Here is a 40,904-nt window from a genome sequence, read left to right as displayed (position 1 = left end):
CCCGCCTACCACCACAACACGCGCCCCTCGCCCCACACGCGCCGTCACGGCCACACCGCGACGCTCATCCGCCCCCCCATTCCGGCGCAACCCATCCCAATCGAATCTCCCGGTGGATCGACGAATACGGCCAATCCACGGCGTGCCGCACCAAGCCGTGCTTGACCGGGTTGCCCCAACAATACGCGACATGCGCCGCGTAATCCGCCTCATCGCGGATGTGATGCTCCCAAAACCGGCGCTGCCAGATCCCTTTTTCACCCTTGCGGATCTTGCTGTGCGATCGCGGCTGCGCCGCCAATCCATGCGAGAACCGCCCTTTGATCATGGCCCACCGCAGCCCATAGGCGCGATCCCCGGCTGGCATCTGCCAGACGCAATGCAAATGATCGGGCAGCACCACCCAAGCGGCGATTCCGAAGGGCCGCTCTGCCTGAGTCTGCGCGACGGCACTGCGCAGGGCGGCAATCTCCTGGACCAGCAGATCACTGCCGCGTGCGGCGAGGCACAGGGTGAAAAACACCCGCGCCCCCGTCCATTTCGGTCTGACATATCGCGCCATGCCCATGAGCATCGCATCACAGGGTTAACGCGCCCCTAAAGCTCGACAGGCGAAATCCCCCGCCGCGCGCGGAACCCAAGGTGCTGTCACAACGTTGACAGGCAACCAGATTTGAAAGGACATCCTATGAAAGGCGCATTGGCTTGGCTGATCGGCATTCCGATCCCGATCATCATTATTCTTTATCTGATTGACGTATTCTGATCGGACCAACGCAGTCTGAACCGCCCGTATTGGGCTAAGCGGCCCAGAGCCGCCTGAAAGACTTTCGCCTGTGCCAAGGCGAAAGTCTTTTTGCTTTGCGCAGGATCACGCCACCGCAAAGATTAACAAACCCTGAACATTCAGATGCTAAGCCTTTGATTCCATGCAAGAACGCCGCATGTAACACAGGGATATTTTCAAGAGAGGGAATTGGCGGACCCGGAGCGATTCGAACGCCCGACCCTCAGATTCGTAGTCTGATGCTCTATCCAGCTGAGCTACGGGTCCGCTATGGGGGCGATGTATCCCCCCCCGCCGGGCTTTGCAAGGGCAAAAGTTAAAGACCGACAACACTGTTTTCAGAAACTTGCTTGGGCAGGTGAATCACGAACTCCGTCCCCTCGGAATCGCTGCGGCTCAACTCCAACCGCCCCCCATGACCGCGAATCAATTCGGCCGCGATGGCAAGGCCCAGCCCGGTGCCGCCCTTGCGGGTGCCGCCTTGGAAGGCCGCGAACAGATGCTCACGCGCCTTGGCGGGCAAGCCCGGCCCAGTGTCGCCCACCCGCAGCCACCACGCGCTCTCCCCCTCGCCAGCCGAGATCTCGACCGTCCCGCCTGTCCCCGTCGCCTCCATCGCCTGCCGGGCGTTGCGCAGGAGGTTGGAAAGCACGCGGTACAGCTGCTCGCTGTCCGCGCGCAAGGTGAAGCCGGGGGGAATGTCGATCAGCGCGGTCACCGGGCTTTCGCCCAGCAAACCCTCAGCCTCCACCACCTCCTCCACCAGCGGCCGCAAGGCCAGCCTTTGCAGGCGCGGCGGCGGCTCTTCGGCCTTGCCAAAGGCCAGCGTCGCCTCGCACAGGCTGACCGCGCGGCTGATCGAGCCCACCAGTTTCGGCGCGGCCCGCACCACCATCGGATCGGCGCTGCCCTCGATCCGGTCGGCGAAGAGCTGCGCCGTGGTCAGGATGTTGCGCAGGTCATGGCTGATCTTCGCGACAGCCCCGCCCAGTTGCGCCAAGCGTTCTTTCTGTCGCAAGGCCCCTGTCAGCTGCTTCTGCATGCTTTCCAGCGCATCTTCGGCCGCGCGCAACTCCACCACCGGAGACGTCGGCGCGATCACCCGGCGTGCATCCTCGGGCGCTTCGGCATAGGCCTGCATATGGGTCACCACGCGGCGGATCGGCGCCACAATCATCCGCTGCACCGAGATAAACAAAAGCACGGCCGTGACCGCCGAGATCAGCACCGATAACACCAGAATTCGCAGGCCATAATCCAGCATCGCCCGCCTGAGCGGCCCGGTTTCCATCGTCACCTCAATCAGCAAACCCGCTTGCTGCACGGGATTTCCGATCACCCGGATCACCCGATTCACCGGATCCCGCAGCACGACAAAGGCATCGCGGATCAGATCAAGCGGGCCCGAGGCGCGCAGGTCATAGGTATCATAGATCGCCGCCGGGATCGGAGAGGACAGCACAAGCTGGCGCACTTCATCGCGGCGCAACACCACGTTGAAGACGCCTGCGTTCACCAAAAGCTCGGCTTCCAGATCGGGGGCGATCACCTCATCCGTCGTCAACAGCGCCAAAGAAGCGATCTGCGCCTTCTCCAGCCGCAACAGCAGGTAATCCGCCCGGAAGCGCGCGATGGACGGCACCAGAATGAAGACTTCGGCCAGCATGACAAAGGCAATTGTCAGCAGCAGGAACCGCCCCGAGAGCGTCTTGAAAAACCCGCCCTGCCTTGCCTTCACCCTGCCCCGTCCTCCTGTCGCATCGCGTCAGGGCAAAACCCGCTGCACCAGACGCACGAACCGCTTGAGCATAGGATTATCAAAGAGTTTCGGGGAAAAATAGGCTCCTGCAGCACGTTTCGAGATTTCCCCCAACGTCGGATAGGGGGCCACCATGCCCGCAATCGCGCTGATCTTTGCGCGCGACGCAATGGCAAAGGCCCAAAGCCCGATCAGTTCCCCCGCCTGCGGCCCCACGATCGAGACGCCAACCGGGCGGCCCTTCACCACCATGACCTTCAGCAGCCCGGTGGTCTTGCCCTCGGCCTGCGCGCGGTCGTTGTGGTGGAATTCCTGACACAGAACCGTCACCCCTGCGCCGTGCTCTTTGCGGGCCTCTGCCTCGGTCAGGCCAACCTGCGCCAGTTCCGGATCGGTATAGGTGACCCAAGGGATGTGGCGCGTCCTGGCCTTGGCGGGCAGGCCCAGCACGATCTGCCGGATCACAATCCCGGCGTGATAGCCTGCCACATGGGTGAATTGCAGCCCGCCTGCGGCATCCCCCACCGCATAGACGCGCCGATTCGAACTGCGCAGATCCGCACCGACTGTCACGCCTTTACGGTCATGTTGCACACCGGCAGCCTCAAGATTCAGCGACTCCAGATGCACCTTGCGCCCGACCGCGATCAGCAGATGCGAGCCTTGCACAGTGCGCCCGTCCTTCAGCGTTACCGTGATGTCCCCGGCCGCTCCGGCAAGTGCCGTCACCTCGGCATCTTCCAGAATATCCACCCCTTCGGCGCGCAAACGGTGCAGCACCACCGCCGCCAGCTCGGGGTCATCACGACCCAAGGCCCGAGAGCCTTCGATCACCGTCACTTGGCACCCAAGCCGCCGATGCGCCTGCGCCATTTCCATTCCGATCGGACCGCCCCCGATGATCATCAAATGGGCAGGCCGCTCCCGCAGGTCAAAGATCGTTTCGTTTGTCAGATAGGGCACGGATTCTGCCCCCGGGATCGGCGGCACCAGCGGACGGCTCCCGGTGGCGATGACAAAGCGCCGGGCCTTGATGCGCGTCTCCCCCGCTTCGACCGAATCAGGGCCTGTAAAACGCGCCCATGCCCGGATGACCTGCACGCCCAGTCCCTCGAACCTTTCCTGACTGTCGATCGGGGCGATGGTCTGGATCACCTGCGCCACATGGTCTTTGACGGCGCCGAAATCCACCTCTGGTTCCACCGGCGTGATGCCGTATCTGGCACCGTCGCGCATCGCCTGCGCCGCCTTTGCTGCGGCGATCAGCGCTTTCGATGGGATGCAGCCCGCGTTCAGGCAATCTCCGCCCATCTCGCCGCCCTCGATCAGCACCACGCGCGCGCCCATCTGCACGGCGCCTGCCGCAACAGACAGGCCGCCCGACCCCGCACCGATGATGCAAATATCCGTGTCGATCTGGCGCATGTCAGGCCTCTTTCTTGAAACGCTTCATAAGGATCGGAACCGCCGACAGCGCGGCCAGCCCAAGCATTGGGCCCAGAACATGCGGGGCAAACAGGATCGACAGATCCGGCGTCTCGCCCCGCGCGAACACCTCCCCCAAACCCGCCCCCACCGAGGTAAACACAAATGTGCCCGGAATGATCCCAACAAAGGTGGTCACCGCAAACCGCAAAACCGAGGTGCCCACAAAAGCCGGCAGCAAATTCGCAACAAAGAAGGGCACCCCGGGCACCAGCCGCATGATCAACAGCGCCGACCATTCGTTTTCACGCAAAGCGTTCTGCAAGCGCGCCGCCGCCCCACCGCTGCCTTCGATCCGGGCGGCGACATCCGCACCAAAACCCGCGCGGGCCGCCAGAAACACCACAATCGCCCCCAGCGTGGCCCCGCCGACATTGTAAAGCACGCCCGGAAACAAACCGAACAGAAAGCCCCCCGTCAGCGTCGCAACCGTGGCCCCCGGCAGGCTGAAGCCCACAATGGTGATATAGGCCGCCACAAAGGCCAGACTGGCAAAGGCAAAATGACTCTCTCGAAAGGCCAGCAAGCTGTCGCGATGCCGGGCCAGCGTGTCAAAACTGATCTGGTCGCGCAGCAAGAACGCTCCCACCACAGCCACAAGGCCAATGGCAAGGATCGGCAGGCGCTTGGCCCAAGGGGATGCAGAGGCTGACATGGAATCCTTTCGGCGGGTCTTGCTTTTCCTACGCAGGACAGGCGGTATGTGTTTCCGCAAAACGGCTTTGCAACAGAGCCTTCACGCGGCCTTGATCGATTGCCACAGAACACAGCTTCTGTGTTTTGTTGGCGGAATTCGGCGCAGCCTGCGTTGACTTGGGCGCAAAGCCTGCGTAAAGGACGGGCTTCAAGTTCCCTGCCCTCGAATCCTTGAGGTTCGGGCAAGCCGTCTGATGGAGAGCCGCGATGAAGCGCACATACCAACCGTCCAACCTGGTCCGCAAGCGCCGCCATGGTTTCCGCGCCCGCATGGCCACCAAAGGTGGTCGTCTGGTGCTGGCCGCCCGCCGCGCCAAGGGCCGTCACAAGCTGTCCGCATAATCCTGCTGGCCCCTTTCCGGGCCGCATATGGATAGGCAAGACATGATGCCGTCAGAGGATACAGGCCAAGGCAATGCAGCCGAAGCGCCTGATGCGCCTCTGGCGGTTTCGCTTTGCATAAGCACCTTGCGCCACCGGCCCGAGTTTTTGCGTGCAGCCTCTGCCCGCAGACAGGGAACCGGTGGTTTTCTGCTGCAAGCGCGCAACCGCCACGATGGCACCGCCGGGGTGCAGGTTGGCTTTACCGCGTCCAAGAAGATCGGCAACGCCGTGTTTCGCAACCGCGCCAAGCGTCGGTTGCGTGAAGTGGCGCGGGCCGTGCTGCCCGCCCTTGCACAACCCGGATGGGATTATGTGCTGGTCGCCCGTCCCGGGGTGACGGTGGACCGTCCCTTCACGCTGCTGCTGGCCGATCTCGAAGGCGCGCTGCGTGCCGTGCATGGCCCGCGCAAATGACGCGCCGCGCATGACGCCGCTCGCGCATCTGGTGGCCTTGCCCGTGCGCGCCTATCGCCTGCTGCTTTCGCCGTGGGTCGGCCATGGCTGCCGCTTTCAGCCCACCTGTTCGGTCTATGCCCTCGAGGCGCTCCAGCGGCATGGCGGGATCAAGGGCGGCTATCTAATGGCCCACCGTCTGTGCCGCTGCCACCCTTGGGGCGGCCACGGCTACGACCCGGTGCCGGGCGCGGACCCGGCGCATGACGCCTCACTCCAGCGTGGCGATGATCGCCCTTAGCGTCTCAATGCCCTCACCCTTTTCCGAACTCGTCACCACGATTTCGGGAAAGGCCGCCGGATGCTTGGTCAGCGCCGCCTGAACTTGCGCAATCGTCTCGGCCCGCGTGGCGGCATTCACCTTGTCGGCCTTGGTCAACACCACCTGAAAGGTCACGGCGGATTTGTCGAGCAGCGTCAGGATCTCCTGATCCACTGCCTTCACCCCATGCCGCATGTCGATGAGCACGAAGGCCCGCCGCAAGGTCTGCCGCCCTTGCAGATAAGACCGCAGCAGCGCCTGCCATTTCTCGACAATGGCCACCGGCGCCTCGGCATAGCCGTAGCCCGGCAGGTCGACCATGTAGCGCTGCGCACCCAGAGCGAAATAGTTGATCTCTTGCGTGCGGCCCGGCGTGTTCGACGCGCGCGCCAGTGTCTTGCGCCCGGTCAGCGCGTTGATCAGGCTGGATTTACCGACATTCGACCGCCCGGCAAAGCACACCTCAATCCGATCCGCCGGTGGCAGCCCGGGCATGGCAACAACGCCTTTGACAAAGTCGACAGGCCCCGCAAACAGCAGCCGCCCCAGTTCACGGGGCTGGTCATCTGGCAACTCGGCCAAGGGAAAACGCGCAGCGCTCATAGCACCTCCACAGGGTCGCCACAGGCAATGGGACCGGATTTCGTGACCAAGGCGTAAATGCCAAAGTCCTGATGGCCAAAGGCGCTTTGCAATGCGCCCAGCGTATCGGCGTCTGCCCTGCCTGTCTCGGGGTTAACGGTCGTGGCCTTGCAGCGGGTGATCCGCTCCACCAGCCGCAGTTCGGCCCCGCCGATCCGCAGGCTGCGCCCCAAAAGATCACCTTCGGCCCAAGGTGCCAGCCCTTCCAGCCACAGATTGCCACGCCAGCGATGCACAGACAAATCGCAGCCAAGCCGCGCGCCAAGATCGGCATTGGACGCAAGATTGAGCACCGCGACGTAAGGCTCGGGCACATCAGTCATCGCCTGCCCGCGCACATGCCCCACCCGGGCCGGTGCCGGGCGGTCTTGCGGCCAGAGCGGCCGAAGCCATGCAAGCAAGGCCGCCTCGTCCCGGTCGGGTGCCACGACAATCTCACCGGCCTTGGGATGGTGCAACGTCACCTCCCGCGCCGCCTCATCCAGTCGCGCACGAATGGCCATCAGGTCTGGCCCCGCCACACCGCGCAGAAAATTCATCTTTGCCGCCCAGCCTGCCAAGCGTTCCACCTTGGCGGCGTCATGCAGCACGGCCCATTCCCGGTCGAACGGCAAAGCGCGCCCCTGTGTCAGGGACGCGCTTGCCAGTTCCTCAAAGCCGATGGATTTGATCGGATGGCGGCAAATGTGGGCCAGCCGGATCATTTCTTCTTGGACTTCACACTCTTGTCGGCCACGGGCACCGGCTGCTTGCGCTTGAAGCTCGACTTGATGTTGCCGAACAAGTCCGGCTTGTGCCCATGACTGCGCATGATCGCATATTGCTGGCCGAAGGTGATCACGTTGTTGGTGATCCAGTAGACGACCAGACCGCTGGCAAAGCCGCCCAGCATGAACATGAAGACCCAAGGCATCCACGCAAAGATCATCTGCTGCGTCGGATCGGTGGGAGCCGGGTTCAGCTTTTGCTGCAACCACATGCTGATGCCCAAGAGGATCGGAAGCACGCCAATGAAGATCAGCGCAAGGATGCTGGTCGGCTCCGGAGCGGCCCAAGGCAGCAGCCCGAACAGGTTGAAGATCGACGAACTGTCCGGGGCCGACAGGTCATTCAGCCAGCCAAAGAACGGGGCATGCCGCAATTCGATGGTGACAAAGATCACCTTATACAGCGCAAAGAAGATGGGGATCTGGATCAGGATCGGCAGGCATCCCGCAGCCGGGTTCACCTTCTTGTCCTTGTACAGCTTCATCATCTCGCGCTGCATCATCTGCTTGTCATCGCCCGCGCGCTCTTTCAGCGCCTCCATCTCGGGCTGCAACTCCTTCATCCGCGCCATGCTGACATAGGACTTATAGGCCAGCGGCAGAACCAGCAGCTTCAGGATGAAGGTCAGCGCAATGATGGCCAGACCCATGTTGCCGATGGTCGCGTTCAGCCAGTGCAGCAGCGCAAAGATCGGCTTGGTCAGGAAGAAGAACCAGCCCCAGTCGATGGTATCGATGAACCCCGGGATCGGCTGTGCGGTGGCACCGATGGCGCCTTCGTTCTGATAGGCGCGCAGGGTTTCCCACCGCTTGGCCCCGGCAAACAGCCGTTGAGTGGTGGTCACCGTCTCGCCGGGGGCGACGGCCACCACGGCCTGCCGCGTCTCGGTCTGGTAGATATTGGCCTGCGGCACGAATTTCGTCACCGAGGTGAAGGGCTTGCCTTGCTCTGGCACCAGCACCGTCATCCAGTATTTGTCGGTAAACCCGATCCAGCCGTCGGTCTGCGCCTCGACGACGGTGGCTTGCGCGCCTTCCCGCTCGACCAGGGGCAGATCGGCCACGTCGTCATAATCGGTTTCCGTCAGCTTGCCATCGGCGCGGGCGACCACGCCTTCGTGGCTGACAAAGAAATTCTCAAGATTGGTCGGTTTGCCATGACGGGCCACGATCCCGTAAGGGAACAGCCGCGCCTCGGCGGTGCCGGTGTTCTGCACGCTCTCGGTCACGGTGAACATGAAATGTTCGTCCACCGAAATTTCGCGGGTAAAGTTCAGCCCGTTGCCATTGTCCCAGCGCAGGGTGACGGGTTGACCGGGCGACAAGGTGCCGCCGCCTGCGGGCATCCATTCGGTATTGGCTCCGGGCACGTCTTCAAAGCCAAGCGCGCCCGCAGGCCCCCAGCCAAACAGGGCGTAATAGGCATTCGGCTGTCCCACCGGGGCCAGCAGCCGCACGATTCCGGAATCCTCATCCAGCGTTTGCTGATAGGTTTTCAGCTCCAGATCGTCGATCCGTCCGCCAAGCAGCGAGATAGACCCGGTCAGCTCTGGCGTATCGATGGTCAGGCGCGGCGCCTCGGCCGCTGGCGCGGCGCCATCGGCTGTTGCCGTCGCTGTCCCACCCGGCTGCACCGCTGCGGGGGGAGTCGTGGCGTCCGTCGCCGTCACTGTCGGCGCATTCGGGTCGACCACAGGTTCTGGCGGCGGAAACAGCACAAACCAGACCATGATGACCACAAAGGACAACACAGTTGCGAGGATAAGGTTCTTGTTCTGATCGTCCATCGGGACTTCCGCCACCATTGTTCAGGTCAGCGGTCGTTCAACAGAAGGGGGCGGCAAAGGTCAAGCGGTTTTCCGGTTTTGGGCCCAGTATTGATGACGCAGCTTGGGCAGGAACGCCGGTTTCTGCGCGGATCCTCGCGGCGGCGCCCGGCGCCAAGGCATGCACCGAGGCCGCAGGGTAAGGCCGCCACGCAACGCTCACCCCCGGCCAAATTGGCGCGCCTTCACCCTGTTCTTCTCATGGCGTTCGATCCAGCCAAAGGTTTCTTCCACGGACATGGGGCGGGCGATGCCAAAGCCCTGCACGTGTCTGCACCCCAACTGCGCAACCGTCGCATGCTCACCCGGTGTTTCTATGCCTTCCGCCACGGTTTCCAACCCCAGCGGGTCACACAAGCCCATGATCGCAGCCACCATGCGTTTCTGGGCAGGATCTGTATCGCACCGCTGCACAAAGCATCGGTCCACTTTGATGCGCCGCACGGGAAAGCGGCGGATATTCACAATCGAGGCTTGCCCGGTCCCAAAATCATCAAGGTCAATGCCGCAGCCCAGAGCGGAAATCCGGGTGAGCGTGGCCACGATCACATCCTCGTCAGAGCGTGCGGTGACCGATTCCAGCACTTCCACCGTCAACCGCTCTGGCGCCAGAGAAAAGCGGTCCAGCTCCCATTTGAGCCGATCCGGCAAGCGGGGATCGGCCAGTTCGCTTGCCGAGACGTTGACGGAAACACGGGCAATCTGATGCCCCGCCTTATCCCAGCGAGACAAGGCCGAAAGCGCACCGTAAAGAATGCGTTCCCCCAAACGCCCGGACAGTCCGGCATCATGCACCAGCGGCAGAAACTCAGCCGGAGAGATGAGCCCGCGCTTTGGATGCTGCCACCGGGCCAAAGCCTCGAACCCGGTGATCTCACCGGTGTGGGTGGAGAGTTGCGGTTGAAACCACGGGCGGATCTGGCCTTCATCCAAGGCAAGCTCCAACTCTGCGCGCAAGGCGCTGCGGTCGGCGCGGCGTCCGACCATCTCGGGCTGAAAGGCGCGGATGGCGCCGGGGCCGTTGCGCATCGCCTCATCCCCCGCGGTCCGGGCCGCATCCAGAAGGGCCGCGCCCAAGGGCGCGGGCGCACGGGCCGCCAAACAGAACCCCACCGAAACAGACGGGTGCACCGTCACCTCTGCCACGGCCAAAGGCGCTGTTGCCGCCGCCTGCAGCCGCGCCGAAATCTGCACCGCCTGTTCCAGATCAAGCCTTTGGACCGGGGCCAGACTGACGGCAAAGCCATGGCCCGCCAGCCGCGCCACCACATCGCCCGCCCGCAAGGACAAGCTCAACCGTTCGGCTGTGCGCAGCATGACCTGATCAAGCACCATGCGCCCATGGCGGGCGACCAGCAGGTCGGGCTCATCCAGCATCAGCACAAAGCAGGCCGTGGTGCGCGCATTCATCACCCCCTGATCCAATACCCGGTCCAGATTGGCAACAAAGCGCGCCTCGGTCGCGAAACCTTCAAGACCGGGCGCGACCGCCGGAGGGGCCGCCCGCGGCTTGCCCCGCCCCAGCACGGCCAAAACCAGCGGTGCCGCGACCGCAAGGGTCAACAGCCCCGCCTCTCCTGCCAGCCAATAGGCGGCAAGCGACAAGGCAGGCAGCAGAATCAGCCCATCGGTGCGCGCGATGGACCGCAGGTTCCGCCACCTTGCCGCTGCGCCGACTGCTTTGCCCTGCATGCCGCCCCCGTGGTGCCAAGGGCCGCTTGCCCCCACACAAAGGCTAGCGCGGGCAGGTGAGCGATTGTTTAATCTGCGTCGCGCAAGTGCGGAGGATTTTCCAGATTGCCAGAAACCTGCTGCATCAGCCCGGCAAAATCGAACAGCGCCGGATCGGCCAGATGCGAAGGCCGCACATTCATCAGCGACCGGAACATCACCTGCCGCCGTCCGGGCACCCGCGCCTCCCAGTCATCCAGCAGCTTTTTCACCTGCGCCCGCTGCAAGCCTTCCTGACTGCCGCACAGGTCGCAGGGGATGATCGGGTAATTCATCGCCTGCGCGAAACGCGCGCAATCGGCCTCGGCCACAAAGGCCAAGGGGCGCGCGACAAAGAGATCACCGTCCTCGTTCAGCAGCCGTGGGGGCATGCTTGCCAATCGGCCCCCATGGAACAGGTTCATGAAGAACGTCTCAAGAATATCGTCCCTGTGATGGCCCAGCACCACCGTCGAGCAGCCTTCTTCACGGGCGATGCGATACAGATTGCCCCGCCGCAGCCGTGAACACAAAGAGCACATCGTGCCGCCCGGCTTGATCTTGTCGATCACCACCGAATACGTGTCTTGATACTCGATCCGATGCTCCACCCCCATCCGGTTCAGAAACTCTGGCAGAACCGTGGCGGGAAATCCGGGCTGGCCTTGATCCAGATTGCAGGCCAGAAGATCCACCGGCAGCAAACCGCGCCACTTCAGCTCATGCAAGACCGCCAAAAGGGTATAGCTGTCCTTGCCGCCAGACAGGCAGACCAGCCAGCGGTCACCGGGGCGGGCCATGCCATAGGTGTCAATCGCCTCCCGCGCCTGCTGCACCAGCCGTTTGCGCAGCTTGCGAAACTCCAGCCCCTTGGGGGCACCATGAAACAACGGGTGAATGTCGTCGGCTTCGTCAAGCATGGGGGCCTCCGCTGGGATGCCCGGATATGCGGGCAGCAAGGGGCGCTCGTCAAGCGTTGCCGCTTTCCTCGCTGCGGGTGCTCCGCAGGAAGCGCCCCGTCAGACGTGCTGCGCCCCGTTCACCTCGATCTCGGCCCCGGAAATATAGCTCGACTGGTCCGAGCACAGAAACCAGATCACATCAGCCACTTCCTTGGGCTGGCCCAGCCTTTGCATCGGCAGCTTTTCCACGATCTTGTCCGTTCCGGGCGACAGGATCGCAGTCTCCACCTCCCCCGGCGCAATCGCATTGACCCGCACGCCCAAGGGCCCGAAATCATGCGCCATCTCCCGCGTCAGCGCCGCCAGCGCCGCCTTGGACGTGGCATAGGCCGCGCCTGCAAAGGGATGTACCCGCACCCCGGCGATCGAGGTGACATTGACCACCGACCCCTTGGCCGCCGCCAGTTCTTCGCGCAGGCCGCGCGCCATGATCACCGAGGAGAAGAAATTGACGTGAAACACCTGCCCCCAGGTCCGCAGATCGGTGTCGAGCGTGTTCAACCGCGCCCCATCCGGCCCCTTGGGGCTGATGCCCGCGTTGTTCACCAAGGCATCCAGCCGCCCGTTCACCTTTTGCTTGATCGTCTCGATCGCGGCGATGGTCTTGTTCGGATCGGCCAGATCCAACTGAATGTGATTGTCTTCGCCGCCCGGCCAAGGGCAGCGCGGATCAAACGGCTGGCGCGAACAGGTCAGCACCCGCCAGCCTTCGGCCGAGAACCGCTTGACCGTCGCATGGCCGATCCCGCGGGAAGCCCCGGTGAGAACAATGGTTTTCTGGTCAGGCATGACGCACTCCTTGGCTGCGGCAAACCCTACGCTTACGCTCAGGAAAGGCAAGGCGGGACTGGGTGCTTGGCAGGCCGCCGCAAAGGGGTTACGAACCTGCAACCCCCGGAGGCCCCATGAAACAGCAGACCCTGACCATGCAAGATGCCCTGAACACCGCCAAGATGCTCTCCGAAGCCCTGCCCTATCTGCAACGCTACGCCGACTCGGTTGTGGTGGTGAAGTTCGGCGGCAATGCGATGGGGGATGATGCCGCCATGGCGGAATTTGCCCGCGACATCGTGCTGATGCGTCAGGTGGGTGTGAACCCGGTGGTCGTGCATGGCGGCGGTCCGATGATCAACGACATGCTGAACAAGCTGGGCATCAAATCCGATTTCGTGCGCGGAAAGCGGGTGACCGACAAGGCCACCGTTCAGGTGGTGGAAATGATCCTTTCCGGCCTTGTGAACAAGCGCATCGTGCAAGCCATCATGGATGCAGGCGGCCGTGCGGTCGGCATCTCGGGCAAGGACGATGACCTGATGGTCTGCGAAGCGGATGATCCGGAACTCGGCTTCGTCGGTCGTCCAGTCGAGATGAACGTGCAGGTTCTGCGCGATCTTTACAAGGCCGGGATCATCCCGGTGATCGCGCCCGTCGGCACCGGGATGGCGGATAATGAAACCTTCAATGTCAACGGCGACACCGCCGCCGGGGCCATCGCGGGCGCCTTGCAGGCGGATCGTCTGCTGCTGCTGACCGATGTCGCCGGCGTCAAGAACGCGGCCGGCGAAGTGATGACGCAGATCACCCCCGATGAGATCCGCAAGATGACCGCCGAAGGTGTGATCTCGGGCGGAATGATCCCCAAGACCGAAACCGCGCTGTTGGCCATTGAACAGGGGACGCGGGCGGTGACGATTCTGGATGGCCGCATCCCCAATGCCTGCCTGCTCGAGCTGTTCACCGATCACGGCGCGGGCAGCCAGATCCGCTCGACCGAGCCGCGGGTCAAGCCTCTGGTACGCCGCTGATCAACCCGGCACGCCCGGCCGATCGTGGGATGCCTCCGGCGGGAGTATTTGGGAAAGGTGCAAATGCAAGAGCCCTCCCTTGACCGATTGAGCGCACGGCTTGCCCCGCATTTTCTAAAAGTGCTGGGCGGGTTTGACTGCACGGGGGAGCCGGAGTTCCCGGACTGGGCGCGTTCGGTGGTGTTGCTTGGCCCGCAGGAGCCCGGGTTCTGGGCGCATCTGAAGTGTCAGCCGGAATGGGGCGCTGCCGATCCGGTGGACAGTTGGTCGCGCCGGGTGATCGGGCGGCTGGCCTGTGATCTGGGCGGCAAGGCGCGCTTTCCCTTTGGCGGGCCACCCTATCATCCGTTTTACGCCTGGGCCTTGCGGAGCGGGCAGATCTGGGAAAGCCCGGTCAGGCTTTTGGTGCATCGCAGCCAAGGGTTGCTGGTCAGCCTGCGGGGGGCGTTGATCCTGCGGGAGCGCTTTGACTTCGCCTCGGGGAAACGGCCCTGTGACGGTTGTGCCCGGCCATGCCGCGACGCGTGCCCGGTCGGCGCGCTGACGGAGCAGGGTTATGATCTGGCGGCCTGCCATGGCTATCTGGACACCCCGGAGGGGGCGGAGTGCCTGCAAGGCGGATGCAAGGTTCGCCGCGCTTGCCCGGTGTCGCATGGCTATGCAAGACTTGCCGAACAGTCGGCCTATCACATGGGTCGATTCCACAGGGCGGGGTAACCGCCCGTTGTTTGGGGGGAGTGGAATGAAGCGCCTGATCTTGACGCGGCATGCGAAATCGAGCTGGGATGACCCGCTGACGCCGGACCATGAGCGGCCCCTGAACGAACGGGGGCGTGGGGCGGCGGCGGATCTGGGGCAATGGCTGGCCAGCCGCGGCTATGTGCCGGGTGAGGTGCTGTGCTCGGACAGCTTGCGGACCCGCCAGACATGGGAGCGGATCGCCCCTTCCCTGCCGGGCGCGCCGGTGCTGGCGCTCAAGCCGGCGCTCTATCATGCCGGGCCAGAGGTGATGCTGGCGGTGCTGCGCCATGCCTCGGCCGAGACGGTGATGATGATCGGGCATAACCCCGGCATCGCGGAATTTGCCGGGCGGATCGCGGCGAAGGCGCCCTTGAACCCCGAGTTTGCGCGCTACCCCACCGGGGCCACGCTGGTGGTGGACTTCGCGGTGGAAAGCTGGGCCGAGGTGGATTTCGGGCGCGGGCGGGTGGAGGATTTCATCGTCCCGCGCGAGATCATGGCCTGACCGCGCGCGGCCCTTCCCCCTGTGTTACACAAAGGGAGGGGCCGTAGAATCAAGGGCTTGGCTTTTCAACTTTACGAAATCTTCACGATTTCCCACATGGAGCCCGCAGCAGGGCCGAGCTTGCGGCCCAAGCGTCTTTCGGGCATGACGCAGGATCAGACTCTAGGACAAGGCGACAGGCCATGGATTACGGCAAATCGGGCAACCCGAAACTGAGCAAAGACCAATCGCGCCAGAAAGACCCCAGTGCCCAGCCGGGCAAGGCGTTGAAGGCCAAGGCCCCCACCAAGATCCCCAACAAGCGCCCGAGCAAGGAAGAGCTTTTGGCGCAGATGAAGGCCAAAGCATCGGGCAAGGCTGAGGGCTGAGGTTTGGGCCCCCATCGGCGTCGCTCTGCCTGCGCAGACGGCCTGCTTGAAATTGTATAGTTTCTATACCATATTCACCCATGCCGTTCGAGTTTGATCCTGCCAAAAGTGCTGCAAACCGCGCCAAGCATGGCATTGATTTTGAACAGGCACAGGCGCTGTGGGACGACCCTTGGTTGATCGTCGCCCCGGCGAAAACCCTGGACGAGCCACGCTTTATCGGGATCGGCAGGATCGAGGGCAGGCATTGGGCGGCGATCTGGACGCCACGCGCAGGCGGCCTTCGGATCATATCGGTGCGGCGGGCGCGCAAAGAGGAGATCAGCGTGTATGAAGGCCACTGAATTCGACGCCAAATTCGACGCCGGGGAAGATCTGGGCGACGCGGTGGATTGGTCAAAGGCACGCCGCCCGCAAGATGCGCCCAAACGGGTGAACGTGGATTTTCCGGCATGGGTGGTGGACGCCTTGGACCGGCAAGCCCAACATCTCGGCGTGACCCGGCAATCCCTTATCAAGATGTGGATTGCAGAGCGTCTGAAATAGCCTGCCATCCCATTCCATGGAAAAGGGCCCCCGCAGGGGCCCTTTTCCAATTTGCGTAGTGCCGACCTTTGCGGTCAATGCCCCAGAATCTGCGACAGGAACAGTTTGGTCCGGTCGGATTGCGGGTTCGAGAAGAACTCTTTCGGGGCGTTCTGTTCGACGATCTGGCCTTGGTCCATGAAGATCACCCGGTTTGCCACGGCTTGCGCAAAGCCCATTTCATGGGTGACGCAGAGCATGGTCATCCCCTCTTCGGCCAGCTGGATCATGGTATCCAGCACTTCCTTGATCATCTCGGGGTCCAGCGCCGAGGTGGGTTCGTCAAACAGCATGATGCGTGGCTTCATGCAGAGCGAACGCGCGATGGCCACCCGCTGCTGCTGACCGCCCGACAACTGGCCGGGATATTTGTTCGCCTGTTCCGGGATCTTTACCTTGCGCAGGAAGTGCATGGCGATTTCCTCGGCCTCTTTCTTCGGGGTCTTGCGGACCCAGATCGGGGCGAGCGTGCAGTTTTCCAGAATGGTCAGATGCGGGAAGAGGTTGAAGTGCTGAAACACCATGCCCACTTCGGACCGGACCTTGTCGATGTTTTTCAGGTCCGAGGTCAGTTCGGTGCCGTCGACGATGATCTGGCCTTGCTGGTGTTCCTCCAGCCGGTTGATGCAGCGGATCAGGGTGGATTTGCCGGACCCGGACGGGCCGCAAATGACGATGCGCTCCCCCCGGTTCACGGTCATGTTGATGTCGCGCAGAACGTGAAAGGTGCCATACCATTTGTTCATCTGCGTGATCTGGATGGCAACTTCGTCGCTGACCTTCATCTGGGACGGGTCAATCTGGCGGGCTGTGGCTTCGGACATGTTCCGGCTCCCTTAGCGATGATCGGTTTTCAGCTTGCCTTCGAGATACATCGAGTATCGCGACATGGCGAAGCAGAAGACAAAGAAGATGGTGCCGACAAAGATATACGGCTCCCAATAGATGCCCTTCCAGTCGGTCGAGGCGCGCACGGCATCGGTGATGCCTTTCAGCGGGTCGAGAAGGCCCACGAAAACCACCAGCGTGGTGTCCTTGAACAGGCCGATGAAGGTGGACACGATGCCGGGGATCGAGATTTTCAGCGCCTGCGGCATGATGATGAGCCGCTGCGCCTTCCAATAATCGAGCCCCAGTGCGTCGGCGGCTTCATACTGCCCGCGTGGCAAGGCGGCGAGGCCACCGCGCACCACTTCGGCGATATAGGCGGCGGCAAACAGGACCACCATGATGATGACGCGCAGGATGATGTCGAAATCGGTGCCCGGCGGCAGGAAGTAGTTCAACAGCAACGAGGCCGTGAACAGCAGGGTGATCAGCGGCACGCCCCGGATGAACTCGATGAACCCGACCGAGAGCTTGTTCACGATGAACATGTCGGACTGACGCCCAAGGGCCAGCATCACGCCCAAGGGCAGCGAGAAGGCAATCCCGGTGAAGCCGATGGTGAAGGCCAGCACAAAGCCGCCAAACTCACGCGAGCGCACCGATTGCAGGGCAATGGGCAGGATGGATTGCAGCGCCTCGGCGGCAGGACCGGCAAGGAAGAGCCACCACAGCACCGGCGCCAGCACCGCAGCGATGGTGGCAAGGATGGTGCCGGCGATGGGCTTGACGATCTTGGCGGCGGCATAGCCGATGGCAAAGCCTGCCAGCGCCATGACCGGCACCCAGACCGACCCGCCCCACAAAAGCCAGAAGCCGACCGCCGGGTAGATCAGCGAGAACCACAGCATCTTGCGCGGCAGTTTGTCGAACAGCACCGGGGCCACGGCGACGCACAGGAGCACGAAGGCCAGAACCGGGCGCCAATACAGGTGCGACGGGTAGAAGCCGAACAGGTATTGCGGCCAGCGTTCGCGGATGACCGCCCAGCAGGCCCCGGTGACGCCTTCGCCATAGCGTTCGGCGATGATCTGGCGGCATTCGCTCAGCGAATTCGCGTTCCAGACCGAGCGTGACAGCCAAGGCGCGATGTGGATCACCAGATAGGCCACCGCAGCGATGCCGAGGATGGTGAGGATGGTGTTGAGCACCGACGAGAACAGATTTTCGCGCAGCCATTTCACGGCCCCCGACTCGGTGATCGGCGGGGCCTGTTGCGGCAGCATCTCGGTGCGGACGAAGGTGCTTGTGCTGGTGTTCATCTCAGCGCTCCTTCAGTTTGACGGATTGGTTGTAGACGTTCATGGCACCAGAGATGGTCAGCGAAATGATGAGATAGATCAGCATCAGAAGCAGCATGGCCTCGAGCCCGCGGCCGGTCTGGTTCAGCGTGATGCCGCCCAGCGTGCCACGCAGATCCATGTAGCCGACGGCGATCGCGAGCGAGGAGTTCTTCGTCAGGTTCAGGTATTGCGAGATCAGCGGCGGGATGATGACCCGCATCGCCTGTGGCAGGATGATCAGGTTCATCGTGCGACCGGGGCGCAGGCCAAGGGCAAAGGCGGCCTCGGACTGCCCGCGCGAGATGGCGTTGATGCCGGCGCGCACGATTTCCGCGATGAAGGCGGCGGTGTAGAGCGTCAGCGCGAGCCAGAGCGCCACCAGCGAGTTCGAGACTTGCAGACCGCCGGTGAAGTTGAAGCCTTGCAGGCTGGGGTAATCGAAATGGGTGCCCAGCACAAATTTCAGCACGATGATCGGCCCGAACAGCGCCAGCAGCGATTGCCACCAGGTGGTGGGGCGCAGGCCGGTGGCTTCCTGAATGCGGGTGGCCCGTTTCAGGATCGCGCGGTTGATCAGGAAGCCGCCCACCAGCGCCACGATGATGGCGGTGAGGTCGAGGTTGAGCCAGATCGGCCCCAGTTGCAGCCAGCCCAGCGAGCGGTCGAACACCAGCCACGGAATCGCGGTGTAGCGGTTGGTGAAGGCCACGGTGTCAAACAGCACCATCGAGGCCGCCGGATTTTCGCCGCGAAAGGCGTTGGGGGCCGGAAGCGCTTCGGTGAAGACGGTGTAGATCATCAGGATCCACAGCAAGAGCGGGATGTTGCGGAAGATCTCCACGTAAACCGTCATCAGCCGGGCGATCACCCAGTTGTTCGACAGCCGCAAGACCCCGGCGATCACGCCCAGAATGGTGGCCGCGATACAGCCCAGAAAGGCGATCAGCAGCGTGTTCAGCAGACCCACCAGCGTGGCGCGGGCGTGGCTGCTGTCGTTGGAATACTCCACCAGCGTCTGGTTGATGTCATACCCGGCGCGGTTCCACAGAAAGCCGAAGTCGATGCCCCGCCCCAGTGCGGCAAGATTGCGCAGCAGGTTGTCGATCAGCCAGGCGGCGCCCAGCATGACCAGAAACAGAACGACAATTTGGATGGTGATGGAGCGATAGCGGGTGTCGTAGATGAGCATCCCGAGCCGAAAGCCAGCTTTCGGTTCTTCCGTAACTACGGCCATTTATTTTCCCCTGACCTCCGCGCGCTTTCGGGCTTGTGCCCTTGTTGGTCGGGATCGTGCCCCGGCGCTGCGGAAAACCTTGTTCTCGATTTGGAAGGGGCGCGCCATGTTGGCGCGCCCCGGTCTTGTCAGCCGATCAACGGAACGGCGGGGTGTAGAGCAGACCGCCTTGGGTCCACTGGGCGTTCAGACCACGCGCCAGACCGATCGGGGTCGATTCCCCGATGGTGGCCGCGAAGATCTCGCCATAGTTGCCGCCGGCCTTGATCGCGTTCTTGGCCCATTCCGGGTCCAGACCGATCATCGCGCCGAGGTTGTCCGAGGTGCCCAGCAAGCGCTGCACTTCGGGGTTCTGCGACGAGGTCGCCAGTTCGTCGATGTTGGCCGAGGTGATACCGAATTCTTCGGCAGCGATCAGCGCATTCATCGTCCAGCGGATCACATCGCCCCAAGCGCTGTCACCATGGCGCACGGCCGGCCCAAGCGGTTCTTTGGAGATGATTTCCGGCAGGATCACGTGGTTTTCCGGGTCGGCAAATGCCGCACGGGTGGCCGCGAGACCGGAGGCGTCGGTGGTATAGGCGTCGCAAGCGCCCGCCAGATACTGCTGCTCGCCTTCGGCGTTGGTTTCGATCGGAACCGCCGTATAGGTCATGTTGTTGGCTTTGAAGTAGTCAGCCAAGTTCAATTCCGTGGTGGTGCCGGTTTGGATGCAGATCGTGGCGCCGTTCAGTTCTTTCGCCGAGGACACGCCCAGATCGGTGCGGACCATGAAGCCCTGACCGTCATAGTAGTTCACGCCGACGAAATCCATTTTCAGATCGGTGTCGCGCGAGAAGGTCCAGGTGGTGTTGCGGATCAGAAAGTCGATCTTGCCCGAGGTCAGCTGTTCAAAGCGGTCGGACGAGGTGGTCGGGATATAGACCACCTTCGATGCGTCACCAAAGATCGCGCCAGCAACGGCCTTGCACAGAGCCACGTCGAAGCCCTGCCATGCACCGCTTGCGTCCGGCGCGGCAAAGCCGACCAGACCGGTGTTCACGCCACAGTTCAGTTCACCACGGGCCTTGACGGTTTCCAGCGTCGAGGTGCCCTGCGCCAGAGCCGCGCCTGCAAGCAGGGTGGTCGCCGCGAGGGTGCCGAGGAATACGGATTTGTTCATTCTTACCTCATCCTGAGTTGCCGGCCTTGCGCCGACGTTTTTATGTGCCCCGAGGCCGGTTGATGGGCGGACGGGGGCGAAACTGATGGAGGTGAGCCTCTCCCAGTTCGCCCAGTTTCCTCCGAAGCGGTTTGAAAGGTCAAGCGTGTCGCTGAAAAATGCCTAAAATCTTTGCATTCAAAGGGTTTGGCGGCATGGTTCGGCAGTTTGGCGCGGGACTGCCCGCAATTTGGGCAGGATTGTTACCCGCACAATGCCAAGAATCGCTCCGCCGTCAGCAAAGCGATGCGGCGCTGCGCCTCTTGGGCTGCAGCCTCTTCGTCTTCTCCCCAATGCTCATTTTGCCATGTTTCGTCGATTCGGCTCAAGGCAAAGGCCTCCTCGCCGGTGAGCCGCCCACGCGCCACCGCCAGCCCCAGAATCAGCGAGCCGGTGATGGCCACCAGATCGTGCAAGGCCGCGAGTTCAAAGGCGCTGTGCTCTGCCACCAGCGCGCGCAGCCGCGCAAGGCTGGACTTGGACTGCGGGATCGGGATCACGCCATGGGTGACCGCCAGCCCTGCGCCCAGATCCGCGCGCGCCCAGGCCAGCAAAGGGGCCCAGCCCGCCTCTTGCCGCTCCACCAAAGCCTGCGGCACGGTGGCCCGGTAGCACAAAAGATCCGTGCTGCCGTAATTGGCGATCTCTCCCACCACGCCGTCAAATTGCGGCGCCACCTTGTCGATGGCGGAATTGGCCGCGCGCGTCAGCGGCATGGTCTCGGGCTTGATCACCCCGTGCTGCTGGTCCCATTCCGCCGCAATCGCCTGCGCCATCGCCAGCGTTGGCAGCACCAAGGGCTGCTTGGCCGGGGTTTTCACCGGGCGCGTGTCCAGCAACACGGCAAAGCCACCGGCACAAGGCTCGGCCCGCGCGGCCTCCCAAAAGCGTTTGGCAGCCCAAGTGCTCATCGCAGGCTCTCAAACGGGTCGGCGGGAACGTCGGTTTCGTTCCAGTCGAGCAATTTCCAAGTGCGCGCCATATGCTCGGGCAAGGGCGCGGTGAAGGTCATCATCTCTTTGGTGATCGGGTGCTGCACCGTCAGGCTGCGGGCATGCAGGTGCATCTTTTTCGACATCTCGCCGCCCGCTTGCGCGCCCCAGCCATCGCCCATGTTTTCCTGTGCCGAGCCGCCGTATTTGCCATCCCCGATGATCGGGTGGCCGAGTTCCGCCAGATGCGCGCGCAGCTGATGCGTGCGGCCCGTCACCGGCTCCAGTGCCATCCAGCTCATGCGGGTGCCAAGGAACCAGAGCGTGAAGAAATCGGTATGCGCGCGCTTGGCATCGGGAAAATCGGCCATCTTGGCCGGATGCACGCAGATCATCTTTTCGCCTTCGCCACGCCCGCCGCCCGGAGCCTTCATCAGCCCGTATTTGATCGACCCTTGGCGCGGATGCGGCACACCGGCGACCAGCGCCCAATAGATCTTGCGGGTGTTGCGGTGGCGCAAGGCTTCCGAAAGCGCGCGGGCCACCCGGTCGGTGCGCGCGAGCATCAACAGACCCGAGGTGTCCTTGTCCAGCCGGTGCACCAGCTTGGGCTTGTCCTTGTAGCCGAACTTCAAGGCCTCGGCCAAACCGTCGACATGGCGCTCCCCCTGCCCCGAGCCGCCTTGCGACGGCAGGCCGGGGGGCTTGTTCAGGATGATGATATGCTCATCCTTCCACAGCACGGCGTTCTGGATCATCTTGGCATCGGCAGCGCTGATGCGGCCTTCGGCAGGGCGGCTGGGTGCCTCGGTGTCGGGCAAGGGCGGGACACGGATGGTCTGGCCCGGCGCCACACGGTCGGCCGCCTTGGCGCGGGCGCCATCGACGCGGATCTGGCCGGTGCGGCACATCTTTTCGACATGGCCTTGGGTCAGCTGCGGAAAGCGGCGCTTGAACCACTTATCAAGCCGCTGTGCGCCCTCGTCTTCAGAGACTGTCAGAAGTTTCACGCCACTCATGTCAAAGACCTTGCAGATGGGAGGCCCGCCAGATGTGCGGCAAGCAGGAAAGCAAAGCGTTTCTTTGCGGGTCCGGCGCGGAATTGTCAACGTGCGCGCATCATGCAGGCTTGGCGCGCGCCTTGCCGCTTGCACCTTTCTCAAATACTCCCGCGCGGAGCGCTACCCGCCCTGCCGCTTGGCGCGCAGCTTGGCAAAATAATCGACCCGCTTTTTCAACTCGCGCTCGAACCCGCGTTCGGGCGGCAGATAGAACACCGGGCGCTTCATGCCTTCGGGGAAGTAATCCTGCCCCGAGAACCCGTCCTCGGCATCATGGTCGTAAGAATAACCCGTGCCATAGCCGATCTCTTTCATCATCTTGGTCGGCGCGTTCAGAATGTGGCGCGGCGGCATCTGGCTGCCGGTTTCCCGCGCCGAAGCGCGCGCCGCCTTATAGGCCACATAGACCGCATTCGATTTTGGTGCGAGCGCGAGGTAGACCACCGCATTGGCCAAGGCCAGTTCGCCTTCGGGGCTGCCAAGACGTTCATAGGTGTTCCACGCATCCAGACACACCGCTTGCGCTTGCGGATCGGCAAGGCAGATGTCCTCCACGGCCATGCGCGTCAGGCGGCGGGCCAGAAAGCGCGGGTCCTCGCCGCCTTCCAGCATCCGGGCAAACCAGTATAGCGCGGCATCCGGGTCTGATCCGCGCACCGATTTGTGCAAGGCGCTGATCAGGTTGTAATGTTCTTCCCCCGCCTTGTCGTATTTCGCGGCGCGCCGCATCAGCCGGGTGGCCAGCTGGTCGCGCGAAAGCGGCTTCTCCACCCGCCAGGCCGAGGCCTGTTCGATCAGGTTCAAAAGCGCCCGCCCGTCGCCATCGGCCATGTCCAGCATCGCCTCGCGCGCCTCGCCCGACAGCGGCAGGTTGCGCCCCAGCTCCATCTCGGCGCGCTGCATCAACCGCTCCAGATCGGCCAGACCCAGCCGCTCGAGCACGATCACCTGCGCCCGGCTCAGCAAGGCGGCGTTCAGCTCGAAACTGGGGTTCTCTGTCGTGGCCCCCACCAGAAGGATGGTCCCATCCTCCATATGCGGCAGAAACCCGTCTTGCTGCGCCTTGTTGAAGCGATGGATTTCATCGACAAACAGCAGCGTCCCCTGCCCGTTCTGCCGCCGGATGCGGGCCGCTTCGAACACTTTGCGCAACTCCGGCACGCCGGTGAAAATTGCCGAGATCTGCACGAAGGCCAGATCGGTTTCATCCGCCAGAAGCCGCGCGATGGTGGTCTTGCCCACGCCGGGCGGCCCCCAAAGGATCAGCGATGACAGGCTCCCCGCCGCCAGCATCGCCCCCAGCGGCCCCTCGGGGCCCAGAACATGCGCCTGCCCGATGACATGCGACAAGGATTGCGGGCGCAAACGGTCGGCCAAAGGCCGGGGGCCTTCGGCTTTGGGGCTTGCAGCGGCGGTGTCAAACAGGTCTGCCATCCGCCCAACTTAAGCGCAGAGCGCCCCCGCCGCTAGAGCCGGAAACGCAGGCGCACGATCTGACCGCCGCGGTTGACATCGATCGCCCACCGCCGGGTCTGGTCCCGCGCGGACTCGGCCACATCCGCAGGCACAGCGATGGGGCGCTCGTTGATGGCCAAGAGCACATCGCCGGGGCGCAGGCCCACCTGCGCGGCCAGATCCTGCACCTGCGTCACCGCCACGCCCGCGCTTTCCATCGCCAGCCCCATCTCAGCGATCAGCGCCGGGTTGATCCGTGCCACGCTCAGGCCCCGCAAGGCCACCGGTTCGGTGATGGTCACGGGGTCACGCGGCGGGCTTTCGGGGGCCGCGATCAGCGTCACCTCGGCCGACTGGGGGCCTGCCTCAGTCAGATAGGTGACCGGAACCGTGGCACCGATCCCCAGCGCCGCAAGGCGGAACATCATCTCTTGCGGCGTGTTGGTCGCAGCCCCGCCCACGGAGAGCACCACATCCCCCGCGCTCAGCCCTGCGGCGGCAAAGGGGCTTTCCGGGTGCAGATCGACCAAAAGCACCCCATCGGGCCGGGCAAGTCCCATGGCCGCCGCCAGCCCCGCATCCATCGCCTGCCCTTGCACCCCGGCCCAAGGCCGTTCAAACCGCGCGGCACCCGCCTTGGCCTGCGCCACCACCGTTTCCACCAGATTGGCCGGAATCGCAAAGCCAATGCCATTCGACCCGCCCGACCGGGTCAGGATCGCGGTGTTGATGCCCACCAGCCGCCCTTGCATATCGACCAGCGCCCCGCCCGAATTGCCGGGGTTGATCGCCGCATCGGTCTGGATGAAATAGCCGCGCCCCAATTCCACCGAGCTGCGCGCAAGGCCCGAGACGATGCCAGAGGACACCGTCTGCCCCACCCCGAACGGGTTGCCGATGGCCAGCACCAGATCGCCCACCTCCACCTCATCCGAATTGCGGAACTCCAGCGCAGGCAGATCGGCCGCATCCTGCAAGCGCAGGATCGCCAGATCGCTTTCCTCATCCCCCAAGATCAGCTCGGCGGCATATTCCCGGCGGTCGTTCAGCACGACCCGGATCTCGGTCGCCTGCCCCACCACATGGTAATTCGAAACCACGATGCCTTCCGCCGCCACGATCACACCCGAGCCCAGCGAGTTCTGCACCCGGGGCTGGCTTTGGCCGAAACCATTGAAGAACTGGTCAAAGAACGGGTCCCCCGCAAAGGGCGACAGCCGCTCTTCCACGACGCGGCTGGCATAGATGTTCACCACGGCGGGCGCGGTGGATTTCACCACCGGCGCAAAGCTCAGGCTGATCTCGGCCTGCGAGGCCGGGACGCGCCCGGCGGCGGCATCGGTTTGAGCGGCCAGCGGGCTGGCACAGAACAGGATCAAAGCGGCAAGGCGCAGCATGGACAGGTCCCTTTGATAAGTTTGCCTTGCGATATGGCAAGCCATCCGCCGCTTTCAACCGCCTTCACGCCGCCTCGGGCCACGGGCGGGCCACGGCGGCGGGGCTGCAAAAGCGAAAGGCCCGCCCCCGCTGTGCGGGGACGGGCCTTATGCCTGCCGATGGCGCAAGCGCCAGACAGCTTATTCTGCAGCGTCAGCCGCTTCGGTGCGGGCGTGATCGGCAGCACCTTTGGCGTTCACGTCGCGGTCGACGAATTCGATGATCGCCATCGGCGCCATGTCGCCATAGCGGAAGCCTGCTTTCAGAACGCGCACATAGCCGCCCGCGCGGTCCTTGTAGCGCGGCCCGAGGATTTCGAACAGGCGCGCGGTGTGAATGTCTTGCTTGAGCTGGGCATGGGCCTGACGACGGGCGTGCAGGTCGCCGCGCTTGGCCAGGGTGATCAGCTTTTCGATGATCGGACGCAGTTCCTTGGCCTTCGGCAAGGTGGTCTTGATCTGCTCATGCTCGATGAGCGAACCGGCCATGTTTGCGAACATCGCCTTGCGGTGTTCATGGGTACGGTTCAGTTTGCGGTAGCCGTTAGAGTGACGCATGGAAATCTCCGTATCGCGTGTTTTGCTTTGTCCGGTGCGGCCTACGTGCCGCCGCACTCACCTTGGGGCGTTGGTGCCCATGTTTTCCCCGGACGTCCGGGCATTTGGTGTAGGGTGCGTGCGCGCACGCACCCTACGAAAGCCTTCGGAGCAGCGCGCCCCGTGACCTCAGAACTGGTCTTCGAAGCGCTTGGCCAGATCTTCGATGTTCTCTGGCGGCCAGTCTTCGACTTCCATGCCCAGATGCAGGCCCATGCCCGACAGCACTTCCTTGATTTCGTTCAAGGACTTGCGGCCGAAGTTCGGGGTGCGCAGCATCTCGGCTTCGGTTTTCTGGATCAGATCGCCGATATAGACGATGTTGTCGTTCTTCAGGCAGTTGGCCGAACGGACCGACAGTTCCAGCTCGTCCACCTTCTTGAGCAGCAGCGGGTTGAATTCCAGCCCGGCATCCACTTCGCCCAGCTTGGCCGATTCCGGTTCGTCGAAGTTGACGAAGATCGACAGCTGGTCTTGCAGGATGCGCGCGGCATAGGCCACGGCGTCATCCGGCGTCAGGCTGCCATCCGTCTCCACCTTCATCGTCAGCTTGTCATAGTCCAGCACCTGACCTTCGCGGGTCGGCTGCACTTCGTAGCTGACTTTCTTGACCGGCGAATAGATCGCATCGATCGGAATCAGACCGATCGGCGCATCTTCCGGGCGGTTCTTGTCGGCCGAGACATAGCCTTTGCCGGTGTTGACGGTCAGTTCCATGAACACATCCGCGCCATCATCAAGGTGGCAGATCACGTGTTCGCGGTTCAGGATTTCAATGCCGTTGGTTTCCGAGATATCGGCGGCGGTCACCACGCCCGGCCCTTTGGCCGAGATCGACAGGCGCTTCGGCCCCTCGACGTCCATCTTGATGGACACGCCTTTCAGGTTCAGCACGATATCGGTCACGTCTTCGCGCACGCCAGCCACGCTGGAGAATTCGTGCAGCACGTTGTCGATCTGCACCGAGGTGATCGCTGCACCCTGCAACGACGACATCAGCACGCGGCGCAGGGCGTTGCCCAGCGTCAGACCAAAGCCGCGCTCCAGCGGTTCGGCGATGACGGTGGCCACGCGGCCCGCATCTGCGCCCGGTTTCACAACCAGTTGCGTCGGTTTGATCAGTTCTTGCCAGTTCTTATGGATCATGCTGTCGCCTCCATCCTTGTCCCATTGCCCATGTCCAGCAAGCGGTGGGACGCCCGAGGGTCCGAAAATGCCGAAATCGGGCCGTGCGATGTCGCACGGCCCGACGATAGGAAGATAAATTAGACGCGGCGACGCTTGGGCGGGCGGCAGCCGTTGTGCGCCAGCGGGGTCACGTCGCGGATCGAGGTGATGTTCAGACCAACAGCGGCCAGCGCGCGCAGCGCCGATTCGCGGCCCGAACCCGGACCCTGCACTTCAACCTCGACGGTCTTCATGCCATGGTCCTGTGCCTTGCGGGCGGCATCTTCGGCAGCCATCTGGGCGGCATAGGGCGTCGACTTGCGCGAGCCCTTGAAGCCCATGGTGCCCGAGGACGACCACGAAATGGCGTTGCCCTGAACGTCAGAGATCAGGATCTTGGTGTTATTGAACGAAGAGTTCACGTGAACCACGCCAGCGGCGATGTTCTTGCGCTCTTTTTTCTTGGTGCGGGTCGATTTGGTATCGCGTGCCATAGTGCCCTACCCCTTATTTCTTCTTGCCAGCAATGGCTTTTGCGGGGCCCTTGCGGGTGCGAGCGTTCGTATGCGTGCGCTGACCGCGGACCGGCAGGCCCTTGCGGTGACGCAGGCCACGATAGCAGCCAAGGTCCATCAGGCGCTTGATGTTCATCGAGACTTCGCGGCGCAGGTCACCTTCGACGGTGAAGTTCGCGTCGATGAATTCGCGGATCGCCAGCACTTCGGCATCCGAGAGTTCGTTCACGCGGCGCGCGCGGTCGATGTTGAGCGCAGCACAGACGGTTTCAGCATTGGCGGGGCCAATACCAGTGATGTAGGTCAGGGCGATCGGAACCCGTTTCTGGGTCGGGATGTTAACGCCAGCAATACGTGCCAAACGTGAGTCCTTTTCATGGTTGCGGTTCCGTGGTGCCAGAACCTTTTTTCACAACTCCATCAGGGACCGACCCCGATGATGCTTTTCCCCGAAAATGGGAAACCCCGGCACGATTCCATGCCGGGACGCTGTGCTGTATGGTCAAATGACGCGCCCGTCAAGAGCGGCGCCGGTGATTTCAGGCTTTGTCAAGAATTTTCGCGATGTCGGCGGCGACGCTGTCCATCTCGGCCAGCCCGTCCACCGTTTGCAGATTGCCCTTGGCATAATAATAGCCCGTGAGCGGCGCGGTGTTCTTGTAATAGGCCCGCAGACGCACCTCGAACACCTCGGCGGTGTCATCGGCACGCACAGGCTCCCCGGCGGCGCGCGCCTCATCGGCGCGCTTGACGATCCGGCCCACAAGCGCCGCATCATCCACCACCAGTTCGATCACCGCATCCAGCTTCAGCCCTTTCTGGGCAAGCAGCTCGCCCAAGGCATCCGCCTGCCGCAAGGTGCGGGGAAAGCCGTCAAAGATAAAGCCGCCTGCGGCCCCCTTCTCCAGCTTTTCCGCGATCAGGCCGATCACGATCTCATCGGTGACAAGCGCGCCGCGCTCCATCACCTCGGCGACGCGGCGGCCCATCTCGGTGCCGCTGGTCTTGGCTTCGCGCAGCATGTCACCGGTGGACAGTTGCACCATGTTGCGGCTGTCGACCAGACGTTTGGCCTGCGTGCCCTTGCCGGCCCCCGGGGGCCCCAGAAGAATGATGTTAGCCATAAGTCAGCGCCGTGCCGGGGCCTTGGGCGCCGTCTTCTTGCGCCCACGCAGTTGCGATTTCTCGATCAGACCTTCGTATTGATGCGCCAGCAGATGCGACTGCACCTGATTGATCGTATCCATGGTGACCGACACCACGATCAGCACCGAGGTGCCGCCGAAATAGAAGGTAAAGCCGAACTGGTTGCGCAGGATTTCGGGCAACAGGCAGACCGCCGCAAGGTAAGCCGAGCCCAGCACCAGAATGCGCGTCACCACATATTCCAGATATTCCTCGGTCTTCTTGCCGGGGCGGATGCCCGGGATAAAGCCGTTCTGGTTCTTCAGGTTCTCGGCCACGTCTTCCACCTTGAAGGCGACGTTGTAGGTGTAGAAATAGCTGAAGAACACGATCATGCCGGTGAAGAACAGCAGGTAAAGCGGCTGTCCCGGGCCAAAATAGGCCAGGATCGTCGACATCACCGGGCCTGTCTGCGCGCCCGAGAAGGTGGAGATGGTGACTGGCAACAGCAAGAGCGACGAGGCGAAGATCGCCGGAATCACGCCCGCCGGGTTCACTTTCACCGGCAGGTGGCTGGAGCCCCCGTCATAGACCTTCATGCCGACCTGACGACGCGGATACTGGATATGGATCTTGCGCAGCGCGCGCTCCATGAACACCACAAAGGCGATCACGGCGATCACCATGATGATCACCCCGATGATCACCGCAGGCGAAATCGCGCCCGAGCGGCCTTGGCTCAGGAATTGCGCAATGGCGGCAGGAAGTTCGGCCACGATGCCCACGAAGATGATCAGCGAAATGCCGTTGCCGATGCCGCGCGCGGTGATCTGCTCGCCCAGCCACATCAGGAACATGGTGCCGCCGACCAGAGTGATCACACAGGCCGCCTTGAAGAAAAGGCCCGGATCATGCGCAAGCCCGCCCGCCTCGAGGCTGGCGGCAATGCCCCAAGCTTGGAAGGTCGCCAGCACCACAGTGCCATAACGGGTGTATTGGTTGATCTTCTTGCGGCCTTGCTCGCCTTCCTTCTTCAGCTGTTCAAGCTTCGGAACCATGGCGGTCATCAGCTGCACGATGATCGAGGCCGAGATATAAGGCATGATGCCCAAGGCGAAAATGCCCATCCGGCTGATCGCGCCGCCGGTGAACATGTTCAGGATGCCGCCGATTCCCGCACCGGCCTCCTCCATGAAGGCCCGCAACTGCACGCCATCGATCCCCGGCACCGGGATATAGGTGCCAAGCCGATAGACGATCAGCAAGCCAATGGTAAAGAAGATGCGTTGGCGCAAGTCAGTCGCCTTGCCCAGGGCGCCCCAGCTGAGGTTCGCCGCCATTTGCTCTGCAGCAGATGCCATATCCGGTCTCTTTCAAAGACAGCGCCGCCAAACCGTTTTCCGGTCGGCGGCGCGGGAAAACTAAAGGTGATGTAAGCGACCTGAGGGCCGCTCACAACTCCTATTTGGCTTACTCAGCCGCGGCCGCCGGAAGCGTGATCGAACCGCCAGCCGCCTTGATGGCCTCGACTGCCGCTGCCGAAGCGCCCGAGACCACCAGTTTGACAGCCGATTTGATCTCGCCCTTGTTCAGGATGCGGATGCCATCGCGCTTGTGGTTGGTCAGGCCAGCGGCCACCAGCGCGTCTTCGGTCAGCTCTGCCTTGATGTCGAGCTTGCCGGCGGCGATGAATTTCTCGATCAGGCCGAGGTTGATCACCGCGAATTCCTTGCGGTTCGGCTTGTTGAAGCCGCGCTTGGGCAGGCGGCGATACAGCGGCATCTGGCCGCCTTCGTATCCGCCCAAAGCGACGCCGGAACGCGATTTCTGGCCCTTGATCCCGCGGCCAGCCGTCTTGCCCTTGCCCGAACCGGGGCCACGGGCGACGCGCTTTTGCTTGCGGGCGGCGCCGTCATTGTCACGAAGTTCATTCAGTTTCATGTCGCACTCTCCATCGCCGGAACATCCCCACCTGCGACGGGCAAGGACAACACGGCATTTCTTGTTGATTCTGTGACCCAGCGGCCACCGGGGGCGTATAGGCCCTGCGCGGCGTCAACGCAAGGGTCCCTGCCCCGCATCGGCCGCTTGTGGCCCGCGGCGCAACGGCGGCACCGCCGGAAACACCGCCCCGCGACAGACCGGGCAAACCGCATCTTCGGCCACGGCGCCGCTCGGCAGGCGGAACCGGTGGCCCACTACCCAAGGCCCGCCAAAGTTGCAGGCCAAGCATTGGCTGCACCGCCGATAGCGCAGATGCGGCAGGCCGGGCCAAGCGGGGGCCGCCAGCGCGCGGCAGCGGATCAGCCGATGCTGCACCTCGATCCCGCTTGCGGGCAAGGGCAGCACCCGCATCGCGAACAGCCGCTCCACCTGCGGGCTGTCACAGCGGTACAGCTGGCCCATGACGCTTTGGTTGCGACGGCAGTCGTAGAAGATCTGCTCCAGAAAGCGGCGTGTGGCGGGGCCGTCGATGCTGTCGAACAGGCTTTGCCCCAAGACCTGCACCGTCAAAGCCCGGGCGCCGCCATTTTCGATGGCAAAGCGGTCCCAATCGCCGAATGTTGCAGAAATCAGATCCCCCGACGTCAGCCGGTAGCCGCGCATCTGTAAACCCCACGCTGGAAAAACTGCAGGGCATCATCGGCAGAGCCGCTTAGATCAGGGTTAACGGGGCGTTCGCAACGCAAAACGCCCCAAGGTTTCCCTTGGGGCGCCTGTCTCTGCGTAGGGTGCGTGCACGCACGCACCTTACACCGCGGATCAGCCGCGCTCTTCGATGATCTTCACAAGATGCGGGATCTTGTTGACCATGCCGCGCACGGAAGGCGTGTCTTCCAGCTCGCGGGTGCGGTTCATCTTGTTCAGGCCCAGACCCTTCAGGGTCGCGGTCTGGATGGCCGGGCGGCGGGCGGCCGAAGCCACCTGCTGCACGACGATGGTTTTCTTGGTGTCCGCCATGATCAGGCCTCCTGCACTTCAGCTTCGGGCTTCTTCAGGATCTCGGCCACCTTCTTGCCGCGACGTGCGGCAACCTGGCGGGGCGAGGTCTCTGCTTTCAGACCGTCGATGGTGGCGCGGATCATGTTGTAGGGGTTCTGCGAGCCGATCGACTTCGCAACAACGTCCTGGATCCCCAGCATCTCGAAGACGGCGCGCATCGGACCACCGGCGATGATCCCGGTCCCGGCCACGGCCGTCCGCATCACGACTTTTCCGGCGCCGTGGCGGCCTTCCATGTCGTGGTGCAGGGTGCGGCTGTCCTTCAGCGGCACGCGGATCATCTGGCGCTTGGCCTGTTCCGTTGCCTTGCGGATCGCCTCCGGCACTTCCTTGGCCTTGCCCTTGCCAAAGCCGACACGACCACGCTGGTCGCCGACCACGACGAGTGCTGCAAAGCCAAAGCGCTTGCCGCCCTTCACGGTTTTCGAAACACGGTTGATCGCAACCAGACGGTCTGCGAACTCGGGCGTTTCCTCACGGGTTTCCTGACGACGATCGCCGCCGCGGCCCCGATTTTCACGTTCTGCCATATCCAAACTCCTCAGAACTTCAGGCCGCCTTCACGGGCAGCATCGGCCAAAGCCTTGATCTTCCCGTGAAAGAGGAAACCACCACGATCGAAATACACGTCTTCGACCCCGGCCTTCTTCGCCCGTTCTGCAATCGCAGCGCCGATCTTGGCCGCAGCCTCGACGTTGTTCTTGCCGACCAGGCCCAGATCTTTCTCCAGCGTGGAGGCGGACGCAACGGTCACGCCTTTCACGTCGTCGATCAACTGGACGCTGATGTTCTTGGACGACCGATGCACCGACAGACGCATGCGCCCGTTTGCCATCGCCTTGATTTTGTTCCGAACGCGCAGGCGGCGCTTGAGGAACAGCTCTCTTTTGTTCAAAGCCATTTTGCCACCCTTACTTCTTCTTACCTTCTTTGCGGAAGATGTATTCATCCTTATAGCGGATGCCTTTGCCCTTATAGGGCTCGGGCTTGCGCCATTCGCGGATGTTTGCTGCAACCTGACCAACGAGCTGCTGGTCGATGCCTTCCACAACGATTTCAGTCTGCTTCGGCGACGTCACGGTGACGCCCGCCGGAACGGCGAAGTTGACTTCGTGGCTATAGCCCAAGGACAGTTTCAGCACGTTGCCAGCCACCGCAGCACGGTAACCAACGCCCTGAATCTCAAGCTCTTTCTTGAAGCCGGTCGAAACGCCGGTCACCAGGTTCTCCACCATGGACCGCGCCATGCCCCATTGCTGACGGGCGCGCTTCGAGGTGCCGCGCGGGGTCACCTTGATCACGTCGCCGTCGATTGCGATGGTCACATCGTCGGTTGCGGTGAAGGAACGGGTGCCTTTCGGACCCTTCACTTCGACAGTCTGGCCAGACACCGACGCCGAGACGCCTTTGACCAGAGAGACGGGTTTCTTGCCGATACGAGACATTGCACCCTCCTCAGAATACGGTGCAGAGCACTTCGCCGCCAACATTGGCGGAGCGTGCAGCTGCATCGGACATGACGCCCTTCGGCGTCGACACAATCGAGACACCCAGGCCGTTGCGGACCGACGGGATGTCCTTGACGCCCATGTACACACGGCGGCCCGGCTTCGATACGCGCTTGATTTCGCGGATCACCGGGGTGCCTTCGTAGTACTTGAGCGAGATCACGAATTCGCCCTGACCGTTGTCGGTCGGGTTCTTTTCGTAACCACGGATATAGCCCTCGGACAGAAGCACATCCAGAACACGGCCGCGCAGCGTGGAAGCTGGGGTCGAGACAGTGGATTTGCCGCGCATCTGAGAGTTGCGGATACGGGTCAGCATATCGCCGATAGGATCATTCACAGGCATGTCTGCTCTCCCTTACCAGCTGGACTTGACCATGCCCGGGATCTGGCCGAACGAGGCCAGTTCACGCAGCATGATCCGCGACAGTTTCAGCTTACGATAGTAAGCATGCGGACGGCCCGTCAGCTGGCAGCGGTTGTGCAGCCGCGTTGCCGACGAGTTGCGGGGCAGTTGTGCCAGCTTCAGGGTCGCGCCAAAACGCTCTTCCATCGGCTTGGATTGGTCTTCGATCACCGCCTTCAGCGTCGCACGCTTGGAAGCATATTGCTTCACCAGCTTGGCGCGCTTCACTTCGCGGTTCACCATGGATTTTTTTGCCATAACTCTGGGTCCTCGCGCTTACGACGTGAAGGGCATGTTGAAATGCTTCAACAGCGCCTTGGCTTCCGCATCGGTTTTCGCGTTCGTGCAGATGATGATGTCCATACCCAGAACTTCATCGACCTTGTCGAAGTTGATTTCCGGGAACACGATGTGTTCTTTCAAGCCCATGGCATAGTTGCCACGGCCGTCGAACGAGGTGCCTTTCACGCCGCGGAAGTCGCGGACGCGGGGCAGAGCCACGTTGATCAGACGGTCCAAGAATTCATACATCTTGTCGCCACGCAGCGTGACCTTGCAGCCCAGCGGCATCAGTTCCCGCACACGGAAGCCCGCGATGGACTTCTTGGCATGGGTGATGACCGCTTTCTGACCGGCGATCTGCGACAGCTCTTCGGCAGCCTGTTTCACCTTCTTGGTGTCTTTGACCGCTTCACCGACGCCCATGTTGAGAACGATCTTCTCAAGCTTGGGGATCTGCATGTCGTTCTTGTAGGCGAACTCTTCCTTCAGAGCCGCGCGCACCTTCGAGACGTATTCCGCCTTGAGGCGCGGGGTGTATTGAGCAGCGTCCAGCATCAGATCGCATCCCCTGTGGTCTTGGCAAAACGCACCTTCTTGTCGCCGTCCATGCGGAAGCCGACGCGGGTGGGTTTGCCGTCCTTGTCCACGATCGCCAGGTTCGACAGATCGATCGGCATGGACTTGGCCACGCGACCGCCCTGAGAGCCGGCGGATTGCTTGGTGTGACGGATGGCGACGTTCAGGCCCTCGACCACGGCTTTGTTGGCGGTCGGGTTGACGGACGTGATTTCGCCCTTCTTGCCCTTGTCCTTGCCGGTCAGAACGATGACGGTGTCACCCTTTTTGAGTTTCGCAGCCATCAGAGCACCTCCGGAGCCAGCGAGATGATCTTCATGAAGTTCTTGGCGCGCAGTTCCCGCACCACCGGCCCGAAGATACGCGTGCCGACGGGTTCACCCTGGTTGTTCAGGATGACAGCGGCGTTGCGGTCAAAACGGATGGCGGTGCCGTCTTCACGACGAACCTCTTTGGCGGTGCGCACGACAACGGCTTTCCGCACGTCGCCTTTTTTCACACGGCCTTTTGGAATAGCTTCCTTGACCGACACCACGATGATGTCGCCCACGGATGCATAGCGGCGGTGCGAACCGCCCAGAACCTTGATGCACTGAACTCGGCGAGCGCCGGAGTTGTCAGCTACATCCAGATTGGTCTGCATCTGGATCATTTGGTTTCTCCCGACCTTTGGGGACGGTCATGCAGGTGACGCCCCAGGGTTTCGATTATCGCAAAACGCGTGCTGACGGCCTTATGCCGAAACAACAACCGTCCAACGCTTGGTTTTCGAAATCGGCGCACATTCCTCGATGCGGACGGTGTCACCAACCTTGAATTTGTTCTCTGCATCGTGCGCACGATACTTCTTCGACTTACGCACGGTTTTTTGCAGCAGCGGGTGCTTGAAGCGACGCTCGACCAGAACCGTGATGGTCTGTTCGTTCTTGTCCGAGGTCACGACGCCTGAAAGGATACGCTTGGGCATGATAAACCTCTTACTTCGCCGCTTCGGCGGCTTTTTGGTTGAGAATGGTCAGAACGCGTGCCGCGTCACGACGCACAACGCGCATGCGCGCGGTGTTCTCAAGCTGGTTCGTAGCGGCCTGGAAGCGCAGGTTGAAGGCTTCCTTTTTCAGAGCAACGAGCTGGTCGCGCAGCTGATCGGGGGACTTGCCCCGGAGTTCTTCGGCTTTCATGCCGTGTTCCTTTTTTCAATCACCAGAAGGCCCCGTGACGTGCAGGGTAACCTTTCACCCGGTGGATCAATGACAAACCAACGATTCCGAGTCGCCCCGGAACCGCAGGATGCGTTCCATTACAGGGGGGGGGAGGCAATGGCAAGCACAATCGCACCACACCGAAATCGCGTGGGAACGAAAAAGCCCCCGCCGTTTCCGGCAGGGGCAAGGGCATCGTAGGGTGCGTGCACGCACGCACCTTACGCGGGTTATTACCAGTCTTCGCGCGCGACCACGCGGGTCAGCACCGGAAGCTTCATCGCGCCAAGGCGCAGGGCCTCGCGGGCGATGACTTCCGACACGCCGTCGATCTCGAACATGATGCGGCCAGGCTTCACCTTGGCTGCCCAGTAATCGACCGAACCCTTACCTTTACCCATACGCACTTCGGTCGGCTTCGACGACACCGGCACATCCGGGAAAATGCGGATCCAGACACGACCCTGACGCTTCATGTGACGGGTGATCGCGCGGCGGGCCGCTTCGATCTGACGGGCCGTCACACGCTCTGGCTCCGTGGCCTTCAGCGCAAAGGAGCCAAAGTTCAGCAGGAAGCCGCCCTTGGCCTCGCCGTGGATACGGCCCTTGTGCTGTTTGCGGAACTTAGTCCGTTTCGGTTGCAGCATCTCTCATTACTCCCTTACGCGCGTTCGCGGTCGCGACGAGGTTGACGCGGAGCCGCGCCTTCCTGTGCTTCTGCGTGACGGCGGTCATGCGCTTGCGGATCATGCTCAAGGATTTCGCCTTTGAAGATCCAGACCTTCACACCGATGATCCCGTAAGGGGTCGAGGCTTCGGACAGGGCATAGTCAATGTCGGCGCGCAGCGTGTGCAGCGGCACGCGGCCTTCGCGGTACCATTCGGTCCGTGCGATTTCCGCGCCACCCAGACGGCCTGCCACGTTCACACGGATGCCAAGGGCACCGATGCGCATCGCGTTCTGCACGCCGCGCTTCATGGCACGACGGAAGGACACCCGGCGTTCCATCTGCTGAGCGATCGACTCGGCCACCAGCTGAGCATCCAGCTCGGGCTTGCGGACTTCGACGATGTTCAGGTGCAGTTCCGACTTGGTGAAGGCCGACAGTTTCTTGCGCAGGGTTTCGATGTCTGCGCCTTTCTTGCCGATGATCACGCCCGGACGTGCTGCGTGAATGGTCACGCGGCACTTCTTGTGCGGACGCTCGATGATCACCTTGCTGATGCCGGCCTGCTTGGCTTCTTCGTGAATGAATTCACGCATGCGCAGGTCTTCCAGCAGCAGGTTGCCATAGTCTTTCGACTCGGCGAACCAGCGGCTGTCCCAGGTGCGGTTGACCTGAAGACGCATCCCGATCGGGTTAACCTTCTGTCCCATTATGCCGACTCCCCGGACTGACGAACCTTGATGGTGATTTCAGAGAACGGCTTCATGATCTTGCCGAACCGGCCACGTGCCCGCGGACGGCCACGCTTCATCACCAGGTTCTTGCCACACCAGGCTTCGGCAACCACCAGGCTGTCAACGTCCAGACCGTGGTTGTTCTCGGCATTGGCAATCGCCGACTGCAGGCACTTCTTCACGTCGCCCGCGATGCGGCGCTTGGAGAAGGTCAGGTCGGCCAAAGCCTTCTCAACCTTCTTGCCGCGGATCAGGCCCGCAACCAGGTTGAGCTTCTGCGGCGAGGTGCGCAGCATACGGCTGATCGCCATTGCTTCGTTGTCCGCCACGCGGCGCGGATTCTTTTCCTTACCCATGGCTTACTTCCTCTTGGCTTTTTTATCGGCGGCGTGACCGTAATAGGTCCGCGTCGGCGAATATTCACCGAACTTCTGGCCGATCATTTCTTCGGTGACCGCAACCGGAATGTGCTTGTGGCCGTTATACACGCCAAAAGTCAGACCAACGAATTGCGGCAGGATGGTGGAGCGGCGCGACCAGATCTTGATCACTTCGCTTTTGCCCGAGGCGCGCGAGGCTTCTGCCTTTTTCAGGACATAGCCGTCGACGAACGGGCCTTTCCAAATGGAACGTGACATGGATTAGCGGCCCTTTTTCTTGGCGTGACGCGAGCGGAGGATATACTTGTCCGTCTCTTTGTTCGACCGGGTGCGGTTGCCCTTGGTGCCCTTGCCCCACGGGGTAACCGGGTGACGGCCACCGCTGGTGCGGCCTTCACCACCACCGTGCGGGTGGTCGATCGGGTTCATCGCGACGCCGCGAACGGTCGGACGCACGCCCATGTGGCGCTTGCGGCCAGCCTTGCCGAGGTTCTGGTTCGAGTGATCCGCGTTCGACACGGCACCGATGGTGGCCATGCACTCTTGACGGACCAGACGCAACTCGCCCGAGGACAGGCGGATCTGGGCATAGCCACCGTCACGACCCACGAACTGGGCATAGGTGCCCGCCGCGCGTGCGATCTGACCGCCTTTGCCGGGCTTCATCTCGACGTTGTGAACAATGGTCCCGATCGGCATGCCCGAGAACGGCATGGCGTTGCCCGGCTTCACGTCGGTTTTCGCGCCAGCGATCACGCTGTCGCCAACCGCCAAGCGCTGCGGAGCGAGGATGTAGGAAAGTTCGCCGTCCGCGTATTTCACGAGGGCGATGAATGCGGTGCGGTTCGGGTCATATTCGATCCGCTCGACGACCGCTGCGATGTCGAATTTACGACGCTTGAAATCCACAATGCGGTACAGACGCTTTGCGCCGCCGCCCTTGTGCCACATCGTGATACGTCCGGTGTTGTTCCGTCCACCCGTCTTGGTCAAGCCTTCTACAAGGCCCTTGACCGGGCGTCCTTTCCACAGCTCCGAACGGTCGATCAGAACCAACCCGCGTTGGCCAGGCGTCGTCGGTTTATACGACTTGAGTGCCATGCTCTCTGTCTTCCGTCAGCTAAAGGGTCTGAAGGGTCAGACCCGAATTATAGGGCCCCGAAGGTCCCCGGCTTATAGGGCCCCGAAGGTCCCCGGTGGGAAAGTCTGGTCCGGGCAGCGCCCGAAACAGACCTATTCTGCAAAAAATCCGCGGCCCCGGAAAACCCGGGGCCGCGAGATTCGGCGCCTTCTATCAGAGGCCGGTGGTGACGTCGATAGTGTTACCCTCTTCGAGCGTAACATAGGCCTTTTTCTTGTCGGAACGCTCGCCGGGACGGCCCTTGAAGCGCTTGACCTTGCCTTTGGTGATGGTCGTGTTGACCGCCTTCACCTTGACGCCAAAGACAGCCTCGACGGCTTCCTTGATCATCGGCTTGGACGCATCCATGGCAACCTGGAACACAACCGCACCATTTTCCGAGGCCAGGGTGGCCTTTTCGGTGATGATCGGCTTCTTGATCAGGTCGTAGTGCTGGGGTTTCGCGCTCATTTCAGACGAGCCTCCAATGCTTCGAGCCCTGCTTTGGTGATCACCAGAGTGTCACGCTTCAGGATGTCATAGACGTTGGCGCCCATCGTCGGCAGCACGTCGATCCCTTCGATGTTGCGCGCAGCCAAGGCAAAGCCCTGATCCACAGCCGCCCCATCGATGATCAGCACGCGCTTCCAGCCCAGTTCCTTGGCCTGTTTGGCCAGGATCGCGGTCTTGGCTTCTGCCATGGCCAGCGTGTCGACGATCACCAGTTCACCCGCCTTGGCCTTGGCCGAAAGCGCGTGACGCAGCCCGAGGGCGCGCACTTTCTTCGGCAGGTCATGGGCGTGGCTGCGCGGCAGCGGGCCCTTGACCACACCACCCTTGCGGAAGATCGGCGCCTTGCGCGACCCGTGGCGTGCGCCACCGGTGCCTTTTTGGCGGTAGATCTTCTTGGTCGAGTACGACACTTCGGCGCGGGTCAGCGTCGAATGGGTGCCAGCCTGTGCTTTCGCACGCTGCCAGCGCACCACGCGGTGCAGGATGTCTGCGCGCGGGTCCAGACCAAACAGGTCGTCGTTCAGATCAACCGAACCGGCCTTGCCGCCGTCGAGTTTCAGAACATCAAGTTTCATGCTTCACCCCCTTCGGCAGCAGCAGCAACCGGAGCAGCGGAACGGATCGCAGCAGGCATCGGCAGATCGGCCGGAGCCGCTTTCTTCACCGCATCCTTGATGGTGACCCAGCCGCCCTTGGAACCGGGGACCGCGCCCTTGACCATGATCAGACCACGGTCAGCATCGGTGCGCACGACTTGCAGGTTCTGCGTCGTCACGCGCACGGCACCCAGGTGCCCTGCCATCTTCTTGCCTTTGAACACCTTGCCGGGATCTTGGCACTGGCCGGTCGACCCGTGCGAACGGTGCGACACCGACACACCGTGCGAGGCCCGCAGACCACCGAAGTTGTGGCGCTTCATCGCACCGGCAAAACCTTTACCGATCGAGGTGCCGGCGATGTCGACGAACTGACCTGCCAGATAGTGGTCTGCCGTGATCTCGGCGCCCACATCGATCAGGCAATCGTCGGTCACGCGGAATTCGGCGACCTTACGCTTGGGTTCCACATTCGCCTTGGCGAAGTGGCCGCGCATCGCAGCCGAGGTCCGCTTGGCCTTGGCCGCCCCTGCGCCCAGCTGAACAGCCGTGTAGCCATCCTTCTCGGCGGTGCGTTGTGCCACGACCTGAACGTTGTCAAGGTGCAGAACCGTCACCGGAACCTGCTTGCCATCTTCCAGGAACAACCGGGTCATGCCCAGCTTCTTTGCAATAATACCAGAGCGCATCTGTTTATGCCCCCTTACACTTTGATTTCGACGTCAACGCCGGCCGCCAGGTCGAGCTTCATCAGCGCGTCCACGGTTTGCGGGGTTGGATCGACGATATCGAGCAGGCGCTTGTGCGTGCGGATTTCCCACTGGTCGCGCGACTTCTTGTCGATGTGCGGACCACGGAGAACCGTGAATTTCTCGATCTTGTTCGGCAGCGGGATCGGCCCGCGAACCTGTGCGCCTGTGCGTTTGGCCGTGTTCACGATTTCCTGGGTGCTGGCGTCCAGCACGCGGTAATCGAAGGCCTTCAGGCGAATGCGAATGGTCTGACCTTGCATTTCTTGTTCCTTCGGAACGTAGACGGGGCAACATGCCCGGCCCATAGGTTCACATTTGTGGATGGTCTGCGGCGCGCCCGGAGTCCGGGCGCGCCGCGCGTCACTAACCTGTCATCCCCCATAGAACAAGGGGATTCGGTATCTTTAGGCGATGATTTTCGACACCACGCCTGCGCCGACGGTACGGCCGCCTTCGCGGATGGCGAAGCGCAGTTTTTCTTCCATCGCGATCGGTGCGATCAGTTCAACGTTGAACTTCAGGTTGTCGCCCGGCATCAC

55 protein-coding genes, 1 tRNA gene and 1 pseudogene are annotated in these 40,904 nt (G+C 62.5%); 9 read left to right on the top strand and 48 right to left on the bottom strand.

Annotated features, from left to right (window positions below; genetic code table 11):
- Positions 1–64: 64 nt before the first annotated feature.
- The 5 genes from CUR21_RS05220 to CUR21_RS05200 form a co-directional block, all read right to left on the bottom strand.
- The gene (locus CUR21_RS05220) at positions 65–562 is read right to left on the bottom strand and encodes a transposase (RefSeq protein WP_100195976.1); all 498 of its coding nucleotides are present in this window, start codon (positions 560–562) and stop codon (positions 65–67) included.
- A 415-nt stretch (positions 563–977) separates the two neighbouring features.
- A tRNA-Arg gene (locus tag CUR21_RS05215) sits at positions 978–1,054 on the bottom strand.
- Positions 1,055–1,103: 49 nt separating this feature from the next.
- The gene (locus tag CUR21_RS05210) at positions 1,104–2,453 is read right to left on the bottom strand and encodes a HAMP domain-containing sensor histidine kinase (protein WP_100195978.1); all 1,350 of its coding nucleotides are present in this window, start codon (positions 2,451–2,453) and stop codon (positions 1,104–1,106) included.
- Positions 2,454–2,552: 99 nt separating this feature from the next.
- Complete coding sequence (locus CUR21_RS05205) at positions 2,553–3,971, bottom strand: NAD(P)/FAD-dependent oxidoreductase (RefSeq protein WP_100195975.1); 1,419 nt, start codon at positions 3,969–3,971, stop codon at positions 2,553–2,555.
- Position 3,972: 1 nt separating this feature from the next.
- A complete protein-coding gene (locus tag CUR21_RS05200; protein ID WP_100195974.1) occupies positions 3,973–4,686 on the bottom strand; it encodes a TVP38/TMEM64 family protein in 714 nt (237 codons plus the stop codon).
- 248 nt (positions 4,687–4,934) lie between these two features.
- Here CUR21_RS05200 and rpmH point away from each other — a divergent pair, with 248 nt between their 5' ends.
- The 3 genes from rpmH to yidD are packed head-to-tail and all read left to right on the top strand — an operon-like array spanning position 4,935 to position 5,805.
- Complete coding sequence (gene rpmH / locus CUR21_RS05195) at positions 4,935–5,069, top strand: 50S ribosomal protein L34 (RefSeq protein WP_100195973.1); 135 nt, start codon at positions 4,935–4,937, stop codon at positions 5,067–5,069.
- A 42-nt stretch (positions 5,070–5,111) separates the two neighbouring features.
- Positions 5,112–5,525 carry a ribonuclease P protein component gene (rnpA, locus tag CUR21_RS05190; RefSeq protein WP_100195972.1) on the top strand — a complete coding sequence of 138 codons (414 nt, stop codon included), beginning with the start codon at positions 5,112–5,114 and terminating at the stop codon, positions 5,523–5,525.
- A 10-nt stretch (positions 5,526–5,535) separates the two neighbouring features.
- Positions 5,536–5,805, top strand: coding sequence for a membrane protein insertion efficiency factor YidD (gene yidD / locus CUR21_RS05185; protein WP_232622694.1), 270 nt, complete (start codon positions 5,536–5,538; stop codon positions 5,803–5,805).
- Here yidD and yihA read toward each other — a convergent pair.
- From yihA to CUR21_RS05155, 6 genes are all read right to left on the bottom strand, one after another.
- Positions 5,776–6,429 carry a ribosome biogenesis GTP-binding protein YihA/YsxC gene (yihA, locus tag CUR21_RS05180; RefSeq protein WP_100195970.1) on the bottom strand — a complete coding sequence of 218 codons (654 nt, stop codon included), beginning with the start codon at positions 6,427–6,429 and terminating at the stop codon, positions 5,776–5,778. The two genes, yidD and yihA, sit on opposite strands and share 30 nt — an antisense overlap.
- Complete coding sequence (locus CUR21_RS05175; RefSeq protein ID WP_100195969.1) at positions 6,426–7,172, bottom strand: MOSC domain-containing protein; 747 nt, start codon at positions 7,170–7,172, stop codon at positions 6,426–6,428. Before CUR21_RS05175 ends, yihA begins: the two co-directional genes overlap by 4 nt.
- Complete coding sequence (yidC, locus tag CUR21_RS05170) at positions 7,169–9,022, bottom strand: membrane protein insertase YidC (protein WP_100195968.1); 1,854 nt, start codon at positions 9,020–9,022, stop codon at positions 7,169–7,171. The genes CUR21_RS05175 and yidC overlap by 4 nt, the downstream gene beginning before the upstream one ends.
- A gap of 198 nt (positions 9,023–9,220) precedes the next feature.
- Positions 9,221–10,753, bottom strand: coding sequence for a bifunctional diguanylate cyclase/phosphodiesterase (locus CUR21_RS05165; protein ID WP_100195967.1), 1,533 nt, complete (start codon positions 10,751–10,753; stop codon positions 9,221–9,223).
- 68 nt (positions 10,754–10,821) lie between these two features.
- On the bottom strand, positions 10,822–11,691 hold the full coding sequence (gene ttcA, locus CUR21_RS05160) for a tRNA 2-thiocytidine(32) synthetase TtcA (RefSeq protein WP_100195977.1): 870 nt from the start codon (positions 11,689–11,691) through the stop codon (positions 10,822–10,824).
- 99 nt (positions 11,692–11,790) lie between these two features.
- Complete coding sequence (locus tag CUR21_RS05155) at positions 11,791–12,522, bottom strand: SDR family oxidoreductase (protein ID WP_100195966.1); 732 nt, start codon at positions 12,520–12,522, stop codon at positions 11,791–11,793.
- A 137-nt stretch (positions 12,523–12,659) separates the two neighbouring features.
- On the opposite strand from CUR21_RS05155, the gene argB reads away from it, so the two are divergent.
- The 6 genes from argB (at position 12,660) to brnA (ending at position 15,698) form a co-directional block, all read left to right on the top strand.
- Positions 12,660–13,538 carry an acetylglutamate kinase gene (argB, locus tag CUR21_RS05150; protein WP_369802507.1) on the top strand — a complete coding sequence of 293 codons (879 nt, stop codon included), beginning with the start codon at positions 12,660–12,662 and terminating at the stop codon, positions 13,536–13,538.
- A gap of 63 nt (positions 13,539–13,601) precedes the next feature.
- Positions 13,602–14,255, top strand: coding sequence for a ferredoxin (locus CUR21_RS05145; protein ID WP_100195964.1), 654 nt, complete (start codon positions 13,602–13,604; stop codon positions 14,253–14,255).
- 25 nt (positions 14,256–14,280) lie between these two features.
- Positions 14,281–14,784 carry a histidine phosphatase family protein gene (locus tag CUR21_RS05140; protein ID WP_100195963.1) on the top strand — a complete coding sequence of 168 codons (504 nt, stop codon included), beginning with the start codon at positions 14,281–14,283 and terminating at the stop codon, positions 14,782–14,784.
- A 182-nt stretch (positions 14,785–14,966) separates the two neighbouring features.
- Positions 14,967–15,152 carry a hypothetical protein gene (locus tag CUR21_RS05135; RefSeq protein WP_100195962.1) on the top strand — a complete coding sequence of 62 codons (186 nt, stop codon included), beginning with the start codon at positions 14,967–14,969 and terminating at the stop codon, positions 15,150–15,152.
- Positions 15,153–15,232: 80 nt separating this feature from the next.
- Positions 15,233–15,496 (top strand): BrnT family toxin, encoded by a 264-nt coding sequence (locus tag CUR21_RS05130; RefSeq protein ID WP_100195961.1) that lies wholly within the window; start codon positions 15,233–15,235, stop codon positions 15,494–15,496.
- The gene (brnA, locus tag CUR21_RS05125; protein ID WP_100195960.1) at positions 15,483–15,698 is read left to right on the top strand and encodes a type II toxin-antitoxin system BrnA family antitoxin; all 216 of its coding nucleotides are present in this window, start codon (positions 15,483–15,485) and stop codon (positions 15,696–15,698) included. Before CUR21_RS05130 ends, brnA begins: the two co-directional genes overlap by 14 nt.
- Before the next feature lie 74 nt (positions 15,699–15,772).
- Here the strand turns inward: brnA and CUR21_RS05120 are convergent, their stop codons facing one another.
- From CUR21_RS05120 to tuf, 37 genes and pseudogenes are all read right to left on the bottom strand, one after another.
- Positions 15,773–16,561, bottom strand: a complete 789-nt coding sequence (locus CUR21_RS05120; RefSeq protein WP_100195959.1) for an amino acid ABC transporter ATP-binding protein — start codon at positions 16,559–16,561, stop codon at positions 15,773–15,775.
- 12 nt (positions 16,562–16,573) lie between these two features.
- Positions 16,574–17,884 carry an amino acid ABC transporter permease gene (locus CUR21_RS05115; RefSeq protein ID WP_100195958.1) on the bottom strand — a complete coding sequence of 437 codons (1,311 nt, stop codon included), beginning with the start codon at positions 17,882–17,884 and terminating at the stop codon, positions 16,574–16,576.
- Between the two features lies 1 nt (position 17,885).
- Entirely contained in the window at positions 17,886–19,139 is a 1,254-nt protein-coding gene (locus CUR21_RS05110; protein ID WP_100195957.1) for an amino acid ABC transporter permease, read from the bottom strand.
- 136 nt (positions 19,140–19,275) lie between these two features.
- Positions 19,276–20,301, bottom strand: coding sequence for an amino acid ABC transporter substrate-binding protein (locus tag CUR21_RS05105; protein ID WP_100195956.1), 1,026 nt, complete (start codon positions 20,299–20,301; stop codon positions 19,276–19,278).
- A gap of 242 nt (positions 20,302–20,543) precedes the next feature.
- The gene (locus CUR21_RS05100) at positions 20,544–21,251 is read right to left on the bottom strand and encodes an ATP12 family chaperone protein (protein WP_100195955.1); all 708 of its coding nucleotides are present in this window, start codon (positions 21,249–21,251) and stop codon (positions 20,544–20,546) included.
- The gene (locus CUR21_RS05095) at positions 21,248–22,291 is read right to left on the bottom strand and encodes an RluA family pseudouridine synthase (protein ID WP_100195954.1); all 1,044 of its coding nucleotides are present in this window, start codon (positions 22,289–22,291) and stop codon (positions 21,248–21,250) included. Before CUR21_RS05095 ends, CUR21_RS05100 begins: the two co-directional genes overlap by 4 nt.
- Positions 22,292–22,453: 162 nt before the next feature.
- Entirely contained in the window at positions 22,454–23,767 is a 1,314-nt protein-coding gene (locus CUR21_RS05090; RefSeq protein WP_100195953.1) for a replication-associated recombination protein A, read from the bottom strand.
- Positions 23,768–23,799: 32 nt separating this feature from the next.
- Positions 23,800–25,185, bottom strand: coding sequence for a trypsin-like peptidase domain-containing protein (locus tag CUR21_RS05085; protein WP_100195952.1), 1,386 nt, complete (start codon positions 25,183–25,185; stop codon positions 23,800–23,802).
- 180 nt (positions 25,186–25,365) lie between these two features.
- A complete protein-coding gene (rplQ, locus tag CUR21_RS05080; RefSeq protein WP_100195951.1) occupies positions 25,366–25,782 on the bottom strand; it encodes a 50S ribosomal protein L17 in 417 nt (138 codons plus the stop codon).
- 168 nt (positions 25,783–25,950) lie between these two features.
- Entirely contained in the window at positions 25,951–26,967 is a 1,017-nt protein-coding gene (locus CUR21_RS05075) for a DNA-directed RNA polymerase subunit alpha (protein ID WP_100195950.1), read from the bottom strand.
- A gap of 119 nt (positions 26,968–27,086) precedes the next feature.
- Positions 27,087–27,482, bottom strand: a complete 396-nt coding sequence (gene rpsK, locus CUR21_RS05070) for a 30S ribosomal protein S11 (RefSeq protein WP_100195949.1) — start codon at positions 27,480–27,482, stop codon at positions 27,087–27,089.
- A gap of 13 nt (positions 27,483–27,495) precedes the next feature.
- Entirely contained in the window at positions 27,496–27,864 is a 369-nt protein-coding gene (gene rpsM, locus CUR21_RS05065) for a 30S ribosomal protein S13 (protein WP_100195948.1), read from the bottom strand.
- 178 nt (positions 27,865–28,042) lie between these two features.
- Entirely contained in the window at positions 28,043–28,627 is a 585-nt protein-coding gene (locus CUR21_RS05060) for an adenylate kinase (RefSeq protein WP_100195947.1), read from the bottom strand.
- Positions 28,628–28,630: 3 nt separating this feature from the next.
- Positions 28,631–29,989: a preprotein translocase subunit SecY gene (gene secY / locus CUR21_RS05055; protein ID WP_100195946.1), complete on the bottom strand. Its 1,359-nt coding sequence runs from the start codon at positions 29,987–29,989 to the stop codon at positions 28,631–28,633.
- A gap of 109 nt (positions 29,990–30,098) precedes the next feature.
- Positions 30,099–30,569 carry a 50S ribosomal protein L15 gene (gene rplO, locus CUR21_RS05050; RefSeq protein WP_100195945.1) on the bottom strand — a complete coding sequence of 157 codons (471 nt, stop codon included), beginning with the start codon at positions 30,567–30,569 and terminating at the stop codon, positions 30,099–30,101.
- A 114-nt stretch (positions 30,570–30,683) separates the two neighbouring features.
- A complete protein-coding gene (locus tag CUR21_RS05045) occupies positions 30,684–31,235 on the bottom strand; it encodes a hypothetical protein (protein WP_100195944.1) in 552 nt (183 codons plus the stop codon).
- A gap of 156 nt (positions 31,236–31,391) precedes the next feature.
- The gene (gene rpmD / locus CUR21_RS05040; protein WP_100195943.1) at positions 31,392–31,589 is read right to left on the bottom strand and encodes a 50S ribosomal protein L30; all 198 of its coding nucleotides are present in this window, start codon (positions 31,587–31,589) and stop codon (positions 31,392–31,394) included.
- Between the two features lie 2 nt (positions 31,590–31,591).
- Entirely contained in the window at positions 31,592–32,161 is a 570-nt protein-coding gene (gene rpsE / locus CUR21_RS05035; protein WP_100195942.1) for a 30S ribosomal protein S5, read from the bottom strand.
- An 11-nt stretch (positions 32,162–32,172) separates the two neighbouring features.
- The gene (gene rplR, locus CUR21_RS05030; RefSeq protein WP_100195941.1) at positions 32,173–32,532 is read right to left on the bottom strand and encodes a 50S ribosomal protein L18; all 360 of its coding nucleotides are present in this window, start codon (positions 32,530–32,532) and stop codon (positions 32,173–32,175) included.
- Positions 32,533–32,542: 10 nt separating this feature from the next.
- Positions 32,543–33,076, bottom strand: coding sequence for a 50S ribosomal protein L6 (rplF, locus tag CUR21_RS05025; protein ID WP_100195940.1), 534 nt, complete (start codon positions 33,074–33,076; stop codon positions 32,543–32,545).
- A gap of 10 nt (positions 33,077–33,086) precedes the next feature.
- Complete coding sequence (rpsH, locus tag CUR21_RS05020) at positions 33,087–33,485, bottom strand: 30S ribosomal protein S8 (RefSeq protein ID WP_100195939.1); 399 nt, start codon at positions 33,483–33,485, stop codon at positions 33,087–33,089.
- A 12-nt stretch (positions 33,486–33,497) separates the two neighbouring features.
- Complete coding sequence (rpsN, locus tag CUR21_RS05015; RefSeq protein WP_100195938.1) at positions 33,498–33,803, bottom strand: 30S ribosomal protein S14; 306 nt, start codon at positions 33,801–33,803, stop codon at positions 33,498–33,500.
- Positions 33,804–33,821: 18 nt separating this feature from the next.
- The gene (gene rplE / locus CUR21_RS05010) at positions 33,822–34,382 is read right to left on the bottom strand and encodes a 50S ribosomal protein L5 (protein WP_100195937.1); all 561 of its coding nucleotides are present in this window, start codon (positions 34,380–34,382) and stop codon (positions 33,822–33,824) included.
- Positions 34,382–34,687 (bottom strand): 50S ribosomal protein L24, encoded by a 306-nt coding sequence (gene rplX / locus CUR21_RS05005; protein ID WP_100195936.1) that lies wholly within the window; start codon positions 34,685–34,687, stop codon positions 34,382–34,384. The genes rplE and rplX overlap by 1 nt, the downstream gene beginning before the upstream one ends.
- The gene (gene rplN / locus CUR21_RS05000; protein ID WP_013066055.1) at positions 34,687–35,055 is read right to left on the bottom strand and encodes a 50S ribosomal protein L14; all 369 of its coding nucleotides are present in this window, start codon (positions 35,053–35,055) and stop codon (positions 34,687–34,689) included. The genes rplX and rplN overlap by 1 nt, the downstream gene beginning before the upstream one ends.
- A gap of 81 nt (positions 35,056–35,136) precedes the next feature.
- Positions 35,137–35,370, bottom strand: a complete 234-nt coding sequence (gene rpsQ / locus CUR21_RS04995) for a 30S ribosomal protein S17 (RefSeq protein WP_100195935.1) — start codon at positions 35,368–35,370, stop codon at positions 35,137–35,139.
- Between the two features lie 10 nt (positions 35,371–35,380).
- Positions 35,381–35,581, bottom strand: coding sequence for a 50S ribosomal protein L29 (gene rpmC, locus CUR21_RS04990; RefSeq protein ID WP_100195934.1), 201 nt, complete (start codon positions 35,579–35,581; stop codon positions 35,381–35,383).
- Positions 35,582–35,835: 254 nt separating this feature from the next.
- Complete coding sequence (gene rplP / locus CUR21_RS04985; RefSeq protein WP_100195933.1) at positions 35,836–36,249, bottom strand: 50S ribosomal protein L16; 414 nt, start codon at positions 36,247–36,249, stop codon at positions 35,836–35,838.
- A gap of 14 nt (positions 36,250–36,263) precedes the next feature.
- On the bottom strand, positions 36,264–36,980 hold the full coding sequence (gene rpsC, locus CUR21_RS04980; RefSeq protein ID WP_100195932.1) for a 30S ribosomal protein S3: 717 nt from the start codon (positions 36,978–36,980) through the stop codon (positions 36,264–36,266).
- Complete coding sequence (gene rplV / locus CUR21_RS04975; protein WP_100195931.1) at positions 36,980–37,360, bottom strand: 50S ribosomal protein L22; 381 nt, start codon at positions 37,358–37,360, stop codon at positions 36,980–36,982. The genes rpsC and rplV overlap by 1 nt, the downstream gene beginning before the upstream one ends.
- Before the next feature lie 3 nt (positions 37,361–37,363).
- Positions 37,364–37,642, bottom strand: a complete 279-nt coding sequence (rpsS, locus tag CUR21_RS04970) for a 30S ribosomal protein S19 (RefSeq protein WP_100195930.1) — start codon at positions 37,640–37,642, stop codon at positions 37,364–37,366.
- A gap of 3 nt (positions 37,643–37,645) precedes the next feature.
- The gene (gene rplB / locus CUR21_RS04965) at positions 37,646–38,485 is read right to left on the bottom strand and encodes a 50S ribosomal protein L2 (protein WP_100195929.1); all 840 of its coding nucleotides are present in this window, start codon (positions 38,483–38,485) and stop codon (positions 37,646–37,648) included.
- Between the two features lie 193 nt (positions 38,486–38,678).
- The gene (locus tag CUR21_RS04960) at positions 38,679–38,975 is read right to left on the bottom strand and encodes a 50S ribosomal protein L23 (protein WP_100195928.1); all 297 of its coding nucleotides are present in this window, start codon (positions 38,973–38,975) and stop codon (positions 38,679–38,681) included.
- Complete coding sequence (rplD, locus tag CUR21_RS04955) at positions 38,972–39,592, bottom strand: 50S ribosomal protein L4 (protein ID WP_100195927.1); 621 nt, start codon at positions 39,590–39,592, stop codon at positions 38,972–38,974. The genes CUR21_RS04960 and rplD overlap by 4 nt, the downstream gene beginning before the upstream one ends.
- Entirely contained in the window at positions 39,589–40,302 is a 714-nt protein-coding gene (gene rplC, locus CUR21_RS04950) for a 50S ribosomal protein L3 (protein WP_100195926.1), read from the bottom strand. Before rplC ends, rplD begins: the two co-directional genes overlap by 4 nt.
- Positions 40,303–40,316: 14 nt before the next feature.
- On the bottom strand, positions 40,317–40,625 hold the full coding sequence (gene rpsJ, locus CUR21_RS04945; protein WP_023666234.1) for a 30S ribosomal protein S10: 309 nt from the start codon (positions 40,623–40,625) through the stop codon (positions 40,317–40,319).
- A gap of 144 nt (positions 40,626–40,769) precedes the next feature.
- A pseudogene (tuf, locus tag CUR21_RS04940) lies at positions 40,770–40,904 on the bottom strand (elongation factor Tu); the annotation flags it as partial.

The sequence above is a fragment of the Pseudorhodobacter sp. MZDSW-24AT genome (assembly GCF_002794355.1).
Classification (GTDB): Bacteria; Pseudomonadota; Alphaproteobacteria; order Rhodobacterales; family Rhodobacteraceae; genus Pseudotabrizicola.
The sequence above is the reverse complement of the archived record's forward strand: the minus strand, read 5'-3'. Positions and strand labels throughout refer to the sequence as shown.

Coding starts and splice junctions, on each gene's coding strand:
- rplP (WP_100195933.1), bottom strand. CDS start 36,249: ATGCTGCAACCGAAACGGACTAAGTTCCGCAAACAGCACAAGGGCCGT.
- rplC (WP_100195926.1), bottom strand. CDS start 40,302: ATGCGCTCTGGTATTATTGCAAAGAAGCTGGGCATGACCCGGTTGTTC.
- CUR21_RS05090 (WP_100195953.1), bottom strand. CDS start 23,767: ATGGCAGACCTGTTTGACACCGCCGCTGCAAGCCCCAAAGCCGAAGGC.
- CUR21_RS05060 (WP_100195947.1), bottom strand. CDS start 28,627: ATGGCTAACATCATTCTTCTGGGGCCCCCGGGGGCCGGCAAGGGCACG.
- rpsK (WP_100195949.1), bottom strand. CDS start 27,482: ATGGCACGCGATACCAAATCGACCCGCACCAAGAAAAAAGAGCGCAAG.
- secY (WP_100195946.1), bottom strand. CDS start 29,989: ATGGCATCTGCTGCAGAGCAAATGGCGGCGAACCTCAGCTGGGGCGCC.
- rplX (WP_100195936.1), bottom strand. CDS start 34,687: ATGGCTGCGAAACTCAAAAAGGGTGACACCGTCATCGTTCTGACCGGC.
- rpsJ (WP_023666234.1), bottom strand. CDS start 40,625: ATGCAAGGTCAGACCATTCGCATTCGCCTGAAGGCCTTCGATTACCGC.
- CUR21_RS05220 (WP_100195976.1), bottom strand. CDS start 562: ATGGCGCGATATGTCAGACCGAAATGGACGGGGGCGCGGGTGTTTTTC.
- yidC (WP_100195968.1), bottom strand. CDS start 9,022: ATGGACGATCAGAACAAGAACCTTATCCTCGCAACTGTGTTGTCCTTT.
- CUR21_RS05045 (WP_100195944.1), bottom strand. CDS start 31,235: ATGCGCGGCTACCGGCTGACGTCGGGGGATCTGATTTCTGCAACATTC.
- rpsQ (WP_100195935.1), bottom strand. CDS start 35,370: ATGCCCAAGCGTATCCTTTCAGGCGTCGTGACCTCGGACAAGAACGAA.
- CUR21_RS05120 (WP_100195959.1), bottom strand. CDS start 16,561: ATGTCCGAAGCCACAGCCCGCCAGATTGACCCGTCCCAGATGAAGGTC.
- CUR21_RS05100 (WP_100195955.1), bottom strand. CDS start 21,251: ATGAGCACTTGGGCTGCCAAACGCTTTTGGGAGGCCGCGCGGGCCGAG.
- rplD (WP_100195927.1), bottom strand. CDS start 39,592: ATGAAACTTGATGTTCTGAAACTCGACGGCGGCAAGGCCGGTTCGGTT.
- rpsC (WP_100195932.1), bottom strand. CDS start 36,980: ATGGGACAGAAGGTTAACCCGATCGGGATGCGTCTTCAGGTCAACCGC.
- rpsS (WP_100195930.1), bottom strand. CDS start 37,642: ATGTCACGTTCCATTTGGAAAGGCCCGTTCGTCGACGGCTATGTCCTG.
- rpmC (WP_100195934.1), bottom strand. CDS start 35,581: ATGAAAGCCGAAGAACTCCGGGGCAAGTCCCCCGATCAGCTGCGCGAC.
- CUR21_RS05095 (WP_100195954.1), bottom strand. CDS start 22,291: ATGAGTGGCGTGAAACTTCTGACAGTCTCTGAAGACGAGGGCGCACAG.
- CUR21_RS05210 (WP_100195978.1), bottom strand. CDS start 2,453: ATGCTGGCCGAAGTCTTCATTCTGGTGCCGTCCATCGCGCGCTTCCGG.
- CUR21_RS05115 (WP_100195958.1), bottom strand. CDS start 17,884: ATGAACACCAGCACAAGCACCTTCGTCCGCACCGAGATGCTGCCGCAA.
- rplB (WP_100195929.1), bottom strand. CDS start 38,485: ATGGCACTCAAGTCGTATAAACCGACGACGCCTGGCCAACGCGGGTTG.
- CUR21_RS05140 (WP_100195963.1), top strand. CDS start 14,281: ATGAAGCGCCTGATCTTGACGCGGCATGCGAAATCGAGCTGGGATGAC.
- CUR21_RS05135 (WP_100195962.1), top strand. CDS start 14,967: ATGGATTACGGCAAATCGGGCAACCCGAAACTGAGCAAAGACCAATCG.
- CUR21_RS05205 (WP_100195975.1), bottom strand. CDS start 3,971: ATGCGCCAGATCGACACGGATATTTGCATCATCGGTGCGGGGTCGGGC.
- rpsH (WP_100195939.1), bottom strand. CDS start 33,485: ATGCCTGTGAATGATCCTATCGGCGATATGCTGACCCGTATCCGCAAC.
- rpsE (WP_100195942.1), bottom strand. CDS start 32,161: ATGGCAGAACGTGAAAATCGGGGCCGCGGCGGCGATCGTCGTCAGGAA.
- CUR21_RS05105 (WP_100195956.1), bottom strand. CDS start 20,301: ATGAACAAATCCGTATTCCTCGGCACCCTCGCGGCGACCACCCTGCTT.
- CUR21_RS05175 (WP_100195969.1), bottom strand. CDS start 7,172: ATGATCCGGCTGGCCCACATTTGCCGCCATCCGATCAAATCCATCGGC.
- rpmD (WP_100195943.1), bottom strand. CDS start 31,589: ATGGCGGACACCAAGAAAACCATCGTCGTGCAGCAGGTGGCTTCGGCC.
- CUR21_RS05075 (WP_100195950.1), bottom strand. CDS start 26,967: ATGATCCATAAGAACTGGCAAGAACTGATCAAACCGACGCAACTGGTT.
- CUR21_RS05200 (WP_100195974.1), bottom strand. CDS start 4,686: ATGTCAGCCTCTGCATCCCCTTGGGCCAAGCGCCTGCCGATCCTTGCC.
- rplE (WP_100195937.1), bottom strand. CDS start 34,382: ATGCTGGACGCTGCTCAATACACCCCGCGCCTCAAGGCGGAATACGTC.
- rpmH (WP_100195973.1), top strand. CDS start 4,935: ATGAAGCGCACATACCAACCGTCCAACCTGGTCCGCAAGCGCCGCCAT.
- CUR21_RS05130 (WP_100195961.1), top strand. CDS start 15,233: ATGCCGTTCGAGTTTGATCCTGCCAAAAGTGCTGCAAACCGCGCCAAG.
- rpsN (WP_100195938.1), bottom strand. CDS start 33,803: ATGGCAAAAAAATCCATGGTGAACCGCGAAGTGAAGCGCGCCAAGCTG.
- brnA (WP_100195960.1), top strand. CDS start 15,483: ATGAAGGCCACTGAATTCGACGCCAAATTCGACGCCGGGGAAGATCTG.
- CUR21_RS05110 (WP_100195957.1), bottom strand. CDS start 19,139: ATGGCCGTAGTTACGGAAGAACCGAAAGCTGGCTTTCGGCTCGGGATG.
- CUR21_RS05155 (WP_100195966.1), bottom strand. CDS start 12,522: ATGCCTGACCAGAAAACCATTGTTCTCACCGGGGCTTCCCGCGGGATC.
- argB (WP_369802507.1), top strand. CDS start 12,660: ATGCAAGATGCCCTGAACACCGCCAAGATGCTCTCCGAAGCCCTGCCC.
- ttcA (WP_100195977.1), bottom strand. CDS start 11,691: ATGCTTGACGAAGCCGACGACATTCACCCGTTGTTTCATGGTGCCCCC.
- CUR21_RS04960 (WP_100195928.1), bottom strand. CDS start 38,975: ATGAGCGCGAAACCCCAGCACTACGACCTGATCAAGAAGCCGATCATC.
- rplR (WP_100195941.1), bottom strand. CDS start 32,532: ATGGCTTTGAACAAAAGAGAGCTGTTCCTCAAGCGCCGCCTGCGCGTT.
- rplV (WP_100195931.1), bottom strand. CDS start 37,360: ATGGGTAAGGAAAAGAATCCGCGCCGCGTGGCGGACAACGAAGCAATG.
- yihA (WP_100195970.1), bottom strand. CDS start 6,429: ATGAGCGCTGCGCGTTTTCCCTTGGCCGAGTTGCCAGATGACCAGCCC.
- rplF (WP_100195940.1), bottom strand. CDS start 33,076: ATGTCTCGTATCGGCAAGAAACCCGTCTCTCTGGTCAAAGGCGTCTCG.
- CUR21_RS05165 (WP_100195967.1), bottom strand. CDS start 10,753: ATGCAGGGCAAAGCAGTCGGCGCAGCGGCAAGGTGGCGGAACCTGCGG.
- CUR21_RS05085 (WP_100195952.1), bottom strand. CDS start 25,185: ATGCTGCGCCTTGCCGCTTTGATCCTGTTCTGTGCCAGCCCGCTGGCC.
- CUR21_RS05145 (WP_100195964.1), top strand. CDS start 13,602: ATGCAAGAGCCCTCCCTTGACCGATTGAGCGCACGGCTTGCCCCGCAT.
- rplO (WP_100195945.1), bottom strand. CDS start 30,569: ATGAAACTGAATGAACTTCGTGACAATGACGGCGCCGCCCGCAAGCAA.
- rplN (WP_013066055.1), bottom strand. CDS start 35,055: ATGATCCAGATGCAGACCAATCTGGATGTAGCTGACAACTCCGGCGCT.
- rnpA (WP_100195972.1), top strand. CDS start 5,112: ATGATGCCGTCAGAGGATACAGGCCAAGGCAATGCAGCCGAAGCGCCT.
- rplQ (WP_100195951.1), bottom strand. CDS start 25,782: ATGCGTCACTCTAACGGCTACCGCAAACTGAACCGTACCCATGAACAC.
- yidD (WP_232622694.1), top strand. CDS start 5,536: ATGACGCCGCTCGCGCATCTGGTGGCCTTGCCCGTGCGCGCCTATCGC.